This window comes from Gordonia sp. GN26 (genome assembly GCF_054823965.1).
This window is the reverse complement of record NZ_JSYC01000021.1, coordinates 1-57,671: the sequence shown is the minus strand read 5'-3', so window position 1 is coordinate 57,671 and position 57,671 is coordinate 1. Positions and strand designations below refer to the sequence as shown.

Annotated in this window: 49 protein-coding genes and 1 riboswitch; of the genes, 29 read left to right on the top strand and 20 right to left on the bottom strand. The window is 68.2% G+C overall.

Annotated features, from left to right (window positions below; translation table 11 throughout):
• Positions 1–22 precede the first annotated feature (22 nt).
• The 3 genes from OK17_RS07635 (at position 23) to OK17_RS07625 (ending at position 4,397) form a co-directional block, all read left to right on the top strand.
• Complete coding sequence (locus OK17_RS07635) at positions 23–2,239, top strand: MMPL family transporter (RefSeq protein ID WP_461417102.1); 2,217 nt, start codon at positions 23–25, stop codon at positions 2,237–2,239.
• A gap of 2 nt (positions 2,240–2,241) precedes the next feature.
• Positions 2,242–2,877: a TetR family transcriptional regulator gene (locus tag OK17_RS07630; protein WP_461417101.1), complete on the top strand. Its 636-nt coding sequence runs from the start codon at positions 2,242–2,244 to the stop codon at positions 2,875–2,877.
• Between the two features lie 236 nt (positions 2,878–3,113).
• Positions 3,114–4,397, top strand: coding sequence for a hypothetical protein (locus OK17_RS07625; RefSeq protein WP_461417100.1), 1,284 nt, complete (start codon positions 3,114–3,116; stop codon positions 4,395–4,397).
• Positions 4,398–4,421: 24 nt separating this feature from the next.
• Here OK17_RS07625 and OK17_RS07620 read toward each other — a convergent pair whose 3' ends face one another.
• Complete coding sequence (locus OK17_RS07620) at positions 4,422–5,138, bottom strand: GntR family transcriptional regulator (protein ID WP_232717748.1); 717 nt, start codon at positions 5,136–5,138, stop codon at positions 4,422–4,424.
• Positions 5,139–5,420: 282 nt separating this feature from the next.
• Here OK17_RS07620 and OK17_RS07615 point away from each other — a divergent pair, with 282 nt between their 5' ends.
• The 13 genes from OK17_RS07615 (at position 5,421) to OK17_RS07555 (ending at position 19,862) form a co-directional block, all read left to right on the top strand.
• Entirely contained in the window at positions 5,421–6,761 is a 1,341-nt protein-coding gene (locus tag OK17_RS07615) for an LLM class flavin-dependent oxidoreductase (protein WP_461417099.1), read from the top strand.
• 67 nt (positions 6,762–6,828) lie between these two features.
• Entirely contained in the window at positions 6,829–7,284 is a 456-nt protein-coding gene (locus OK17_RS07610; protein WP_461417098.1) for a GlcG/HbpS family heme-binding protein, read from the top strand.
• Positions 7,284–8,231, top strand: coding sequence for a dihydrodipicolinate synthase family protein (locus OK17_RS07605; RefSeq protein ID WP_461417097.1), 948 nt, complete (start codon positions 7,284–7,286; stop codon positions 8,229–8,231). The genes OK17_RS07610 and OK17_RS07605 overlap by 1 nt, the downstream gene beginning before the upstream one ends.
• Complete coding sequence (locus OK17_RS07600) at positions 8,228–9,610, top strand: MFS transporter (RefSeq protein ID WP_232717744.1); 1,383 nt, start codon at positions 8,228–8,230, stop codon at positions 9,608–9,610. The genes OK17_RS07605 and OK17_RS07600 overlap by 4 nt, the downstream gene beginning before the upstream one ends.
• Positions 9,607–10,824 (top strand): LLM class flavin-dependent oxidoreductase, encoded by a 1,218-nt coding sequence (locus tag OK17_RS07595; protein WP_461417096.1) that lies wholly within the window; start codon positions 9,607–9,609, stop codon positions 10,822–10,824. Before OK17_RS07600 ends, OK17_RS07595 begins: the two co-directional genes overlap by 4 nt.
• A complete protein-coding gene (locus tag OK17_RS07590) occupies positions 10,821–11,588 on the top strand; it encodes an enoyl-CoA hydratase/isomerase family protein (RefSeq protein ID WP_461417095.1) in 768 nt (255 codons plus the stop codon). Before OK17_RS07595 ends, OK17_RS07590 begins: the two co-directional genes overlap by 4 nt.
• 176 nt (positions 11,589–11,764) lie before the next feature.
• Positions 11,765–12,946: a phosphatase PAP2 family protein gene (locus OK17_RS07585; protein WP_461417106.1), complete on the top strand. Its 1,182-nt coding sequence runs from the start codon at positions 11,765–11,767 to the stop codon at positions 12,944–12,946.
• A gap of 339 nt (positions 12,947–13,285) precedes the next feature.
• The gene (locus OK17_RS07580) at positions 13,286–14,554 is read left to right on the top strand and encodes an ABC transporter substrate-binding protein (RefSeq protein WP_461417094.1); all 1,269 of its coding nucleotides are present in this window, start codon (positions 13,286–13,288) and stop codon (positions 14,552–14,554) included.
• Between the two features lie 112 nt (positions 14,555–14,666).
• Positions 14,667–16,676, top strand: coding sequence for an ABC transporter permease (locus OK17_RS07575; protein ID WP_461417093.1), 2,010 nt, complete (start codon positions 14,667–14,669; stop codon positions 16,674–16,676).
• The gene (locus tag OK17_RS07570; protein WP_232717739.1) at positions 16,669–17,538 is read left to right on the top strand and encodes an ABC transporter ATP-binding protein; all 870 of its coding nucleotides are present in this window, start codon (positions 16,669–16,671) and stop codon (positions 17,536–17,538) included. The genes OK17_RS07575 and OK17_RS07570 overlap by 8 nt, the downstream gene beginning before the upstream one ends.
• Positions 17,535–18,281: an ABC transporter ATP-binding protein gene (locus tag OK17_RS07565; protein ID WP_232717738.1), complete on the top strand. Its 747-nt coding sequence runs from the start codon at positions 17,535–17,537 to the stop codon at positions 18,279–18,281. The genes OK17_RS07570 and OK17_RS07565 overlap by 4 nt, the downstream gene beginning before the upstream one ends.
• 44 nt (positions 18,282–18,325) lie before the next feature.
• Positions 18,326–19,021, top strand: a complete 696-nt coding sequence (locus tag OK17_RS07560; RefSeq protein ID WP_461417092.1) for a TetR/AcrR family transcriptional regulator — start codon at positions 18,326–18,328, stop codon at positions 19,019–19,021.
• Positions 19,022–19,214: 193 nt separating this feature from the next.
• Positions 19,215–19,862: a pyridine nucleotide-disulfide oxidoreductase gene (locus OK17_RS07555; protein ID WP_461417091.1), complete on the top strand. Its 648-nt coding sequence runs from the start codon at positions 19,215–19,217 to the stop codon at positions 19,860–19,862.
• Here OK17_RS07555 and OK17_RS07550 read toward each other — a convergent pair.
• The 4 genes from OK17_RS07550 to OK17_RS07535 form a co-directional block, all read right to left on the bottom strand.
• Positions 19,814–21,076: an oxygenase MpaB family protein gene (locus OK17_RS07550; protein ID WP_232717735.1), complete on the bottom strand. Its 1,263-nt coding sequence runs from the start codon at positions 21,074–21,076 to the stop codon at positions 19,814–19,816. The genes OK17_RS07555 and OK17_RS07550 overlap by 49 nt on opposite strands.
• 63 nt (positions 21,077–21,139) lie before the next feature.
• Entirely contained in the window at positions 21,140–22,720 is a 1,581-nt protein-coding gene (locus tag OK17_RS07545) for an MFS transporter (RefSeq protein WP_461417090.1), read from the bottom strand.
• A 111-nt stretch (positions 22,721–22,831) separates the two neighbouring features.
• The gene (locus OK17_RS07540; protein WP_461417089.1) at positions 22,832–23,020 is read right to left on the bottom strand and encodes a hypothetical protein; all 189 of its coding nucleotides are present in this window, start codon (positions 23,018–23,020) and stop codon (positions 22,832–22,834) included.
• A gap of 154 nt (positions 23,021–23,174) precedes the next feature.
• Positions 23,175–24,359: an ATP-grasp domain-containing protein gene (locus tag OK17_RS07535; protein ID WP_461417088.1), complete on the bottom strand. Its 1,185-nt coding sequence runs from the start codon at positions 24,357–24,359 to the stop codon at positions 23,175–23,177.
• A 228-nt stretch (positions 24,360–24,587) separates the two neighbouring features.
• Between OK17_RS07535 and OK17_RS07530 the strand changes: the two genes are divergently transcribed.
• The 4 genes from OK17_RS07530 (at position 24,588) to OK17_RS07515 (ending at position 27,813) form a co-directional block, all read left to right on the top strand.
• On the top strand, positions 24,588–25,733 hold the full coding sequence (locus tag OK17_RS07530) for an EamA/RhaT family transporter (RefSeq protein ID WP_461417087.1): 1,146 nt from the start codon (positions 24,588–24,590) through the stop codon (positions 25,731–25,733).
• Positions 25,734–25,795: 62 nt separating this feature from the next.
• A complete protein-coding gene (locus tag OK17_RS07525; RefSeq protein WP_461417086.1) occupies positions 25,796–26,662 on the top strand; it encodes an SCO6745 family protein in 867 nt (288 codons plus the stop codon).
• Complete coding sequence (locus OK17_RS07520; protein WP_461417085.1) at positions 26,659–27,120, top strand: nuclear transport factor 2 family protein; 462 nt, start codon at positions 26,659–26,661, stop codon at positions 27,118–27,120. Before OK17_RS07525 ends, OK17_RS07520 begins: the two co-directional genes overlap by 4 nt.
• A gap of 9 nt (positions 27,121–27,129) precedes the next feature.
• Complete coding sequence (locus OK17_RS07515; protein ID WP_461417084.1) at positions 27,130–27,813, top strand: phosphoribosyltransferase; 684 nt, start codon at positions 27,130–27,132, stop codon at positions 27,811–27,813.
• Positions 27,814–27,849: 36 nt separating this feature from the next.
• Here the strand turns inward: OK17_RS07515 and OK17_RS07510 are convergent, their stop codons facing one another.
• The 5 genes from OK17_RS07510 to thiO form a co-directional block, all read right to left on the bottom strand.
• Positions 27,850–28,608 (bottom strand): ABC transporter permease, encoded by a 759-nt coding sequence (locus tag OK17_RS07510; protein ID WP_461417083.1) that lies wholly within the window; start codon positions 28,606–28,608, stop codon positions 27,850–27,852.
• Positions 28,608–29,600 carry an ABC transporter ATP-binding protein gene (locus OK17_RS07505; RefSeq protein WP_461417082.1) on the bottom strand — a complete coding sequence of 331 codons (993 nt, stop codon included), beginning with the start codon at positions 29,598–29,600 and terminating at the stop codon, positions 28,608–28,610. The genes OK17_RS07510 and OK17_RS07505 overlap by 1 nt, the downstream gene beginning before the upstream one ends.
• A gap of 424 nt (positions 29,601–30,024) precedes the next feature.
• Positions 30,025–30,846: a thiazole synthase gene (gene thiG / locus OK17_RS07500; protein WP_461417081.1), complete on the bottom strand. Its 822-nt coding sequence runs from the start codon at positions 30,844–30,846 to the stop codon at positions 30,025–30,027.
• Positions 30,839–31,039 carry a sulfur carrier protein ThiS gene (thiS, locus tag OK17_RS07495; RefSeq protein ID WP_461417080.1) on the bottom strand — a complete coding sequence of 67 codons (201 nt, stop codon included), beginning with the start codon at positions 31,037–31,039 and terminating at the stop codon, positions 30,839–30,841. The genes thiG and thiS overlap by 8 nt, the downstream gene beginning before the upstream one ends.
• Positions 31,036–32,100: a glycine oxidase ThiO gene (gene thiO, locus OK17_RS07490; protein WP_461417079.1), complete on the bottom strand. Its 1,065-nt coding sequence runs from the start codon at positions 32,098–32,100 to the stop codon at positions 31,036–31,038. The genes thiS and thiO overlap by 4 nt, the downstream gene beginning before the upstream one ends.
• Positions 32,094–32,203: riboswitch (TPP riboswitch) on the bottom strand. (Overlaps the previous gene by 7 nt.)
• A 47-nt stretch (positions 32,204–32,250) precedes the next feature.
• Between thiO and thiE the strand changes: the two genes are divergently transcribed.
• The gene (thiE, locus tag OK17_RS07485; RefSeq protein WP_461417078.1) at positions 32,251–32,937 is read left to right on the top strand and encodes a thiamine phosphate synthase; all 687 of its coding nucleotides are present in this window, start codon (positions 32,251–32,253) and stop codon (positions 32,935–32,937) included.
• A gap of 452 nt (positions 32,938–33,389) precedes the next feature.
• Positions 33,390–33,758, top strand: coding sequence for a hypothetical protein (locus OK17_RS07480; protein WP_461417077.1), 369 nt, complete (start codon positions 33,390–33,392; stop codon positions 33,756–33,758).
• Here the strand turns inward: OK17_RS07480 and OK17_RS07475 are convergent.
• Positions 33,755–34,237, bottom strand: coding sequence for an NUDIX hydrolase (locus tag OK17_RS07475; RefSeq protein WP_232717721.1), 483 nt, complete (start codon positions 34,235–34,237; stop codon positions 33,755–33,757). The genes OK17_RS07480 and OK17_RS07475 overlap by 4 nt on opposite strands.
• A gap of 145 nt (positions 34,238–34,382) precedes the next feature.
• Between OK17_RS07475 and def the strand changes: the two genes are divergently transcribed.
• From def to OK17_RS07455, 4 genes are all read left to right on the top strand, one after another.
• On the top strand, positions 34,383–34,949 hold the full coding sequence (gene def / locus OK17_RS07470; RefSeq protein ID WP_232717720.1) for a peptide deformylase: 567 nt from the start codon (positions 34,383–34,385) through the stop codon (positions 34,947–34,949).
• Positions 34,950–35,186: 237 nt separating this feature from the next.
• The gene (locus OK17_RS07465) at positions 35,187–36,632 is read left to right on the top strand and encodes a hypothetical protein (RefSeq protein WP_461417076.1); all 1,446 of its coding nucleotides are present in this window, start codon (positions 35,187–35,189) and stop codon (positions 36,630–36,632) included.
• A complete protein-coding gene (locus OK17_RS07460; RefSeq protein ID WP_461417075.1) occupies positions 36,629–37,645 on the top strand; it encodes a glutamate ABC transporter substrate-binding protein in 1,017 nt (338 codons plus the stop codon). Before OK17_RS07465 ends, OK17_RS07460 begins: the two co-directional genes overlap by 4 nt.
• Positions 37,645–40,341, top strand: a complete 2,697-nt coding sequence (locus tag OK17_RS07455) for a serine/threonine-protein kinase (RefSeq protein WP_461417074.1) — start codon at positions 37,645–37,647, stop codon at positions 40,339–40,341. Before OK17_RS07460 ends, OK17_RS07455 begins: the two co-directional genes overlap by 1 nt.
• A gap of 143 nt (positions 40,342–40,484) precedes the next feature.
• Here the strand turns inward: OK17_RS07455 and OK17_RS07450 are convergent, their stop codons facing one another.
• From OK17_RS07450 to OK17_RS07430, 5 genes are all read right to left on the bottom strand, one after another.
• Entirely contained in the window at positions 40,485–41,705 is a 1,221-nt protein-coding gene (locus tag OK17_RS07450; protein ID WP_461417073.1) for an acetate kinase, read from the bottom strand.
• Positions 41,702–43,882: a phosphate acetyltransferase gene (gene pta / locus OK17_RS07445; protein WP_461417072.1), complete on the bottom strand. Its 2,181-nt coding sequence runs from the start codon at positions 43,880–43,882 to the stop codon at positions 41,702–41,704. The genes OK17_RS07450 and pta overlap by 4 nt, the downstream gene beginning before the upstream one ends.
• A gap of 16 nt (positions 43,883–43,898) precedes the next feature.
• Positions 43,899–45,509 carry an FAD-binding oxidoreductase gene (locus OK17_RS07440; RefSeq protein ID WP_461417071.1) on the bottom strand — a complete coding sequence of 537 codons (1,611 nt, stop codon included), beginning with the start codon at positions 45,507–45,509 and terminating at the stop codon, positions 43,899–43,901.
• A gap of 7 nt (positions 45,510–45,516) precedes the next feature.
• Complete coding sequence (locus OK17_RS07435; RefSeq protein ID WP_005194755.1) at positions 45,517–46,074, bottom strand: TetR/AcrR family transcriptional regulator; 558 nt, start codon at positions 46,072–46,074, stop codon at positions 45,517–45,519.
• Between the two features lie 84 nt (positions 46,075–46,158).
• The gene (locus tag OK17_RS07430; RefSeq protein WP_461417070.1) at positions 46,159–47,214 is read right to left on the bottom strand and encodes a DMT family transporter; all 1,056 of its coding nucleotides are present in this window, start codon (positions 47,212–47,214) and stop codon (positions 46,159–46,161) included.
• Between the two features lie 83 nt (positions 47,215–47,297).
• Between OK17_RS07430 and OK17_RS07425 the strand changes: the two genes are divergently transcribed.
• Positions 47,298–48,197: a LysR family transcriptional regulator gene (locus OK17_RS07425; RefSeq protein WP_232715607.1), complete on the top strand. Its 900-nt coding sequence runs from the start codon at positions 47,298–47,300 to the stop codon at positions 48,195–48,197.
• A gap of 175 nt (positions 48,198–48,372) precedes the next feature.
• Here OK17_RS07425 and fgd read toward each other — a convergent pair whose 3' ends face one another.
• Positions 48,373–49,383 carry a glucose-6-phosphate dehydrogenase (coenzyme-F420) gene (fgd, locus tag OK17_RS07420; RefSeq protein ID WP_006868839.1) on the bottom strand — a complete coding sequence of 337 codons (1,011 nt, stop codon included), beginning with the start codon at positions 49,381–49,383 and terminating at the stop codon, positions 48,373–48,375.
• Positions 49,384–49,566: 183 nt separating this feature from the next.
• Between fgd and OK17_RS07415 the strand changes: the two genes are divergently transcribed.
• Entirely contained in the window at positions 49,567–51,480 is a 1,914-nt protein-coding gene (locus OK17_RS07415; RefSeq protein WP_232715606.1) for an ABC transporter ATP-binding protein, read from the top strand.
• A 251-nt stretch (positions 51,481–51,731) separates the two neighbouring features.
• Here OK17_RS07415 and OK17_RS07410 read toward each other — a convergent pair whose 3' ends face one another.
• The 3 genes from OK17_RS07410 to OK17_RS07400 are packed head-to-tail and all read right to left on the bottom strand — an operon-like array spanning position 51,732 to position 53,426.
• A complete protein-coding gene (locus tag OK17_RS07410; RefSeq protein WP_461417069.1) occupies positions 51,732–52,013 on the bottom strand; it encodes a hypothetical protein in 282 nt (93 codons plus the stop codon).
• 47 nt (positions 52,014–52,060) lie between these two features.
• Positions 52,061–52,516: a YidH family protein gene (locus OK17_RS07405; RefSeq protein WP_461417068.1), complete on the bottom strand. Its 456-nt coding sequence runs from the start codon at positions 52,514–52,516 to the stop codon at positions 52,061–52,063.
• Positions 52,452–53,426, bottom strand: coding sequence for an alpha/beta hydrolase (locus tag OK17_RS07400; RefSeq protein ID WP_461417067.1), 975 nt, complete (start codon positions 53,424–53,426; stop codon positions 52,452–52,454). The genes OK17_RS07405 and OK17_RS07400 overlap by 65 nt, the downstream gene beginning before the upstream one ends.
• A gap of 142 nt (positions 53,427–53,568) precedes the next feature.
• Here OK17_RS07400 and OK17_RS07395 point away from each other — a divergent pair, with 142 nt between their 5' ends.
• Positions 53,569–57,450, top strand: a complete 3,882-nt coding sequence (locus tag OK17_RS07395) for a Pls/PosA family non-ribosomal peptide synthetase (RefSeq protein ID WP_461417066.1) — start codon at positions 53,569–53,571, stop codon at positions 57,448–57,450.
• Positions 57,451–57,671: the final 221 nt, after the last annotated feature.

The window sequence follows — 57,671 nt, the reverse complement described above, 5'->3', positions numbered from 1 at the left end:
AAACCGAAAGGGTTCACACGCCATGGCGTCGCTTCTGTTCAGGCTGGGGAGTTTCTCCTTCCGGCACAAATGGGCCGTGATCGCGGCCTGGCTGGCCGCGATGATCGCGGTCGTCTCGCTCGTCGGCGTCCTCCAGCCGAAATTCGCCCAGGACTTCAGCCTCCCCGGAACCGACTCCGGCACCGCGACCGAGCAGGTCCAGGAGTACTTCCCGCAGGTCATGAAGGAGCAGGAGCGCGCCTCCACGAGCATCCTCGTGGCCGCGAGCGACGGCCTGCAGAACCACACCGACCAGATCAACAAGCTGGCCGAGGATCTGCGCACGCTGCCCGACGTCATCGCGCCGGAAACCGTGGTGAACCCGGTCGTGGCCGCTGCCGTCGACCCGGCGATCGCCCCGTCGGTCCTCGGTGACAACGGTCGCGTCGGCCTCATCCAGGTCCGGCAGAACATCACGGTCATGGACCTGACGACCGAGAACAAGGAAGAGCTCGTCAAGATCCTCGACGAGAACCGCGGGAACGGCCTGCAGGTCGAGGCCACCGGCGCCCTGATGCAGGTGATGGATCAGGGCGGCGCCGCCGAGCTCATCGGCTTCGCCATCGCCTTCGTGGTCATGATCGTCGCCTTCGGCGCCCTGATCGCGGCGTTCATCCCGCTGGTCACCGCCATCGTCGGCGTCGCGATCACCATCATGCTGCTGACGCTGTCGGCGGAACTGCTCTCGATCAACCAGTCGGCGACCGCCATCGTGACGATGCTCGGCATCGCGGTGTCCATCGACTATGCGCTGTTCATCGTGTCCCGGTTCCGGGCCGAACTGAACCGGGGTGGTGATGCGGCCGATGCCGCCGGCCGCGCGGTCGGCACGGCCGGATCCGCGGTCGTGTTCGCCGGCCTCACGGTCATCATCGCGGTCGTCGCCCTCGTGGTCATCGGCATCCCGATCATCACCCAGATGGGCGCCGGTGCCGCCGTCGCGGTCTTCATCGCAGTCTCTGCCGCACTGACACTCATCCCCGCCCTTCTCGGTGCGTTCGGCCGCTTCGCCTTCCTCCCGAGGATCCCGTGGATCAAGCACGCCGAGCAGTCCGAGGACGGTGACACCCTGGGTGTTCGCCTGGGCCGCACCGTCGTCAAGGCACCGATCCCGTTCATCATCATCGGCCTGCTCGCACTCGCCGCGGCGGCCATCCCGGCCACCAAGATGGAACTGGGCCTGTCGCTGTCGACCGAGGACGAGGCACCCGCACTGGCGTTGCTGAGCAAGGGATTCGGTGAGGGCATCAACGGCCCGCTGCTCGTCGTCCTGCACGACGACGACGCCCCGATCGCACCCGTCGCGAACGAGGCCGTCAAGCACATCGCCGGCCTGAAGGACGTCGTCAACCCCGAGGCCCTCACCTGGATCGGTAACGAGGGCGGACAGAACGGCGACACCGCGCTCATCACCGTGACACCGAAGAGCGCACCCTCGTCCGAGGCGACGCACACGCTGATGGAGAACATCCGCGCGTACTCGCCGACCGTCGAGAAGGAAGGCGCCGAACTGCATGTCGGCGGCCAGACCGCGATCATGTCGGACCTCTCGCAGAAGCTCGACGACGCCCTGATCCCCTACCTGATCGTCGTCGTCGGACTCGCGTTCCTGATCATGATCGGCGTCTTCCGCTCCCTGTGGGTGCCCCTGATCGGCACGGTCGGCTTCATCTTCTCCGTGCTCGCGACCTTCGGCATCACCGTCGCGATCTTCCAGGAGGGCTGGCTCGGGATCATCACGAACACCCAGCCGATCATCTCGTTCCTGCCGATCTTCCTGATCGGCGTGGTCTTCGGCCTGGCGATGGACTACCAGGTGTTCCTGGTGACCCGAATGCGCGAGGAGTACATCCACGGCATGACCGCCAAGGAGGCCATCGTCGCGGGTTACCGGCACGGCGCCCGCGTGGTGACCTCCGCGGCGATCATCATGATCAGCGTCTTCGCCGCGTTCATGTTGTCGCCGGAGACGACGGCCAAGATGATGGGCTTCGCCCTCGCCTCGGCAGTCCTGTTCGACGCCTTCGTGATCCGCATGCTGGTCGTCCCGGCCGTCATCGCACTTCTCGGCGACCGCGCCTGGACCCTGCCGCGCTGGCTCGACAAGCTCGTCATCAACTTCGACATCGAGGGCGAAGCAGTCCGCCACCGCGGACTCCCGGACCCCGACGACAAGAAGACGCCGGTACCGGCGAGCTGACCGTGTCCACGGCATCACCCACCACCGACGCCCCGGGCAACCGCCCGGGGCGTCGGCCCGGGTTGCGCGAGCAACAGAAGATGCGCACCCGCAACGCCATCCGCGAGGCAGCCCTGCACCTCATCGCCGAACAGGGCTACGCGAAGACGACCGTCGAGCAGATCGCCGAGTCCGCCGGCGTCTCCCACACGACCTTCTTCCGCTACTTCCCCACCAAGGAACAGGTGGTGGTCGGTGGAGAACACTTCGAGTCCGAGGCGCGCGCCATCGTCGAATCGAGGCCGCCCGGGCTCGGCCACTTCGACCTCATCCGGCGGCTGTTCACCGAACTCCACCGCCTCACCGTCGACGACCCGTGGGTCGGCAATCCGCTTCGGATGCAACTGATCCGGTCGGAACCCCTGCTGCAGAAGACCTTTCAGGTCGAGTCCGAGCGGATGATGACCGGGATGCGGCAACTCATCGCCGACTACCTCGGCCGCGACGCCGACGACTTCGCCCTCGGGGTGTTCCTCGACGCGGTGGCCGGGGTGACCTTCCGGCTCGCGACCGAAGGCGACGACAACCCGGTGGATCTGCAGATCGAGACGACCCTGCGCGCCATCGACCTTCTCGAGCAGGGGCTTCCGCTCGACTGACCCCCGGCCGCAGCTGCAATGCGCCCCCGCAATGCGCCCCTGAAATGCGCCCCCGGGAAGCACCCTCCAGAGCGGTTCCGACGACACTATGTCACCGGTCCACCTGTGGAGGGCGCATTTTGGGGGCGGTTCTGAGGGGCGCATTTTCGTGACGCCTTTCGATGCACTTTCCGAAAGCCGCAGTGCACGGGCATAACCCGACCTACGATGAGCTGATCCGTGCAGGAGGGATCAGCATGCGACTCACCCGACGCCTCCAGATCAGGCTCTGGCCACGCACTCTCGCGGTCGCGGCGCTGACGCTCGCCCTCGCCGCGACGTCGTTGATCGCGGCCTCACCGCCGACGGCCCGGGGTTTCGCCGAGGACATCTGTTATACGCCAGGGGCACCACCCCACAACTGCGCACCGTTGCCGTTCGCCTGCCCGCCGAACAACGGCGACGATCCGTTGTGCGGCATCCGTGGCGCCATCCGTTACGGCTACACGCTGCAGCAACCGCTCGGCGGACGCAGTCTGGTGCATACCGATTCGACGTACATCATGGCGCGCAAGGTGGGCTTCTCGCTGCAGGACGCCTATTGGATCGCCGCCTACAGCGAGGCCACCGACCTCGGTACCTTCGCGCCCCGTGACATGCGCAGCAACAAGGTCCCGAACGCAGCCGCGTTGACCACCAAGGACATCAGCGGCCTCGTGCGCACTCACTTCAACACCGGCGGGTTCCTCTTCCACGTGCTGCCGACGATGCGTGATCCTCGATCGCCGGTACCGAACGGGTTGCGACCCGACGTGAACGATCCGCGGCAGGAAGTGATGCTCACCCACATCCGGCGCTGGGCCATGGAAGGCCCCGGCAGCGATGCACCCCTGTGCACAGGCGGTTTCACCGACCGGACCGCACGCGGCGACTTTTCCACCGGAACAACGTGTTACGGCGGTCGTAACCCGGCCCAGATCACCGGCCAGTACAGCGTCGCCTATCCGGTCACGCTCCCCTTCCAGAACGTGACCGGCCGCCAGGTCATCACCGACGGGGTGACCTCGGAGCGATTCGACTCCTACGTCGGTAAGCAGTCGGCCAACGCGCGTATCGGCATCTACATCCACGCACTCGGCGACCGGATCTCGCACCATACGTGCACCGACCGGGCCACGATGACCCCACCGACGCCGCGCCACCGCGCCTTCGACATCGACCTGGTCGATCGCGCCTGCAATCAGGGACCGCACGCGGTACGCCACGAATACGAGACCGGCGTGGACTTCCACGATCTCGCTGCGGAGGACCGCACCACCGAGGCAGCCCTCTCGATGGTCTACGACGAGCTGGTGAACTTCGCCCGTGAGCGCGGGGTGCTGGACCCGGCAGCCACGAGCCCGGCAGCGAAGACCACGGTGGTTACCAACGGCCTGATTCCCGCGCTCGAGCGGCGCAATCCCGAGGCCCGAATCCGCGCGGTGACCGCGGTCGGCTGCGGTCTCGGCGTGCCGGCGTTCCCGGGTAGCCCGTCCTGCTGATCCCGGCGGCCCCGGCGAGTCGCACTAGTCAGCCGAAGCGGCCTCGGACTCGTCCTCGACGTGCAGCAAGGCCTTGACGCGAACATCTCGCGTCCGCTGTAGGTGACGTGTGATCAGATCGCGCGCCGCGGCGACATCGCGTGCTCGCATCGCGTCGATGATCTGGAGATGCTCGTCGTGACTGTGGGACAGGTTCCCGGTCTCGGCCAGCGACTGGGTCTCGTAGGTTGCGAGCTGAGAGGTCAAGCGCTCCAACACCTCACAGATGGTGTCGTTGCGTGAGGCGGCGGCGAGGACGCGATGCCAACGCCGGTGCAGCTGCCGTGCACGGTCGTGGTCGGCTTCGGCGACGGCATTCTCGTGGACGAGCGTCAGCCTCGCGAAGTCGAGCTCGGTCGCATGCCGGATCGCCGATTCCACGGCCTCGGCCTCGAGGGCGATACGCACCTGGTAGATGTCATAGATCTCTTCGGGCGTACGAACCCTGACCACCGCGCCGCGCGGGCCGCGTTCGACGAGACCTTCCGCCTCGAGCCGCAACAGGGCGTCGCGTACCGGCGCGCGAGAGACACCGTGCCGGTTGCTGAGCGCGACTTCCTGCAGTGCGCCACCCGGGGGCGGGTTGCCGGCGAGGATCTCCTGTCGGATCACCTGATACAGAGCACCACGCGCACCCGCCGCATCGGCGTTCGACTCGCCGGCGGCCGAACCCGGCGCCGGCTCGAGAACTTCTCGTGGCACATGCCCTCCTATGGCGATGGTCGTGGCAATGGTGTCATCTGCGACATCTCACCGCCGGGGCGGTCTGTCGACCTCGTCGTTCACTGCTTCTACCGGATGCACCTCGTCTTCACGAAGTTCCCGGCCGACAAAAGCTCACGCTGCGCGGAAGTCTTGTCGCAGGCGATGGTAACGCCGTATGAATACGGCTGTCGACATCCGTAGACACATGTTGACGAGCGATCTACCAGCCACTTCCCACCCCCGCCCGCCGAATCGCCCGATCTCAGAGGAGACAGCCACGTGAACACGCCGCGTGAGCATCGCACACCCGAGAGCTCCCTGATCCTCATCACCACCGCGATGGGCGTCGGGATGCACCTCGGTGCCTGGCGGTACCGGACGGGCGAGGCCTCGGACTACCTCGACCTCGACTTCTACCAACACATCGCCAGATCGGCGGAGCGCGGCGTCCTGCACGGACTGTTCCTCGCCGACACGCTCGCGCTGTCGGAGGAGAACCTCGAACGGCCCAACCTCGGCGCCCTCGACCCCATCGTGGTCCTCTCCGCACTGGCATCGGTCACCGCCCGCCTCGGACTCGTGGCTACGTCGTCGACCACGTTCAACGAGCCGTTCAATCTTGCTCGCAGGTTCTCAGCTCTCGATCATCTCAGCGGTGGCCGGGCCGGGTTCAACGTCGTCACGACCTTCGTGCCCGACGTCGCCGCGAACTTCGGCGCGAGCGACCTGCCCCAGCACGACAACAGGTACGCCCGGGCCGAGGAGGCGATGGACGTCATCACCGCCCTGTGGCACAGCTGGGGTGAGGATGCTCTGATTGGCGACAAAACCACCGGGGTGTTCGCCGATCGGGAGCAGGTTCAGCCCATCGACCATGTCGGACAACACTTCACGGTCCGAGGACCGCTCACCCTCCCCCGGACCCGGCAGTGCCGGCCGGTGGTGTTCCAGGCCGGGGCGTCCGAAACCGGACGGCGACTGGCGGCGCGCACCGCCGACGCCGTGTTCACCGTCCAGAACACCCGATCGTCGGCGTCGGAATTCCGCGCCGACATCCGTCGTCGAGCAGAGGGTTTCGGCCGTCATCCGGACTCGGTGAAGGTTCTGCCGGGTCTCGTTCCCGTCATCGGACGAACCCGGGAGGACGCGCGCGACCGCAAACTCGCCCTCGACGAGCTGAGCGCCGACGCCGAGCTCCGCAAACTCGCTCTCCGGGTCGGAGTGCCCGTCGACGCACTGGCCCTCGACAAACCACTCCCGGTCGACCTCATCCGCGCGAACCCCGCGTTCAACGCCTCACACGGATTCCGCGACGCCGTCGTCCGGCTGGCCGTCGAGGAGAACCTCACCGTCCGAGAGGTGCTGTACCGCAACGGTGGTGGGCACGCCCAGGTCGTCGGGACACCCGACGATGTCGCCGACCTGATCACCGACTGGTACCGCAACGGTGCCGTCGACGGTTTCAACCTCATGATCGACGTCCTGCCCGACGGCCTCGACGACTTCGTCGATCACGTGGTCCCCCGCCTCCAGGATCGCGGCGTCTTCCGAACCGAATACCAGGGCACCACGTTCCGAGAGGACCTCGGACTCTGCCCGACCGTGCAGCCCGTGTCCTGACACGACGCCGCTCATTCCGCACAACCCCACCCCCGACCCCCGACATCCGACACCCGAAGGAGAACCCGTGCTGCAGATTTCCCGTATCGACCTCGCCGAGGCGAGGTCGCTGATCGCCGCGGCCACCGAACGCTCACGAGAGATCGGCGTGCCGATGTGCATCGCCGTCGTCGACGAGAGCGGCTATCTGGTCGCGTTCGACCGCATGGACACCGCGAAGATCACCAGCGTCTCCATCGCGATCGACAAGGCCTTCACCGCGGCCGGCGCCCGCAACCACACGTCGTTCTACGGCAAGGTGTCCCAACCGGACGGGCCGGCGTGGGGCATCAACCAGACCAACGGCGGCCACTTCAACGTCATCGCCGGCGGCATCCCGATCATCGTCGACGGCAACGTGATCGGCGGCATCGGTATCAGCGGTGGCAACTCCGCCCAGGACGACGACGTCGCGGCCCACGCGGTCAACCGGGCCGGCGTCGGTGAGCCCGTCGAGCTGCCGGTGCCGGCCGGGGCACACTGATGGCGTCGAATCCCCTCCCGACCGGCGTCATCGGCGCCGCGCTGACCCCCTTCACCGAGGACAACCGCGTCGACCGTGCGCGCCTCGATCCGTTGCTGGACTTCATGGTCGAGCACTGCGACGCGGTGTCGCTCCTGGGTGCCGAGGTGTCCGAGTACCAGATTCTCGGCGAGGCCGACCGGGTCGCAACGCTCCGGACCGCCATCGACACCGTCGACGGACGTGTTCCGGTTCTGGCCGGCGCCTCCTCACCCGATGTCGCCGAGGTCCTGCGGCTCGCCGAGTCCGCGGCGGACGCCGGTGCCGACTTCATCCAGGTCCTCATGCCCCGGCACCCGGGTGGCAACCCGGCGCGCGCGGGCGACCTGGTGGCCTTCTTCGAACGGATCGCGGCGTCGTCGCCGCTCCCGATCGTGGCCTACCACAACCCATCTCAGGGTACCGACACCGATGCCGCGACCATGGTCGAGCTCTCGCTGATCGACGGCGTGGTCGGGTTCAAGGAGAGCTCGCGCGACCTGACCAAGATCGGGCGGCTGTGCGCGGAGATCGACTCGGCCGGCCACGCCCGCTACTTCACCACGATGCAGCCGCTGCTGACGACGCTTCTGCTCGGCGGTTCGGGCGCGATGATGCCGCCGCCCGGCACGCTGATCGGCGCACAGGTCGTCGGCGCTCTCCGCGACGGTGATCACGAGCGGGCTGCTCGGTGGCAACGCCACTTCCGACTGTTCCCCAGCCGGTGGGCCAAGTACGGACTGACCACCACCATGAAGGCCGCGATGGGCGTCCTCGGCCACGATCTGGGCGGCCCCGCAGCACCTTTCGGCCCGATGCCCGAATCGGACATCGAACTCCTCGCGCAACAACTCGACTCGTTCGACCTCCCGTCCCCACTCGCGGTGCCGGCTACCGCCGGCGCCCTCGCGAAAGGCCTGTCCTCGTGACCCACACGCTCACACCCCCGAACACCGAAACCCCGGAGCAGCGCAACGGCAGGCGCCATGCTTTCGCCGGCGCGTACCTCGGCTGGATGTTCGACGGCTACGAGACGTTCGCGACCGTGCTCGTGGCGTCGTTCGTCGTCAACGACCTCGTCGGCAAGGACGCCTCGCCGTATTACGTCGGTGCCATCCTCGCGATCACCCTGCTGTCGTGGGCGATCGGCGGTCTCGCATCCGGCGTGCTCGCCGACCGTTTCGGTCGTCGCAAGGTCATGATCGTCTCGATCCTCTGGTACGCGATCTGCGCCGGACTCACCGCACTGGCACCCAGCTACGGCGTCCTCCTGGTGCTGCGCTTCCTCACCGGTCTCGGCATGGGCGCCGAGTGGGGCGGCGGCAGTTCACTGGTCGCCGAGACCGCACCTCCCCGCCGTCGGGGCCTCCGACTCGCATTCCTGCAGAGCGGCTTCGGCATCGGCTTCCTCATCGCCACCGGCGTCTGGCAGCTCGTCAACCAGGGCAACCCCGGCGACTGGCGCTGGATGTACGCCCTCGGCGTCCTCCCCGCGCTCCTGGTCCTCTACATCCGTCGTCTCGCCTCCGACTCCCCGTTGTGGGTCAAGGTCGACCAGCAGCGTCGGGCACTGACCGAGGCCGTGTCCTCGGGCAGCGTCAGCAGCGCGAAGGCCGCCGAGTTCCTGAAGCCGTCCATCAGCCAGGTGTTCTCGCATCCCGTCTACCGTCGTCGGGTTCTGATGCTCACCCTCGGCGCCCTCGCCTCGATGATCGGCTGGTGGGCCGTCTCCACCTGGATTCCCGCCTACGCCCGCAGCATCCTCGTCGGCACCACCGATGACGTTCCGAGCGCCGTCACCCTGGTCGTTCTCGCCTACAACGCGGCCGGCGTCGTGGGATACCTCGTCAACGGATGGCTCGCCGACCTGATCGGTCGCAAGCCGGTGATCTTCACCTTCTTCGTCGCGTCCGTCGCGCTGACCCCGTGCATGTTCCTGCTCCCCGACAGCAAGGGCACGCTGATCTTCTGGGCCGCGGTGAACGGCTTCTTCACCCTCGGCCAGATGACCTGGCTGGCGCTGTACCCGAGCGAACTGTTCCCCACCAACGTGCGCGCCACCGGTATGACCCTGGTGTTCAACCTGGCCCGTTTCCCCGCGGCCATCGGGGCACTCATCAGCGCGTCGCTGATCACCGCGTTCGGCTCGATCTCCGACGCAGCCATCGTGATCGGCTGCGCTGGTTACGGTCTCGGCGTGATCGTGGCCCTGTTCCTGGGACCGGAGACCCGTGGAACCAGCCTGCCCGCACCGGTCGCCATCGCCGATACCGAAGAAGGCGATGTCAAGGAAGGAGCCCAGCGATGACGGGTTCATCGGACACCGCGGCACTGCACCGGCCGCCGTCACCACTGGAGGACCCGACGAGCCCGCTGTCGCGGATCGCTCGACAGCCGATGATGCTGGGACTGTTCCTCCCCACGCAGACCGGGGCTTTCTCCCAGTCGACATACCCCCGCGACACCCGCTGGGATTTCGATTACAACCGTGAACTCACGCTGAAAGCTGAAGCACACGGCCTCGACTTCGCCTTCGGCCTCCAACAGTGGGTGAAGAAGGGCGGATTCGGCGGAGAGACGAACTATCGGGAGAACTTCCTGGACCCGTTCATCTCGACCATCGCACTCGCCCCGCTGACGACGCGACTGGTCACGATCTCGACGGTCCACGTGCTGTACGGGTCCCTGCATCCGCTGTACCTGGCCCGTTTCGCCGCCACCGCCGATCACATCGCGCAGGGACGGTTCGGCCTCAACATCGTGACCGGTTACGACGCCCGCGAACCGCTCATGTTCGGCATGCAGCGCATCGAGCACGACGAACGATATGCCCGCGCAGACGAATTCGCCTCGATCATGGAAGACCTGTGGGCCGGCGAAGAGGACCTGACCTTCCACGGCAGGTGGTACGACCTCGAGAGCGCCTACGTGTCGCCGCGTCCGGCCCACGGACGCCCGATCATGGTGTCGGCCAGCGCGTCGGCGGCAGGTTTCGCCTACGCCGCCGACCATTCCGACATCGTCTTCACCTCGAGCCGGTCGGGGGCGCCGTATGCCGATGCGATGCAGTCGATCCCGACGATCACCAAGGAGATCGACGAGGCCTACGACCGGACCGGTAGGCAGCACAAGACGATCATCTTCCCGATGGTCATCTGCAAGGAGACCCGCGAAGAGGCCTACGCCCACCGCGATGCGATCACGGCTCGCGCCGACACCGCGTCGATCGTCAACTACGACGCGCGGCACCGCGCGGGTGACGCGCAGGGATGGCCCAAACACGTGCCGTCCGATCGCGTCCTGGGTGGACACGTCCAGATCATCGGCAGTCCCACCGATGTGGCGGACCAGCTCGAGGGGTTGCACGAGGCCGGCATCGACGGTGCGCAGCTGGGCTTCTACGACTACGGTCCGGAACTCGACTTCTTCGCCGAAGCCGTGCTCCCGATCCTCGAGGCCCGAGGCCTGCGTATCCCCGACCCGATCGTCAGCAACCCACGAGAGGCGGTGGCCGCGCGATGACCGCCGTCTCGTCCACCGAACCGGTGCTGGTCCGGGCCGAACACGACGGCCCGGTCACGACAGTCACACTCGCCAACCCGGAGCGTGCCAACGCGCTCACCTATGGTGCGATGAAGCAGTTCATCGAAGGACTGCGTGCTGCTCACAGCAATCGGTCGCTGCTGCTGGTCATTCGGGCCGAGGGTGACGACTTCACCGTCGGACGCGATCAGAAGGAGAAGGTCCCCGGTGTCACCAAAGCGCAGTCGCTGGGCCTGATCCTCGAGGCCAACGCGTTGTTGCGCGGGTTCCCCGGCGTCAGCGTCTCCGTGATCCGTGGCCGCGCCCTCGGGTTCGGCAGCGGGATCTCGGTGCAGTCCGATCTGTCCATCGCCGCCGACACGGCCACCCTCGGGTTCGACGAGGTGCGCCACGGCCTCGCCCCGCTGGTCGTCGCCGAGTACCTGCCGCCGCTCATCGGACCCCGCGCCGCCGCGGACCTCATCTACACGGGTCGGGACGTCTCGGCCTCGGAGGCCCTGGCAATCGGCCTCCTCAGCCGCGTCGTGCCGGAGGCCGACCTGGACACCGAGGCCCTTGGCCTATGTGACTCCCTGGTGGCCGGTGAACCCGGCGCACTCCGGCTGATGAAGAGTTACTCGGCCCGCCTGCGGGCCGGGAGCATCGCTGATCCGCAGGCCGCGGCCGTCGCCGAGCTCGACGCCTGGCTGTCGGCCGACCGGCCCGAGTTCCCGGACGTCCCGGAGAATCCCGCCGCCCGGTAGTCGAGCCCGATGGTCGGACCGGGCGCCCCTCGCCGCTCATCGAGAGTCGGGGAGGGGCGCCGCCGCGTCCCTCCCCGTTCGTCCGGCGAAACAACATCTACGATCGTGAGGTGACCTCGGACAGCGTCGCCCGGCCCCGCACGACCTCCGCACCCCGCCCGCGCCGGCGGACCCTCGTGCGGCTGTTCGCGCCCGTCATCGCGACCGCTGCCGCCGTCGCAGCAACCGCCGCACTGGTGGCCCCGACGCAGGCCGCCCCCGCGAAGCCCACTCCGGCGCCGTTCCCGATCGGCGACCTCGCGAGGCTCTACCCGTCGGACATCTCCTCGTTCCCCGGCGGCATCTACCTGCAGCCCATCGAGACGTTCAGTGCACTACGCCGGGACCGTCCCGAGATCATGGCGCAGAACCTCGACAAGGTCGTGGCCGTCAACCAGGCCGCGGCCGATGACCCCGCCCTGCAGCGACGCGCACTCACCGACGCCCACGACGATCCGCTCGTGACGATGTCCGACGCGTTCGGGCAGAAACTCGGCCACCACTTCCGCGACGCTCTGGCCGCCGGCCGACTGCCCAAGACCACGTCGATCTTCAGCGACTACCTGGCCCGGGGTGGCGGCATCGCCAACACAACGCTGGTCGAGAAGTACGTCTTCGACAACGACCGCCCGTTCGTCGTCGCCCCCAAGCGAATCCGGAAGTACACGCGCGCCGGCGCGAACGAATACGACGCACTCGGGATGAACCCGTCGTTCCCGTCCGGGCACGCGGGCATGTTCTTCTGGCGCGGAACCCTTCTCGCCCTGATGCTCCCCGAGTTCGCCCCGCAGTTCCTCACGCGCGCGTCCGAAGGCGGTTACCACCGCGTCGTGCTCGGCGTGCACTACCCGCTCGACGTGATCGGCGGAGCCATGGTCGGTCAGGCGGCGGCCGCCGACCGGTGGAACGACCCGGAGTTCAACCGGTTGCTCCGCGCCTCAGCCGCCGAGATCCGCCGTGAGCTCGAATGGCGTTGCGGCGCCCCGTTGTCCACCTGTATCGAGCAGGACACCCCGTATCTCACCGACGACGAGGCGAAGCGCATCTACACCGAGCGCCTCACCTACGGCTTCGACCGGGTCTCCTCTCCCACACATCGAATGGTGGTCCCGCAGCAGGCCGTCGACATGATCGCCCCCGCCTTCCCGTCACTGTCCGATGCGCAGCGTCGCCAGATCCTCGTCGCGACAGCACATCCCGCCGGCTACCCGCTCGACGATCAGCGCCCGGGCCGCGCCTCCTGGCAGCGGCTCGACCTCGTCCGGGCTTACACAGCCCGGGTGACCGTCGACGCCGACGGCCACGTCACCGTTCACTGACGACGCGTCCCTCTTTCCTTTACTGAATCGTTTGTCCCACTGCGCGTTGCGAACTCACCACGCAGACATCTCGTCGCGCCGAACCGGATCAGAGTGTGTCCAGTTTGCCCGAACAGCTTGACACCTGCGTAAGAATGTCGCTAATTTTCGGGTGGTCCACATCACACCGGAAGTGGACTCACCGCCGTGAACAGGGCGGACGGTGCCGACTCTCGGACCCAGTCCGACGACTGGGTTAACGAACTCACTCACCTTCAAGCCCCGCCGGGGCGATGTCGTCATGCCTGCTTCCGGGCTGCTTCGTCGTGCCCGGAGACCATCGGGAAAGGCAGTCGAAACATGCGTTTGTCGAACTCTCGAAGAGCCGGACGGCTCGCGGCGGTCGCCGTGGCCGCCGCGTGCATATTCTCCGTCGTGTCGTGTAGCAGCGACGACGGCGGATCGGACGGCTCCGCCGCGGACTCCAGCGGCACCAAGGCCTCCGGCGAAGCCATCAAGGTCGGATTGTTCAATCCCTCCAAGGGCCCGGCCACCCAGCCCGGTGTCACCACCGGCAAGCAAGCGGCCCTGGACTACATCAACAATCAGATCGGCGGCATCAACGGCCGTCCCATCGAGATCGTCGACTGCGGCATCGACCAGACCGCACCCGAGTCGACGGTGTCGTGTGCCAACCAGTTCGTCGAGGCCGGCGTGGTCGCCGCGATCGACGGTTTCAACGCCGAATCGGCTGCCGCCGTGCCGATCCTGACCGCCGCGAAGATCCCGCTGGTCGGCCAGATCCCGTTCAGCACCATCACCGGCGCCTCGGCGGACAACCGCGTGTACTTCGGACCGCCGCCGGCCGCGTTCCTCGTCGGCTTCATGCAGCAGCTGAAGGCCGACGGCAAGAGCTCACTGACTCTCGCGAACGCCGATCTGCCGCAGGCACATCAGGTCTTCGACGGCCTCATGAAGCCGCTCGGCGCGCAGCTCGGCATCGAGGTCAAGTCGGTGTACTACCCGCCCGCCGGGCCCAACTTCACGCAGCTGGCCAGCCAGCTCGCCGAGGGTAGCCCCGACGCGGCCGGTCTCATGACCGCCCCCAACGACAACGTCTGCACCAAGCTCGCCCAGTCGCTGCGCTCGGTGAAGTTCGAGGGCACCATCTTCCTGGCCGCCTGCACCGACTTCATCGACACCCTCGGCCAGCAGGCCGTCGGCGCGCAGACGTACTCGCCGTTCTGGCAGACGCCCGCGCTCGACTCCACGCCGGCCGAGGTCAAGGGCAACCTGGAGACCGCACAGAAGTTCATCGACGACCAGAACGGCACCGCCGGCTTCTACGCCTACGGCACCTTCTCGATCCTCGCCGACTTCGCCACCACCGTCGGCAATGCCGAGCTCACCGAGTACACCGGCCCGAGCATCCTCGGGGCGCTCAAGGCGATCAAGGACTACCAGTCCTTCATCGGCCCGAAGCTCAACTGCGGTAAGCCGACGAGCCCGAACTGCACCACCGAGATGCTGCTGTTCAACGTCGTCGCCGACAAGAAGACCGAACCCGCCACCGGCGGATTCATCACCCCGCTCCCGGCAGCGCTCGCGCTCATCCCGGGCGCCGCGTAAGCGAGCACGACACGGTAGGGATGGGCCCCTCCCCGGGGCCCATCCCACCACCCACCCGTCCGCGCGATCCGTCCGCGTGTAATGCGCACGCGCCGAACGAATGAGTTGCCACATGGGCCAATTCCTCCAGTTCGCCTTCCTCGGGCTAGCCGCGGGTGCCATCTACTCGGTACTCGCCTCGTCCCTGGTCGGCATCTACGCCGCCACCGGCATCATCAACTTCGCCCAAGGCGCCATCGGCCTCTACTCGGTCTACCTCGTCGCCGCGCTGCGCACCGACGGCAGCCTCGTCCTGCCCATCGGCACGCTGAGTCTCGGCAGTGAGGACGACCCCGCGTCGATGGAACTCGCGCTGCTCCTCGGCGTGGTCAGTGCGGTGATCTGGGCGCTGCTCGCCCACGTCCTCGTCTTCCGCCCCCTCCGACACGCGCCCGTGCTGGCACAGGTTGTCGCATCCGTCGGGCTCATGCTGTTCCTGCAGGCTCTCGTCCAGCTGCGCTTCGACACGGAAAACCTTTTCGCCCAATCGATCCTGCCCGAGAACACCGTGGAGATCGCCGGTGCCGTCGTCAACGTCTCCGACCTGATCCTCGCCGGCGTCGCCATCTCGGTGTCCCTGCTGCTGTGGGCCTACTTCCGTCTCACCACACTCGGCGTCGCGACGCGCGCAGGTTCCGAGGACGAACTGGCCGCCCGCCTGTCGGGTTACTCCCCCGACCGCCTCGCCGCCGTCGTGTGGGTCATCACCGGCGCGGCCACCGGCCTCATCGTCGTGCTGGCCTCGTTCACCATCGGCCTGACCGTCACCAGCTACACCTTCTTCGTCATCCCGGCGCTCGCCGTCGCCCTCGTCGGCCGGCTCACCTCCTTCGGGATCGCCTGCGCGGCAGGTCTTGTACTCGGCGCCTTCCAGTCGGTCATCTCGTGGCTCGCCACCAAGACCTGGTGGCCGGAGTGGGCGCAGGCCGGCCTCGGCGACGCCGTGCCCTTCGTCATCGTGGTGGTCGCGCTGTTCCTTCTCGGCGGACGTATCCCGTCGCGTGGTTCGCTCGGCGAGGTCCGCATGCCGGCGGTGCGCATACCCCGTATCCGGGTCGTCCCGACGGTGGCGATCATCGCGGCCGTCGTCATCGCCATCCTGCTCACCTCCGGTACCTGGCGGTTCGGCGTGGTCACCTCGGTGATCCTCTCGCTCATCGCGCTCTCGCTGGTCCTGTTGACCGGCTATCTCGGTCAGATATCGTTGGCGTCCATGGCATTTGCCGGTGCCGCCGGTTTCGCGCTGTCGAAGCTGACCACCAACTGGAATGTGCCGTTCCCGTTCAGCATGCTGTTCGCCGCGCTGATCGCCACCGGCCTCGGCGTGCTGGTCGGCGTCCCGGCGCTCCGCATCCGCGGCGCGCAGCTCGCGGTGGTGACCCTGGCCGCGGCGCTGGCGATCCAGAGCTTCGTGTTCAACAACCCGGCCATCACCGCGTTCGAGGGCAACATGATCGCCGACCCGACCCTCTTCGGCATCGACCTCGGTGTTCGCGACGGCACCAACCTCGTCACCCTGCGGTTCGCGCTGATGGTTCTCGTCGTCGTCGCGATCGCCACCCTCGTGGTCCTGCGGTTCATGGGCGGCTCGACCGGCCGCGCGTTCCTGGCGGTCCGTTCCAACGAGCGCGCGGCCGCATCGGTCGGGATCAACGTCGCCGCAACCAAACTCCTCGGTTTCGCTCTGTCGGCCTTCCTCGCCGGCATCGGTGGTTGCCTCATCGGTTACAGCCGCGGCCAGCTCTCGGCCGGCTCGTTCACCGTCATGATCGGCCTGACCCTGCTGGCGATGACCTACGTCGGCGGCATCACCTCGTTCGCCGGTGCCGTCATCGCGGGCATCATCGGCCCCCTCGGCGTCGGTTATGTGTTCCTCACCCAGACACTGAGTTTCGGCGAGTACTACGAACTCATCGCCGCGGGGAGCCTCCTGCTGATGGCGGTGATGAACCCCGTCGGCGTGGCCGGCGCGGCGTCGGAATTCGGTGACCGCATCCGGGCCCTCCGGCACCGCCGAGAACCGGAGCCCCAACCCGAGGCGCCCGGCGCGGCGCAGAGCGCAGAGGCAGGTGCCCATGTCTGAGTCGACCGTCCTGGAACGGACCACCCTGCTCCGAACCGATGGACTCTCCGTCCGCTACGGCGGTGTCAGCGCCAACTCCGACGTCGACATCACGGTCGGCGCCGGAGAGATCGTCGGCCTGATCGGTCCCAACGGTGCGGGCAAGACCACCTTCGTCGACGCCGTCACCGGATTCACCAAGGCCACGGGCGCCGTGTCGCTGGCCGGTGAACGCCTGGAGAAGTCCTCCCCGCACCGTCGGCGGCGGGCGGGGATGGCACGCACCTGGCAGGCCGGCGAGTTGTTCACCGACCTCACCGTCTCCCAGAACCTTGCCGTCGCCGTTCAACCCGTCGGCCTGCGCGCGATGCTGTCGGACGTGATCAACGGTTCACGGCCGCCTGCCGAGACCATCGACCACGCACTCGATCTCGTCGGTCTGCGCGACGCCGCCGATCAGCTTCCCGGCGAACTCACCCTGGGACAACAGAAACTGGTGGGCGTGGCCCGGGCCCTGGTCGGCGGGACCCGACTCGTCCTCCTCGACGAGCCCGCGGCCGGCCTCGACACCCACGAGAGCCGCGACTTCGGTGCCGAACTGCGTCGCATCGCCGCCACCGGCATAGGCATCCTCCTCATCGACCATGACATGTCGCTGGTCCTCGACGTCTGCGACCGCCTCTACGTGCTCGACTTCGGGAAGGTCATCGCCAGTGGCACACCCGCGGCCATCCAGGACGATCCGGCGGTGATCTCCGCGTACCTGGGCAGCCCGGAGGTGGACCCGGATGCGGTCGCCGAACTCGACGCGTCCGGGACATTCATCGAATCAACAGATCTGGCAACCGAAACCGAACCGACCTCGTCCGAGGAGAACCGATGAGCACGCCGTCCGACGCCTCCTCGGCCACCCCCGTCCTCGAACTCGACGACATCACCGTCGGTTACGGCGGGGTGCCGGCCGTGCGCGGCCTGAGTGCCTCGGTCCGCGCCGGGGAGATCCTGGCCCTGCTCGGACCGAACGGCGCAGGCAAGACGACCACCCTGCTCGCCACCGTCGGCGCCCTTCCGCTGATGTCGGGCTCCGTGACCGCGCTCGGGGAGCCGATCGACCATCACATCGAACGCAACGCCCGCCGCGGCGTGACCCTGGTCCCCGACACCCGCGGCCTCTTCCACAAGCTGTCGGTCTCGGACAACCTGCGATTGGCCAAGCGCAAGAACGGAACCGACCTCGACACGGTCTTCGGGTACTTCCCGAAGCTCAAGACCATGCGCTCGCGCCATTGCGGCAACCTCTCCGGCGGTGAGCAACAGATGCTCGCCCTGGCCAAGGCATTGCTCGCGCGTCCGCGGGTTCTGCTCATCGACGAGATGAGTCTCGGCCTGTCTCCGGTCGCCGTGCAGGATCTGCTCCCGCGGCTCCGCTCGTTCGCCGACGAACACCAGATGGCCGTGGTCCTCGTCGAGCAGCACATCGACCTCGCCCTCGGGATCGCGGACTCGGCGATCGTCCTCCATCACGGCCGGGTGGCCCTGTCGGCGAGTGCCACCGAACTTCGTAGCCGACGGGACAAGGTGGAGGCCGCGTACTTCGGTCGCACCATAGAGGAACAGGCCTCCTGAGACCGGACACGACGAACGCCACCACCGACGAATCCGGGGACGCCGTGGTCACCGCCGACGATCGATCTGCAGAGGGGACCGAACGGTCCTCCGGGGGACGCGCCAAGCACGAACGCCCGGCGCGCAGCACCCGGAATCGCCCGACCGACGAGCAACTTCTCGATGCGGCCTGCGAGGTGATCGCCGAGGTGGGCGCCGACCGCGCGACGATGACCGCCATCGCCGAGCGCGGTGGGACCACCCGGGTGACGCTCTACGCACACTTCGGATCCCGCGATGATCTCGTCGCCCGCGTGATCAGCCGCGAGCTCGACACCTTCACCTCGTTCATGTTCCGCGTCTACGACGAGAGCGAGGACATGCCGCACGGGGCGCGAGCCCGCTACTCGGTGCAATCCCTGTTCGACTACGCCCGGAACCACCCCGCAGGCCTGCGGGTCCTCATGGGACACAGCGCGGGCCAGGGCAACCGCCGCCTGTACGCCGCTCTCGAACCGAGGATCTCCGCACGACTGCGGAAGAACTACGCCGAGCGCGGCGCCGGGATCGCCGCCAGCGCGGATACCCTCGCGTCGCTGCTGCTCGGCATGAGCCTCGACGTCGCGCATCGTGCGCTCATCGTCGACGGCGCCGGCATCGACGAGGCCTGCGACCTCGCCGTCACCGCCACCATGGCCGTGCTCCGCGACGTCCGGCCGGAACAGCTCCAGGCACTCGACGCGTCGCTCGCACAGCGCTGACACCCCGACGAAGACTCTGCCCGGCGGCTCCGGCCGTGACGGTCCAATCCGGTCCAAGACGGTCCAAGACCCGGACAAGTCGACCCCAAGTTCCCCGCAAGCGGACCGGGCGATTCTTTCTCCTGTCACACGAACCCCCGCGGTCGACCGCCTCCGGCATCCCGGACGATGACCGCCCAGGAGAGGAAACCGTATGTCCCGCCCGCAGAACACCCAGCCCGACACCGTCCACCTCGAGAACGCGCAGATGAACCACGCGCAGATCGGTCCGATTCCCGGCCCCCGACGCCCGCTGTGGCAGATCGGCCGGCGTGCCACCGTCATCGTCGCCTGTCTGTGCTTCAGCGCCCTCGCGGCCTGCAGCTTCAGCATCGGCTCCCAGACCGTCGAGGAGGCCTCCGACATCGACGTCGGCGAGTGCCTGCAGATCGGCGAGGAGGCCGGCGAGGGCAAGGTGAAGGCCACCAAGGAGGACTGCGAGGGCACCGAGGGCCTCACCTTCTTCGCCGCCGACAAGGTGGCGTCCGACTCGGAATGCACCGCCGACTACACCTCGACCCTCACCTTTGCCGGTGGCGACCAGAAACTGTGCATGACACCGAATTTCGCGACCGACACCTGCTACCAGATCCCGATCAACGGCGGGAAGCTCGCGGACTACCGCGAGGTCGAATGTGGCGCCTCCCCGGTCGAGAACACGGTCATCGCCAAGACGGTCAGCCGCGGTGACGGGTCGATCAGCTGCCCGGATGATCAGACGAAGTGGACCTTCGCGCAGCCCGCATCGATCGGTTACTGCCTGACCGAGGACGTCACCGCGGCAGGCGCATTCGGCGGCTGAGCGGTCGAACCGTCGGCCGGGGGCTGGCCCGACGATGCGGAGTCGGCGGCCGCATCGACCAGGCCGTGGGTGACCTGGTAGTCGTCGCGCATCCGGGCCATCTCGGCCTCGCGCACGCGGTAGGCCTTCTCGACCCGACGACGAGCGCGCCGAGCGCCGCCGACTCGCTGCGCCGATCCGGCGAGCGCGAGAACCGGGCCGACCCGGCCGAGAACGTGTTTGGCCTTCCCGTCCGGGATGCCCAGGGCATCGGCGTCGTGGTCGCCGATGAACACCCGCTGCAACCCGTACATGAGGTTGGTGGCCAACCGATCTCGCAGGATTCGCGGGCCGGGCAGTACGTTGGCGAGCTCGGGGACGAGGTAGTCCTCGGTGAGCGCGACCACGAAGTCGTGATCGTCGGGCCCCGGTCCCGGTGACGTCAGGCGGTACAGCTCCTCGATGCGGACATGATCGGCCGCGCACCGCGGATTGAGCTCGGGACTCATGCCGACGACATGGCCGACGTAACGCCAGAGATGGTAGATGTCATCGAGTTCGCGGTCGGTGAACCGGACTCCGAGGGTGTGCATCGCGTCGATCGCGATATGGCCGAACTCGGCGATCGTGAAGGCCATGTACGGCTGCGGAATCGGTACACCCCAGGATTTCTCGTCCCAGTCCCCGCGCTTCCACAGCATCTGCCGTACGTGCGCATGAATCATGCGGACCCGCACGGTGTAGGCGAAACCGCCTCCGTCGCGGCGCATCCCGCCCGGGGTGATCACCTGACTCAGCCACTCCCCGACCTCCACCGACCGCAACGCCGGTTGTGACACATAGCGTCCGGTGATCGCAAGGGGTTTGGCGGCGATCGTGTTTCCCGCACCGCGCACCAGTGAGGCCGCGCCCAGGACGATGCCGAGCGGTGCGGTGTTCACGATGAGGGCATCCGCGGCCCGGGCCATCCGATCGTGGTCGACCCAGGCCGGCTCGTCGTCGAGAAAGGCGAACAGGGCCCGCATCGACTCGGTGGACTCGTCGAGCGAGGAGATCCCGGAGGTGAGCGCCTGTCGGAGCACCGAGGTCGTCGACCCGCCCGGATGCGAGTCCGCCGCCACCGCGTCGGCGAGCGGGTCGGCGAGCCACATCTGGTCGAGCCAGACCCGTCCGGCCTTCCCGTATCGCTGCACGGCCAGATCGGGATTCACCAGATCAGTCGGTATCCGCTCCATGACTCAATGAGAACACGGGCGTGCTCACTTTCCCTACCATTTCCCGCACCGGCCGGGAACACCTCAGAGGCTGTGCTGTTTCGCGTACTCGGCCATGGCCGCGCGCTCGTCGTCGTGATCCGGGTAGAAGAAGAACACGATGGCCGCGCCCACCAGCACGATCGCCGCGGCGGCGCCGTAGGCGCGGTTGTCCCCGTGCACGAAGGCGTCCCGGGCGGCGCCGATGATCTGATCGGCGTACTGCGGATAACGCTCGGCGAGGATCTCTGCGCTGGAGAAGGACTTGGTCAGCGCCGCCTCGGTCTGTTCGGTGACCTGACTCGCCTGCGGGGAGTTCGCGATCGTCTCCCGCAACTGGTTGGCGTAACCGGCCGTCAGGATCGCGCCGAGCGTCGACTGCAGGACCGCTCCGCCGAGGTCGCGTTGCAGGTCCGACATGCTCGACGCCATGCCCGCGCGTTGGACGGGCACCGACCCGGTGAGCGACTGCGACGCCGGAGTGCCGGCCAGGCCCACGCCGATGCCGACGAGGACGTAGACGAGCCCGACGTGCCAGAAGTGGGCGTGCTCGTCCCAGGTGAGCATGGCGAACACCAGCCCGAGCACGATGAAGGCGTACCCGGACAGCAGGGTGAACCGAGATCCCATGCTGTGCACCAGTTCGGCTGACCGCGGCGCGACGACGACCATCGCTCCGGCGGCCGGCAGGATCGTCGCACCCGCGGCGAGTGTCGAGTAACCGAGCACGTTCTGCATGTACTGCTGGCCGATGAACATCGCGCCCATGAGCGTGCCGAAGACGATAAGTCCGCCGAGCGCCGCGACCCAGAAGGTCCGACGGGACGCGATGCGGAGATCGAAGAGCGGAACACGCACGCGGAGTTGGCGCCACACGAATCCGGCGCCGGCGACGACCGCGATCGCGGCGAGGATGTAGACCTGCAGTCGTTGATCGCTGTTGGGCGCGAAGTTGATCGCGAGGACCAGCGCCCCGACCATCACGATCGAGACGATGCCGCCGAGGTTGTCGACGACCGCTGCCTCGTCACCGGTGTCGTCGGGCACCAGCCACCACGCCGCCGCCAGCGCGAGGACCGCCAGCGGCAGGGTCACCAGGAACACCGAATGCCAGTCGAACACCTCCAGCAGACCACCCGACATCACCGGGCCGAGAGCGGAGATCGCGCCGCCGAACGCCGACCAGGCGGCGATCGCCCGGGTGCGCTTCGGCCCCGACCACAGCGCGGTGATCACCGCGAGGGTCGTCGGGAAGGCCAACCCGGCCGCGATACCGCCGACCAGACGGGCACCGAACAGGACCTCGACGTTCGGCGCGAAACCGGCCACCAGCGACGCCGGAATCGACAGCGCCATGCCGAACACGAGCATTCGCTTGCGGCCGTGGCGATCTCCGAGCGCACCGAAGTACAACACCGACGCGGCGAGACCCAGCGAATACCCGACCGCAATGAGGTTGAGTTGCGTCGAACTGGCGTCGAGATCCTTGCCGATGTCCGGCAACGCGACGTTGGCCACCGCGAGATTGATGTTGGCCACGCCCGCAACGAGGATCAGTGCGACGAGGATGGCACGCGCGCGTGCCGGTGCCGTACCGGTGTCAACCTCGGGCGTCGTCGACGTCATCGGTGAATCGTACGTCCGGAATCACTGCCCGAGCAGGACTTCCGCACGTCAGCGGCACGGAATTGCCACGCCCCGGGGACCATCGGCCCCCGGGACGCGATCGTCGTGCCGTCAGATGCAGATGTTGAACGACAGCGAACCCAACGGGACACCGAAGCAGAGCGCCGCGGAGCCCACGACGGGTTGCGCCTCCACCGGCGCCGCTGCGGCCATCGGCGCACCGGCGAATGCGAGTGCCCCTGCCGCGGCGACAGTGGTGATCCCGACGGTCAGACGACGAGTGATCTTGGATGTGTACATAGCGAGCCCCCTCGAGCACGTTTCCCCCACACCGAACCCCGCTCACGTGACCCATCGCCGCAGGTGGTGCTAGGTTTCGAGTCTACGCCGCCAGGTCAAGAGATCGTGTCGCACATCTGGAGGACATCGAGCGGAACGCCGTCGATGACCGGATTCAGAGGCTGATCCGCAGACCGTCCCACTCGTGGTCGTGCATGAAGCCCTCGGCGAGCCCGACCCGGTACTTCACGCAGCTGCGGAGGATGCCCGCGTAGGCGAGCGGGAGCAGGACCGCCGGCTTCTGGTCTCCGGACCGGGTGATCACGTCCGACGCGCCGCGGAAGTCGCGCGCGAACTGTCGGAACGACCGACCCTTCCGGGACGGCGCGCGCCATCCGTAGAGCATCATGCCGAGCCCGATCATCTTGTCGACACCGGGTGCGGGCGTGATGATCTCGGCATCGGGGTCCGAGGTGCCGAGGAAGGCACGATCCACGCCGTCCTCCGGGGAGAACATCATGATGCCGCTCGTCGCACGTGGATTGCACTCGATGCAGAACAGATCCTTGTCCGGCCCGTCCTCGATGAAGTCGAAGCCGATCTGCCCGGTGAAGTTGACGCGCTTGACGATGTCGGCGACCCACGCCTGGATACGCGGATGGTCGACGGACCGGAAGTTCAGGCATGAGCTGCCGTCGATGGCGTAGTCGACCGGATAGGTGGCGTGCGCGTAGATCCGGCCCTCGTGGCACACCGAGTAGGTGCAGTATTTGTCGCCCGACACCCACTCCTGCGCGACCCACGGGTTCTGCTCGTCGTGTTCGAGCCAGGTGAGCGGATCCCCCGGTTGCACCTTGTGCACCTTCTGCGAACCGCGCGAGTAACACCGCTTGAGTGCGAAGGGCTTGTCGAAGTCGAGCGAACCCGCGTCCTCGGGTCCGGCGACCCGCGCGAACTTGCGGGTGGGGATTCCGAGTTCGACGAGAAGTTCTTGGAATTCGTACTTGTGGTGCAGCCGGTTCTCGATGTCGAAATCGGAGAGGAAGAGCCGGCACGTCGGCGGGAACAATTCCGCGAGCATCGCGATGATGTCGGTCTCCTCATGGACCGGGATCACCATGTCGACGTCGTTCTCCTCGACGATCCGCGCGAGCGCACGGCAGTATTCGAGCGGTTCGAACTTCGGCGGCGGAACCCGGTGGAATTCGCCCACCGCGTTGGAGAATCTGCTGATCGCGACGGGAATCGAGTCGACAGTCGTGACCCGGTGTCCACCCGCGGCCATGAGTCGTGCGAGTTCCAGGGAAAGGAACGACCGACCGAAGGTGATCAGTACATGAGCTCTTCCGGCGCTGTCCACCCGACAGAGTCTAGGGGTACCGGGGACCCGAATGCGGAGCGTCGGTTCCTACGACTGTTGAATGGAATCGGACACTGCGGGAATATTCGGTACCGATCTGACGGTTCGTCCTGTTAGTTTCCGCAGGACCGGTCTCTGTACCGGTCAGACTTGTAGTGGCACGCGGTCGGGATGGGCGACGGACCGGATCACCCCTGGAACGGGGTTCCGGACCGAGTTGGAGGAGGCATGCAACTGTTCGTGGTCGGCGTCATCGCCGCATGCCTTGCGGCGGTCGCCTATGGGATGTCGACGGTACTCCGCGCGCTCGGAGCGCGTCGTGTCGCCGCGGCCGCCGCCGAAGAGGGCAAGGGCATCACCAACGAGAACGGTGCACCCACCATCTCCTCGACGATGTCGACCTTCGTCGATCCCGCCTTCATCCTCGGCACCACGATGGTCGTCTTCGGTTTCGCCGGCGGCGCACTCGCCGCGCGTTTCCTGCCGCTCTTCCTGTCGCAGACCATCGTGTCCGCGAACCTCGTCGTCACCGCACTCCTCGGCACGATCATCCTCAACATCGCCCTGCACACCCGCGAATGGGTCGCCATCTGGCTCGTCGTGATGTCGCTGTGCCTGCTCGGTGTCTCCTCGTCGCACCACACCGGCGGCGGCGAAGAGGTCGGTTTCCACTGGGGCCTGTTCCTCGCCACCGTCGCGCTGTGCGCCTTCGCGCTCGTCGCCGTCTACAACTTGGGTTCGGCCGCCGGCGCCATCGTCGGTGGCGCCGCCGCGGGTCTGCTGTTCGGCATCATCGCCATCGCGGTCCGCATCCTCGACGGGGTCGACCCGTTCGATCCGGTCGCCCTGCTGACCGACCCGGCGGCGTGGACCATCGCCGCGGCCGGCGCGGTCGGCTTCTACATCCAGACCGTTGCGCTCCAGCTCGGCGCCGTCAACGGCGTCACCGCGGTACTGGTGGTCGGCGAGACCGCCGGACCGAGCCTGGTCGGCGTCGTGTTCCTCGAGGACACGGCCAAGCCCGGACTCGGCTGGCTCGCCATCCTCGGCTTCGTCGGCGCCGTCATCGGCGCCGTGCTGGTGGCCTGGTACGGCTCGGTCGACCCCGATCATCTCGGCGAGGCGCCGCCGATGAAGGGCGGCTGGCGTCGCGGGCGCGAGGAGCCGGAGGACTCCGAGTCCGATGAGTCGGGTTCCAAAGAACTGGGTTCCGAGGAGTTCGACCCCGAGGAGTTCGACCCGGATGCGTTCGAAGCGGAGTTCCGCAGCGACCCGGACGATCCCGGCTCTCGCGGCGACGAATCCGGACCGCGTCCCGAAGCTCCCGAGTCGGACCATCGATCCGTCGGTAGCCGGGACTCGCGCCACAACTGATCGCAGGCGTCCATCGCCGCGAAGTGGTTGACACCCGTTCCACCGGTGGAGAAGGTGGGGTGATGACGACCACAGCGACAGAGTCGCTCTCCCGCCTCGCCTACGAAACCCTCGAGCCTTTCCACATCCTTGCGTACTTCAACCCGGGACTCCGCGCCGCACAAGAGGACACCGGTCTCGACGGCCACGCCTTCTATGTGGGCGCACGCGGAGCTCCCCTCGGCCCCTGCGCCGCACCGGTCGTCTCCGCCGCGTTCTACAACTTCAACCCCGACCTGGTCGCCAGGTCGTGGAACTCCGCGGTCGACGCCGGCCTCGACCGGGTCCACGAACGCCGCCACGCGATGCTCGACGATTCCCTGCGGCAGATCCTCGGCGATTCCGCCGACGACGCCCTCCTCGACGAACTCGCCTCCGAGTACACCCGGCTCGCCACCGACCTACCGCTCGGCGGTCGTCCCCTCGCTGCGGCGTGGGCGTCAGCGCCGACGCCGGACACACCGCGCCTGCGACTGTGGCAGGCGATCGCCGTACTCCGGGAGTGGCGGGGCGACAATCACATCGCCGCTCTCGTCCTCCACGGACTCAACGGCTTCGACGCCGCGGTCTTCCATGAGGCGCAGCTGCCCGATCCGTCGGTGAAGCGCCGGGTGATGGGCAAGCGCGTCGTGCTGCTCACGCGCGGGTACGCCGAACAGGACTGGGAGGACAGCATCGACCGACTGGTGGAGGCCGGCCTGGCCGAGCGGGTCGACGACGGCCATCGACTCACGGCGCAGGGCGCCGCAGTCTACGACGACATCGAGGCGACCACCGACGCCGCCGGAGAGTCGTTGTGGGCGGGCAACTCCGAGTTGCTCGAACGAACCCGCCCGATCGTCAAGGCCGTGCTCGATGCCGGCGTCCTGCCCGGAACGAGGAACAAGTGAGCAACCACAGCGAAGACCTCCGTGAGATCGAGAACCTCAAGTACCGGTACCTGAGGGCACTCGACACCAAGGACTGGACGACGTTCGCGTCGACACTCACCGAGGACGTGACCGGAAACTACGGCGCGAGCCTGTCTTTCGGCAACCGGGACGAGCTCGTCGGATACATGGAGGCCAACGTCGGTCCCGCGGTCATCACCGAGCACCGCGTGAACCACCCCGAGATCGAGGTCTCCGGCGACACCGCCCGCGGCCGTTGGTATCTGCAGGACCGCGTTATCGTCGCCGAGTTCTCGTTCATGCTGATCGGGGCCGCCTTCTACGACGACACGTATCGCCGGACCGAGGACGGCTGGCGCATCAGCTCCACCGGCTACGACCGCACCTACGAGGCCACCATCGGGCTGGCCGACCTGCCGAGCTTCAAGCTCGAGGTCGGTCCCGCGGTACGCATCTGAGGGCCTGACATGTCCGGCCGCGACTTCACCGACGGTGTTTTCACCGACAGGGTCGCGGCGGGACGTGTGCTCGGCACGCGGGTGGCCGAGGTCCTGCGGGCTCGGGACGACACGCGTTCGGCGAGACCGGTGGTCATCGGGCTGGCCCGCGGCGGTGTGCCCGTCGCACGCGAGGTCGCCGATGCGACGAACGGAGACCTCGACGCGCTCGTCGTGCGCAAGGTCGGCGCACCGGGACATGAGGAGTTCGCGATGGGCGCCCTGACCGCCGGTCATCTGGTGATCAACGACGACATACCCCGCCGACTGGGCGTCTCGCGTGCCGAGTTCGACGCCGTCGCCGACCGGGAACGGCGCATCCTGCACGATCGCGAGGCGCTCTACCGCGGCGGACGGCCACCGGTCGAGGTCGAGGACCGGGTTGTGGTGCTCGTCGACGACGGTCTCGCCACCGGCTCGACGATGGCGGTGGCCATCGACGCGATCGACGCGGCCGGTGCGGCGCGACTGATCGTGGCCGTTCCCACCGCACCGTCGGATTCGGTTGGCCGCCTCATCGATCGCGGCGTCGACGAGGTCGTCGTGCTGACCATGCCCGACCCCTTCGAGGCAGTAGGACTCTCCTACGAGGACTTCCGTCAGGTCGACGACGATGAGGTGATCGCGTGCCTGGAGCGCGGTCGCCGACCCTGAGCACGTGGACGTGGCACGCCAATCGAGGTCCGCGAACTAGGCGTCCCGAGCGCTGGTCACGAAAGTTGCAGCGGTCAAGAGGATTACGGTGAACGCGGCGAAGTACGCCAACGAACCGTACGCATTCCAGTGAAAGGTGTCGTCCCCGCCGGACAAGAAGTTCCACCCGTTGAGGAACGGCAGGAACGGGGTGACGTTCTCACCGATGCGCGGAAGCACCGAGAGGATGCGTTCGAACGCGAACATCCAACCCAACACGATCGCCACGGCCCCGGCGGAGTGCCGCACGAGGGCGCCCACCGAAATCCCGATCAGCGCGCACAACAACGCGAAAACCGGCGTGCCCCAAAGCTGTCGCACTGTGTCCGGGCCACCGAGCTCGATGCCGTTGCCGGTGAGCGCCTGGCCCAGCACGACCCCGGCGAAACCCACGATCGCAGCCACCACGAAGGTGAGGCCGCCGAACACGACCGTCTTGGCGAGGATCACGAGCGGCCGTCGGGGCACCGCGGCGAACGTGGGCCGGATGGTGCCGAACCGGTATTCGGTGGTGACGCCGAGAACGGCCATGATCGCGAAGACCGCGACACCGAACTGGTTCACGCCGACCAGATAGTCGATGGTGCGGGTGTCGACCGATGCGGAGTCGGCGTAACCACCGGACAACAACCAACCGAGAAGTACCGCGACACCGAGGCCGAACACGACCACCATCGCGAGACACCAGTACGGGGCCCGGGTGCTGGACAGCTTGATGCGTTCGGCGTCGACCGCCGCGAGTGCCTGGCCGATCATCACCGAGTCCCTTCCGCGGCGCCGTGACCGCCCTGACCGCCGTGACCACCGGGGCCGGGTTCCACGGACCGGAAGCCGTCACCCCCGTGATAGTCGACGGCGTGTGCGGTCATCGACATGAACACCTCCTCCAGCGAGGCCGATTCGGCGGCGAGCTCGTGCAGCGTCACGCCTGCCGCGGCGGCGATGTCACCGACGCGGTCGGTCGTCGTGTCGGGCACCCGCATCACCGGCCGTCCCGCGGCATCGGGTGCGCCGGGCGCCGGCGCGAGGCCGGCCTCTTCCAGTGCGGTGTGCAGCTTCTCGAGTTCGGGCCCGCGCACCCGCACCGACTGTCGGGCCCGGCCGGTGAACTCGCCGACCGAGCAGTCGGCGATCAGGCGCCCGCGGCCGATGACGACGAGATGGTCTGCGGTGAGCGACATCTCGGTCAAAAGGTGACTGGAGACGAGGACGGTGCGTCCCTCGGCGGCCAACTGCCGCATGAAACCCCGAATCCACACGATCCCCTCGGGATCGAGGCCGTTGACCGGTTCGTCGAACAGCAGGGTGTGCGGATCACCGAGCAGCGCACCCGCGAGCCCGAGCCGCTGCGACATACCGAGCGAGAACCCTCCGGCACGCTTCCGGGCCACCGACGCCAACCCGACGATCTCGAGCACCTCGTCCACCCGGGACCTCGGAATCCGGTTGCTCGCCGCCAGCCACCGCAGATGCGAACGCGCACTGCGGTTGGGGTGGACCCAGTGTGCATCGAGTAGAGCACCGACCTGTCGCAGCGGATGGTCGAGCTCGCGGTACGGCACGCCGTTGACCGTCGCGGTCCCCGAGGTCGGGCGGTCGAGTCCGAGCATCATGCGCATCGTCGTCGACTTACCGGCGCCGTTGGGGCCCAGGAAGCCGGTGACCCGCCCCGGCCCCACCTCGAAGGTGAGGTCGTCGACCGCGCGCTGACTCCCGAAATCCTTCGTCAGATTCGTTACCCGCAACACGACTCGACCATAGCGGCCGGGCTGTGCTCCGCCGGGTGGTTGCGACACACCAGGCCTCCGAAGCCCGTCGTCTTCGATACGCTCCTTCGTCGCTACTCAACCCGGCGGCTTGCGCTCCTCACACCTGAAGTACCCGCGTCCGGTGAACCGGCCGTCGTGAGGGCCGAAAGGGTCCGCTCGCTGAAAAGCGCCCAGATCCCGACTGCCGAACCTCAACTCGACCGGCAGACGTCGATCGAAGTCTGCCGGTTGGGTTGACGTCGACCGGTGGTCAGGTGGGCGACGGTGTCTCACCAGGCCTTCGCGGCTCGTCGACTTCGATACGCTCCTTCGTCGCTACTCAGCCCGGCGGCTTACGCTCCTCGCACCTCAGGCATCGGACCTGGGTGCGTTGCGTTCTTTCGGATCGGGCAACAGGGGCAGCTCAGGCGCGATCCAGCGTCGGCGACGACGCCTGCGCCCAGAACCTTTTCGGGATACGACCCGCCCGTGCGGCGAGCCTCCCGGCGATCACCGCATGCCGCATCGCCGACGCCATCCGCTCCGGATTCTCCGCACGGGTGACGGCGGTCGCGAGAAGCACTCCGTCGCAGCCGAGTTCCATCGCGCGGGCAGCGTCGCTGGCGGTACCGATACCGGCGTCGAGGATCACCGGCAGCGGATCGTCGAAGGCCGTGGAACAGTGGTCGACGATCATCTCGATGTTGTGCGGGTTGAGGATTCCGAGTCCAGTCCCGATCGGTGAGCCGAGCGGCATCACCGCGGCGACACCGAGGTCGGCGAGTCGTGCGGCGAGGACCGGATCGTCGTTGGTGTACGCGAGCACCACGAATCCGTCGGACACCAATGCGGCTGCGGCGTCGACGAGTTCGACGGCATCCGGCATCAGGGTGAGATCGTCGGCCACCACCTCGAGTTTGACCCAATTCGTCTCGAACGCCTCGCGTGCCAACTGTGCGGTGAGCACCGCCTCGGCGGTGGTGTGGCATCCGGCAGTGTTGGGCAGCACCGCGATGTCGAGGCGGCGCAACAGGTCGAAGACACCCGTTCCGGACGCGGCATCGACGCGACGCACGGCGACGGTCGTGAGTTCGGTGCCCGACGCGACGAGTGCACGCTCGAGGGACGCGAGATTCGTCGCGCCGCCGGTTCCGGTGATGAGGCGGGAGGAGAACTCGCGTCCGGCGATCCGGAGCGGGTCGGCCTCGGAAACGACTGCGCCGTCGATGATGCCGGTCTCAACCACCTTGCACCGCCGTCACGATCTCCACGACCGCGCCCGAGGTCATCGTGTGCGACGACCAGCGTCCGCGCGGTACGACCGCGCCGTCGACGGCGACCGCGATCCCGCGGTCCGGCAACCCGAGCCGGCTCACGACATCCTTCACCGACTCGTCGACGCCGACGTCGAGGTCCTCTCCGTTCACGGTGATGGTCACGCTGATGCTCCTTCCAGAATCCCGAGCACCTTGTCCGCCGTGCCCGGTGCGAGGACGATGCCGTTGCGGCCGTGGCCGGCCGCGACCACCGTGCGGTCGTCGATCCGCTCCACAATGGGTAGGCCGTCGGCGGTGCACGGACGTAATCCAGCTCCCGCCTCGGTCAGTTCGTAGGTACGCAGCCCCGGCATGACCTCGATCGCGTCGGCGAGCAGATCCGCCACGCCGCCGGCCTGCGGGACGTGATCATGAAAGTCCCCGGCCTCGTATTGCGTTGCGCCGACCACGATCCCGTCCTCGCGCGGGACCAGGTACACTGCCCGACCGTGGAGTCGGGCACGGACCACGTGTCCGGGCGGCGGGACCGACCATCGCGTCCGGCGCAATCGGAGGATCTCGCCCTTCGCCGCGTGGAGGCGCACATCGGGAAGCAATGCCGTGGTGCCGAGTCCGGCGGCGAGGAGTATCTGATCTCGTGGACCCGTGAGTTCGCACGCGTCGGCGAGGCTTTCCACCCGCGCCTCCGTGAACCGCACCCCGGCCGCGGTTCCGGCGCTGCGCAGGGTCCCCAGCAGTCGCCGGTTGTCGATGGACCACTCCCCGACCGCCCGGTACCCGCCGATGAGTCGCGAACTCAATGACGGCTCCAGCGAACGGATCTCACGACCCGTCACCGCGCTGAGCGTGGCGTCGGTGCGCGGCTGGTTGGCCCAGACGAAGTCGGCGAGGTGGCGCAGGTACTCGGCGTCGGCCGCCGAACCGGCGACGAACAGGGAATCGGTGGCCGTCACGATCGCGGGGCCGTCGAGGCGCTTCACCAGCGTCGGCCAGCGCCGCACCGATTCGACCGACAGCGCGAGCGCGGCCTCCTCACCCGGATGACCCTCGCCGAGCGAACCGAGCATGCCGCCTGCCACCCACGAGGCCCGCTCGTCGTGACCGGCGTCGATGACCTGGACTCGCCAGCCCGCATCGGCGGCGGCGAGTGCACAGGTCAGACCGATGACGCCACCGCCGACGACGGTGAGCGCAGGGTCGAATCGTGCTGGGGTGTCGCTCAAGTCAGATCACCTTCCTTCGCCGGAATGACCCGGATCAGGTTCGACGGTCTGCGGAGGGGTCCGCACTCTCAGCCCGCCTGCCCGGGCTCCCGTGTGTTCTCGCGGTCCACCCTACGCCCGGCCGGCCCGCGCGGGGCTAGCCTGGTCGCCGTGACGACTACCCCCGACTCACGTGCCACCGAATCGCGCCGCCGGCTGGACTCCACCCGGCTCTACCTGTGCACCGACGCGCGGCGTGAGCGCGGCGACCTGCTCGAGTTCGTCGGCGCCGCTCTCGCCGGGGGCGTCGGCATCGTGCAGCTGCGCGACAAGGGGTCGGCGGGCGAGAAGAAGTTCGGCACACTCGAGGCCCGTGAGGAACTCGAGATCCTCGCCGCGCTGCGGGACGTCGTCGACGCCCACGGTGCGCTGCTCGCGGTCAACGACCGGGCGGACATCGCCGCGCTCTCGGGCGCCGACGTCCTCCACGTCGGACAGGGTGACCTCCCGCCGCAGGTGGCGCGCCGGATCGTCGGACCCGACACGATCATCGGCGCGTCGACCCACGACCCCGAGCAGGCCGCCGCTGCCGCCGCCGACCCCGACATCGACTACTTCTGCGTCGGTCCCTGCTGGACCACCCCCACCAAGCCGGGTCGCGGCGCCGCGGGCCTCGACCTGGTGTCGACGACAGCCGAGGCGTCCCCCGGCAAGCCGTGGTTCGCCATCGGCGGGATCGACGCCCCCCGGGTGCCCGAGGTGACTGCCGCGGGTGCCCGCCGGATCGTCGTCGTGCGGGCGATCACCGCCGCCGCCGATCCCGCCGCCGCGGCTGCGGACCTCCTCGGGCGGTTGTAGCGCCGACCTGCTGAAAAGCGCCCCCGTCATCCGCCCTCTGCAGCCGGGCCGCGGACATATCGTCGTCGGCGGCCCGCTGGAGGGCGCATCTCGAGGGCGGTTCCCAGGGGTGGTTTTCAGGGGCGGCTTTCAGAGCAGCCTGCCGGGGCGAAATCCGTTTGCCTGATCCCGACACCGCGGTCTAGCCTGGACGGATCATGATGTGCATCAAGCGCGTGCTCGTAACCCGCCGCAGCGGGGTCTGATTCGGACCGACCCCCCGCTGCGGGTCGGTTGCGCGCTCCAGTCGGTCATCCGTTCTTCGATCGAAATCGGTTTTCGAGATGCATCTTCTTCATCTGCCTCACCCATCCTTCTCACGACACGGGCATGCGACCGCGCCGTCGGGGGATCCCGTCACCGAGCACTTCGGCCGCCCGCTGCCTGCAGGTATGCGCGAGGAGGCCACCGGGATGAGCTGGCAACACTTCACCGACGAGTACGCATGCGGCGGTGCCATCCGCCTCGGCTCGTGGTCGGTCGCACCGGCGCCGCAGGACCTCGTCGAATGCCGCGCGACCATCGCGATCGCCGACCGCATCATGTCGTGCAGCGCTGTCGCCGCCGGACCGCTCGGCGCGATGACGTCGATCCTGTACGACCTCGGTGCGCCCGTTCAGATCCTGCGGTTGCACCAGCGCGAGGTCGGCGGGGCGATCGCGACGTTCCTGCTGTGTGAGAACAACGGCCGGCAGGCGTGGGCCTTCGGCGAGGGCAGCACCGGCGACGAGGCGAACATCGCCGCCCTGATCTCTGCAGCCAACCGGCTGCTCGGCTCCTAGCCCTGCGGGTCGAGTGCGGCGATCCGCTCGCGCAGCGTGGGCCAGGCCTGGCCGAACGCCGGATGCAGCGGGAGCTGATCGACGTGCTGTTCTTCGACCCAGCGCAGTTCCGTCGACTCGAAGTTGGCGACCGTGCGCACCGGCTCGTCGGTCTCGGCGATGACCGTCGTGTAGGTCCAGCCGCCCGGTGACTCGTGGGTGACGACGGCGGCGACGACCCGCAGGTCCGCACTGTCGATGCCGGCTTCTTCCTCGGCTTCTCGCATCGCGGTGTCGATGGCACCCTCGTGGGAGTCCCGCGCACCGCCGGGCAGAGCCCAGGTTCCGCCCTGGTGGGACCACGCGGCGCGATGCTGGAGCAGAACGCCTGTCGTGCCGTCGGCCAGCGGCGCCCGGAGCAGCAGACCCGCCGCGCCGTGGACACCCCAGTACCGTGAACCGTCGGGATCGATCACCCAGCCGTCGCCGTCTCCGCGCACCACGCCTCCTTGCAGCCCGACGAGCCGGTCGCCGGGTTTCCTCCACCGTAAGTGAGACACGCGCGACCTGCCAGGGCGATGCGCCGAATCAGTGAGACGTACACCGGCATTGCCTCGGGACACGCATCGACGGAACATGGACGGCATGCCCGTCTCTGAACTCCTCCGCCTCGGCACCGCCCGGTCGATCGTCCGCTGGGGCCGGCACGTCCTGCACCACCCGGCGCGACAGGTGACCGATTTCGGGCCGGACCTCCAAGAACTCCTCGCGGACATGTTCGCAACGAACACGGCGGCCCGCGGAGCCGGACTCGCCGCACAACAGATCGACGTCGACCTCGCGGTCTTCGTCTACGACTGCACCGACGAGACCGGGGCCCGACGCACCGGCGTCGTCGTCAACCCGTCTCTCGAAATGCCCGAAGGGCTCGACCGACGGCTCGTCACCTACGGGGAGGGATGCCTGTCGTTGCCCGGCGCGTACACCGACGTCGCTCGTCCCGACACCGCCACCTGCCGCGGGTTGGACCAATTCGGGGAACCGATCGAGATCACCGCGGGCGGCACCCTGGGCCGCTGTCTCCAGCACGAGACCGACCACACGAACGGGATCGTCTTCGGCGACCGGTTGCCCACCCGCGAGCGCAAGCGGTTGTACCGCGACCACAACGAGGTCGCCGAGCGGTACGGCATCGACTGGCCCGCCCGCTGACCCTGAGCCCTTTCGCCGCGGCGACACGTGTCGTCCACTCAGGATGGACCCGTCGGCGTGGCGACCGCGATGCCCGGAGGAACCCTCCTCGATGGCATAGGCTGAAACACGCACGACCCGGTGAGCGATGACACTGATGAGTCATTTCTTCTTTCAGGTCGCGGGAGTCGGCACGGGGACCGGCGACCGAGCGGCCGCACCGGAGACGATCCAGCGTTCGAGAAGGGGATCAGCTAGGTGACCGGCGATGCGTCCTCCGTGCGGACGGCACTCACCCGTGGCGGTCGCACGATCCGTCCCGCCCAGTCGTCGCCGCCGATCCGCCAGGTCCTCGCCGATCGTCGAGAGCTCGTCGCCACCGCACGCGAGCGTGCGCAGTCACCGTTCCAGACTCTCCGTCATTACTCGGGTACCACCCCGGGCAAGCTGATCATCATCTGCGTCATCCTCGTCCTCGGCTGCCTGACGACCGGTTGGTACGCCTCGATCGTGCTCGAGGACCGCACCCAGACACTGCAGCGTCTGATCGACCGGACCGAGCCGCTCGCCGAGGCCGCGCAGGTCCTGTACAGCTCGCTGTCGATCGCCGACGCATCCGCGAACGCCGCGTTCATCTCGGGCGGTCTGGAGACGCCGGAACTGCGGGAACGCTACTCCGACGCCCTCGCGACCGCCTCGTCGTCGTTGATCCTCGCGACCGGGACCTCGAGCGAACCCGGACCGGGGATGACCGAGAACGCGACCGAGCGGGCCCTGTCGGCGGACCTCGACACCCTGTCGACGTCGATCCCGGTCTACAGCGGTCTCATCGAGACGGCCCGCACCAACAACCGGCTGGGCAATCCGGTCGGTTCGGCTTTCCTGGGCCAGGCGTCGTCGCTCATGCAGGACAAGATCCTGCCGGCCGCCCAACGTCTCTACGAACGACGGTCGATGGCGATCGCCGACCCGCAGCATTCGCTGACCCGGCCGCCGTGGACGGTCTACATCCCGCTGTTGCTGCTGCTCACCGCCATGGTGTTGACGTCCCGGTATCTCGCGCGTAAGACGCGGCGTCGTTTCAATCTCGGGATGGTCGCCGCGATCTTCGCGCTGACTCTGGGGACGGTATGGCTGCTGGCGGCGGGACTGATGTCGGTCGCCGCCACCAGCAACGCCCGCACCGACGGCGCCGACCCGCTGCGCGAGCTGACCGCCGCGCGCATCCTGACCCAGCAGGCGAGATCGGCCGAGACCCTGTCGCTCATCCGCCGCGGCGATCAGGGCGGGCTGGAACGCACCTTCGCCGCGACGACCGCCAAGATCGCCGGCATCGTCGACGACGTCCGCGGCTCCGACGAGACCGGATCGGTGTCGGATCAGCAACTCGACGCGGTGAGTACGGCGCTGGCCGACTGGAAACGCACCGACGACGCCGTCCGCCGGTACATCCAGACCGGTGACTTCGACCGCGCCCGCCAGCTGACGGTCGGCGACGGGCTCAACAGTTCGGCGCGCGCGTACACGGCCGTCGACACCGCCCTGGTCGACGCGATCACCACCGCGCGGACGTCGTTCCGCGACGACATCAACACCGCCCAGCGCGTGCTCGGCTTCACCGGGACCGGCATTCTGCTGCTGTCGGTCGTCGCCGCGGTCGCGATCGTCGGCGGGCTCACCCCCCGAATACGGGAGTACCGATGACCCTCCCCCGACTCCGCCTTCCCGGCCCCGCCCGCTCGCGGCGGCCGCTGATCGTCGCGGTCCTCCTGCTCGTGGGCCTGGTTGCCACGGGCTGCGTCCGGTTCCCCGCCCCGGAGGCACCGCCTCCGACCGCGACCGCCGGACCGCTGGTGTTGCCCGGCGTGCAGACCGACGTACCGATCGAACCGCCGCCGAGCTCGGAGGCGTGCAACGCGACCCTCACCCTGCGGCCACCCGCCGAGATGCCCACTCCCGGTCGCATGCCGCCGAACTCGACGATGGCCGGCATCTTCGAACGCGGCCGGCTCATCGTCGGACTCGACATCGGTTCCAACCTGTTCAGCTTCCGCGACCCCATCTCCGGCGACATCCAGGGCTTCGACGTCGACATCGCCCGCGAGATCGCGGCGGCGATCTTCGGCGACCCGAACCGCGTCGAGTTCCAGGTGCTCAGTTCCGCACAGCGCATCGACGCGTTGCGCGACAAGACGGTCGACGTCGTCATCAAGACGATGAGCATCACCTGCGACCGACTCCGCGACATCTCGTTCTCGGCCCCGTATTACGTGGCGTCACAACGCATCCTGTCGTTCCGCAACTCGAACATCGTCGGACCCTCCCAGCTCGCCGACAAGCGGGTGTGCGCCGCACGCGGCACCACTTCGATCGGCCGGATGCAGTCCATCCAGCCGCGGGTGCGGATCGTCAGCACCACCACCTGGGCCGACTGCCTCGTGCTCATGCAGCAGGGCCAGGTCGACGCGGTCACCAGCGACGACGCCATCCTCGCCGGGCTCGCCGCACAGGACCCGTGGGTCCGGGTGGTCGGCCCGAGCCTCGGTGAGGAGTTCTACGGCGTGGGCATCCCGAAGGGCGAGGACGACATGATCCGCTTCGTGAACGGGGTTCTCGAACGCATCCGCGCGACCGGCCGCTGGCAGCAGATCCGCGACCGCTGGCTCACCATCCTCGACAGTGGATTCGGCGCCCCGCAGCCGTACTACCGGGACTGATGCCCATGGACTACGCCGGCGAACCATCCCAGGCAGACCCTCACGGCCCCGAGGGTCACGAGACACCCACCCCCGAGACCCCGGAGGAGGTCGGTACCCAGCGCGTCTCACTCGCCGACCTGATGGGCGAGGACGAGACCGACACCGACCGGCACACCACCGGCTCCCACACCACCGACGCCCATGCTCCCGACGCCGAGAACCCGGCCGAGAGCACGACCGACGATCATACGACCGATGTCCGTTCCCCCGAGGAGGGCACCACTGACCAGGTCGTCGAGGTCGGCACGCAGAAGGCGGATCTCGATTCCCTGATGGCCGGAGCCGACGACACCGCTGACGACGACACCACCAGGCCGCGCGCCGTGGCCGATCCCGATGTCGGGACACAGGCGGCCGCACCGGCGTTCACCGTCGGTATCGCGCCGCCGGATCGCTTCGACGGCCGGACCGACCGGGTGGTCCGCACGCGCGCGACGCCGGAACCGGATTCGGGCCCGCTCGGCCGGCGACTCGTACCACGGCGGCGCCCGCCGGTCCACGAGCGCCGTCTCGGCAGCGGTCTGGTCGAGATGCCGAAGATCACCGACATCGAACCCGAGGACGCGGTCATCGACGATCCGGTGATCGCCGAGGGCAAGCGGTTCTGCTGGCGCTGCGGCAAACCCGTCGGACGACTCGAGGGCGAAGGCGAGGGCCCGCCCACCGGCGACTGCGCCAACTGCGGTGCTCGGTACTCGTTCGTGCCGGGCCTCGCCCAGGGGACGCTGGTCGCCGACCAGTACGAGATCGCCGGCGCCATCGCCCACGGCGGACTCGGATGGATCTACCTGGCCATCGACCGCAACGTCAGTGACCGGCCCGTCGTTCTGAAAGGCCTTCTGAACTCCTCGGATTCGGAGGCCCAGCGCGTCGCGGTCGCCGAGCGGCAGTTCTTGGCGTCGGTGAACCATCCCGGCATCGTCAAGATCTACAACTTCGTCGAGCACATCAGCGACGACGGTGAGCGTTTCGGCTACATCGTCATGGAGTACATCGGCGGTCAGACGCTCAAGCAGATCACCTCGGGTGACCCGGAGAAGTCGCTGCTGTCCGTCGAACAGGGTCTCGCCTACATCCTCGAGGTGTTGCTGGCCGTCGGGTATCTCCACTCGGTGGGCCTGGTCTACAACGACGTCAAACCCGAGAACATCATGGTCGGCAGCGACGAGGTCAAGCTGATCGACCTCGGGGCGGTGTCACCGATCAACGGCTACGGACACCTCTACGGCACACCGGGTTTCCAGGCCCCGGAGATCGTGAAGACCGGACCGCAGGTCGCCACCGACATCTACAGCGTCGGACGCACCCTCGCGGTGCTGACCGTGCCGATGGAGATGCGCAACGGGCGCTACGTCGACGGCCTCCCGACCCCCGACGAGACCGCCGTCTTCCGCGACAACCCGTCGTTCTACCTTCTGCTGCAACGTGCCACGGCCCCCGATCCGGCCGACCGGTTCGCCTCGGCGGAGGAGATGAGCACCCAGGTACTCAACGTGCTGCGCGAGACGGTCGCCGTGCACACCGGTGTCCCCCGGCCCTCGCTGTCCACCGTGTTCACCCCGCAGCGCTCGACGTTCGGCACCGATCTGATGCTCGCCCCGGTCGACGGCTTCTTCGATCCCGACCAGGCCGCCTTCTACGATCCGGTCGACATCGCCACCGCACTCCCGCTGCCCCTGGTGAATCCGCTGGACCCCGCCGCGAGTCTGCTGACGTCGGCGGCCCTGTCCGACCCGCGGCAGACGCTCGACTCGATCAACACCGCACGCGCCGAGGGGTTCGCGTCGCTGTTCGGCGGCCGACCGGTGAAGAACGCCCACCCGTCGCTGGAGATCGACCTCGCCGAGGCACGTGCCCACCTGCAGCTCGACGACGTCGACACCGCCCTCGCACTGCTCCGCGATGTCCGTGAGCACCACGGTGATTCGTGGCGGGTGGAGTGGTATATGGGCATCTGCGCACTGATGAACGACGAACCCGAACTGGCCTACGAACGCTTCGACGAGGTGTTGGGTGCGATGCCGGGCGAGGTCGCTCCGAAACTCGCCGTCGCCGGTACCGCCGAACTGATCGGGCGGTGGCTCGCCGACGAGAACGGGTCGGGGAAGTCAGCCGAGAAGATCTCCCGGCTCTACGACGTTGCGCAACACCACTATCACGATCTGTGGCTCACCGATCACAGCATCGTGACCGCCGCCTTCGGACTGGCACGCCTCGCCGTGGCGGCCGGGGACTACGACGGCGCGATCCGTCCCCTCGACGAAGTGCCCGCCACCAGTAGGCATTTCAACACCGCCCGGGCAACGGCGATCATCGCCCTGGTACACGGCCGGCCCACCTCGCAGGTCACCCGCAACCAGATCGTCGAGGCCGCGCGACGACTCGAGCAGATCCCCGACACCGAACCCCGTAAGTCGCGGATGCTGCTGATCGTGCTCGGTACCGCGCTCGGCTGGATTCACGACAACCCCGAGGAAGAGGATTCGGACAAGGAACCCTCGACCCTCCTGGGGTTCCCCTTCACCGAGTACGGAATCCGCACCGGCACCGAGAGATCCCTCCGCCAGCTCGCCCGTCAGACCCGCAACAACCGCGAACACCGGTTCATGCTGGTCGATCTCGCGAACTACGTCCGGCCGAACACGCTGTTCTGACCTCGATACTCGGCCGCGGAGTCATCGCTGGTCGAATAGGCGAGGAGCTTGCGACGAGCCGTATCGAAACCAACTACTCGGCCAACGGAGTCACCCGCCGGTTGAGTAGGCGAGGAGCTTGCGACGAGCCGTATCGAAACCGACTACTCGGCCGACGAACTCTCCGCCACGAGCGCAGCCGACTGCCGGGCGATGGCGAGTTCCTCGTTCGTCGGGACCACCAGCACGTCGACGGCGCTGTCGTCTGCGGAGATCCGGCGCGCCGCCCGGTCGGCGGCGGTGTTGCGGGCGGGGTCGAGGACGATCCCGAAACGCTCCAACCCCTCGAGTGCGTCGGCCCGGACACGGGCGGAGTTCTCGCCGACGCCCGCGGTGAAGGTGATCGCGTCGAGTTTGTCGAGCGCGAAGGTGTACGCGCCGAGGTAGTGCCGCAGCCGGTGGATGTAGACGTCGTAGGCGCGGCGGGCGTCCTCGTCTCCGGCATCGACCAGTTCGGTGATGGAACGGAAGTCGTTCTCGCCGCACAGACCTCGCAGACCCGACTTCTGGTTCAGCAGCGTGTCGATCTCGTCGACGGACAGCTTGGCCACGCGGTGGAGGTGCAGCACCAGGCCGGGATCGATGTCGCCGCTACGGGTTCCCATCACCAGCCCCTCCAACGGGGTCATGCCCATACTGGTGTCGACGGGTTGTCCGCCCGAGATTGCCGACGCCGACGCGCCGTTGCCGAGATGCAGCACGATCTGGTCGAGGTCGGCGGGGTCCTTCCCGAGGAATTCGGCAACGCGGCCCGACACGTATTCGTGGCTGGTGCCGTGGAATCCGTACCGTCGGATGGCATGTTCGGTCGCCACCACGCGGTCGATGGCGTACGTCGCGGCCGCCGACGGCAAGCCGTGGAAGAAGGCAGTGTCGAACACCGCGACCGAAGGCACATCGGGGAGCAGGGTCCGGGCCGCCTCGATACCCACCAGGTTGGCCGGATTGTGCAGCGGCGCGAGGGTGGAGATCCGCTTGATCTCCGAGATCACCCAGTCGTCGACGAGGGTCGGCTCGTAGAAGGACCTGCCTCCGTGCACGACCCGGTGCCCGACCGCCGCGAGTCCGGCGTGTACGAGGTCGGTGCCGTTGTCGGCGAAGAACTGTTCGGCTCGCCGGACCGCCGTGAGATGGTCGGGCAGCGGCACCGACTCGGTGACCGTCTCCCCGTTCTGCTCGTGCGTCATCGACGACCCGGCGTCGCCGATGCGTTCGGCGATCCCGTCCGCGATCACCACTCCGGTATCAGGCTGTACAAGTTGATATTTCAGCGACGAGGAGCCGGCGTTGAAGACGAGGACCGCCCCGGCGGTGTCGGCGCTCAACGGACGTCTCCGGCGGTGGTGTCGGTATCGACCTGCTGCGCCTGGATCGCGGTGATGGCCACCGTGTTGACAATGTCGGACACCAGTGCGCCCCGGCTCAGGTCGTTGATCGGCTTGTTGAGGCCCTGCAGGACCGGCCCGATCGCGACGGCACCGGCGCTGCGCTGCACGGCCTTGTAGGTGTTGTTGCCGGTGTTGAGATCGGGGAAGATCAGCACGGTTGCCCGGCCAGCGACCTGGGAGTCGGGCATCTTGGTCGCCGCGACCGACGGTTCGACCGCCGCGTCGTACTGGATGGGCCCCTCGACGAGGAGCTCGGGTGCGCGCTCCCGGACGAGTTCGGTTGCGGTCTTGACCTTCTCGACGTCAGCGCCCGATCCGGAGGCGCCGGTGGAGTACGACAGCATCGCCACCCGCGGCTCGATGCCGAAGGCCGCCGACGTCTCGGCCGACGAGATGGCGATGTCGGCGAGTTGTTCGTCGGTGGGGTCGGGCACGATCGCGCAGTCACCATAGGCGAGAACTGTGTCGGCCAGGCACATGAAGAACACACTCGACACCGTGGAGACCCCCGGCTTGGTCTTGATGATCTCGAAGGCCGGCCGGATGGTGTGGGCGGTCGTGTGGGCCGCACCCGACACCATCCCGTCGGCGCGCCCGGTGTGCACCATCATGGTGCCGAAGTAGGAGACGTCGAGCATCTTCTCTTGTGCGCGTTCGAGATCCATGCCCTTGTGCTTGCGCAGATCGGTGTAGATCCGGGCGAACTCGTCCAGATACTCCGAGGTGGCCGGGTCGATGACGGTGGCCTCTGCGAGGTCGAGGCCGAGTTCGATCGCCCTCGCCTGCACGGCATCCGGGTCGCCGAGCAGTGTCAGATCGGCGACGCCGCGGCGGAGGAGTCTGCTCGCCGCCCGCAGGATGCGATCGTCGCCGCCCTCGGGGAGCACGATGTGTTTGCGCTGCGCACGTGCCCGGGAGATGAGGCGGTACTCGAACATCTGCGGGGTGACGACCGACGGGACGTCGACATTGAGGTTGCGCATGACGACCTCGGGATCGACGTAGGTCTCCATCAGCGACAGTGCCGCCTCGATCTTGCGCGCTGAACCCGCGTTGAGCCGGCCACGGGTGTGGGCCGCGGTTCGTGCGGTGTCGTAGGTGCCGTGTGGGCAGCTGATGATCGGCAGCGTCGGTTTGAGTCCGCTCACCAACGCCTCGATCATCGGGTGCGGTTTGAGCCCGCCGTTGAGGATGATGCCCGACAGTCGCGGGAAGCCGTGCGCCGTATTGGCATTCACGAGCGCGAGGAGGACGTCGGAGCGGTCGGCGGGGGTGATCACGACCGTGCCGTCGGTGAGGCGTTCCAGGATGTGTTCGACGGTCATGCCGCCCACCATCACCCGCAACGCCTCGTGGTCGAGCAACTCCTCGTCGCCGCTGTACATGGTGGCGCCGAGCGCCTCCTTGAGTTCGGCCATGGTGGGAGCGAACAGGATCGGCTCCTCGGGGAGGCACAGACTCGGTACTCCGATGCGGCGCAACGTCGTCCGGATCTCGTCGAGTCGGTCCGGGTCGCACCGGTTCGCCACGATCGCGATCGGGGTGGCGTGGGCGGCGCCGACCTCGGACACCAGCCCCGCGGCGAGATCGGCGATCTCGTCGGGAGACCGGTCGTTGGCCTTCAGCGCGATCACCATCGGGGCCGATAGATTGGCGGCGATGCGCGCGTTGAAGCTCAGCTCCGACGGGGTGCCGACGTCGGTGTAGTCCGAACCGACGATCACGACGCGGTCGCAGTGCGTTGCCAGCGCATGGAATCGGGCGACGATCTCGCCGATGGCGGCGTCGGGATCCTCGTGGACCTGCTCGTAGGTCACGCCCAGGCAGTCCTCGTAGGGCACGTCCACCGAGTCGTAGTCGATCAGGAGGTCGAGCAGCGGGTCCCGCCTGTCGCCGTCGGCACGGATGATCGGGCGGAAGACGCCGACCCGTCCGCCGGTCGCCGCGAGCAGCGCCAACAGGCCCAGCGCCACGACCGATTTCCCGGTCTCCCCTTCGGCCGACGCGAGGTAGATGCTGGTCGTCGACTCGTCTGCACCACCTCCCTCCCCGGCGGTTCGATCTCCAGCGGCGGGGTCGGTAACGGCAGCGTCGGTGGCCATGCGCCCCAGCATAGTGGCGCCTCGGGATTCAGATCAGGATGCCGGGATTGCAGATACCGTCGGGATCGACGGTCGCCTTCACTGCACGCAGGGCGTCGAGCGCCAGTGCGCCGATCTCGTCGTGGTAGGCGTCGCGATGGTCGCGGCCGATGGCGTGATGGTGGGTGATGCTCGCGCCGGCGGCCCGGATCGCGTCGTTCGCCGCGGTTTTCGCCGCCGCCCACTCGGCGAGCGGGTCGGTGCCGAACGGTGCGACCACGGTGAAGTACAGGGAGGCGCCAGAGGAGTAGACGTGGCTGATGTGGCACATGACCAGCGGCGGTGTGCCCGACGCGGTCAGGGTGTCGGTGATCGCCGCGGTGACCGAGGCCCGCAGCTCGTGCAGCTTCGACCAGTAGGTGACCGTCTCCAGCGTCTCCACCAGCACACCGGCGTCGAGTAGCGGGTCACGCAGGTAGGGTCCGGCGAAACGTCCTGTGCGCCAGGATTCTCCGGGTTCGGTCCCGAGTGACGTTCCACCGGCGTCGACGAGGACCTCCGACGCGGCGTCACGCCGACGGGACACCTCGCGCTCCTCCCCCTCATAACCGGTGACGACGAGGCACCCCGTCGACTCACCGCCGAGCTGTGCGGGATCGGCGAGGTTGATCGCGGTCTCGACCTCGTCGGACAGGCGGATCACGGTGGGCAGCGGGCCGTCCTGCGCGAGTCGACGGAGCGCGGTCGCACCGTCGGCGAAGGAGTCGAACCGCCAGCCGTCGAAGAGTCGGGTCGTCGGGGCGGGATGAACACGTAGGCGGACGCTGGTGATGACGCCGAAGGCGCCCTCGGAGCCGAGGATCAGCTGACGGAGGTCGGGCCCGGCCGCGGACCGGGGTGCCGTTCCGACCTCGATGGTGCCGCGCGGGGTGGCGAGCACGAGTCCTTCGACCATCTCGTCGAAGCGCCCGTAGCCCGCCGACGACTGGCCCGCCGACCGGGTCGCCGCGTAGCCGCCGATCCCGGCACCCTCGTAGGACTGCGGGAAGTGGCCGAGCGTCCAGCCCTGCTCGCGCAGAAGCGCTTCGGCGGCACTCCCCCGAAGGCCGGCCTGGAGGGTGGCGATGCGGGAGATCTCGTCGATCTCGACAAGACGATCGAGACGGCGGAGATCGAGGCTGACGACACCGGCGAACCCGGCGCGCTCGGGGGCGAGACCGCCCACGACCGAGGTCCCGCCGGTGAACGGCACGACCGTGACCTTCGCCTCGGCGCAGATCTGCAGGATTCGCACGACCTCGTCGTTATCGCCGGGATAGATCACCACGTCCGGGGCATCGGAGGCATCGCCGGCGCGCAGCCGCAACAGGTCGGGCGTCGAATAGCCCCGGGTGTGCTGGATGCGCGCGGCGTCGGAGCCGACGACGTGTTCGGCGCCGACGAGGTTCTCGAGGTCGGCGCGCACCGCCGACGGCACGGTGGGTGCGGGCGGGGTGACCGCCTCGGGCGCGACACCCCGATCCTCGGTGGCGTCGCCGGCCAACGCGGCCGCGGCGGCGGGGAGCTCGGTGACGCGGGTCGGGTCGCCCCAGCGCGGCCGGCGCATCTCGACGACCGGGATCGCGGTCTCGTCCGCGGTGGACTCCTGGTTCCCGGTCATCGTGCGATCACTCCTCGTTCTTGACTACCGCCCGTACGACGAGATCGGCGATCTGCTCGTCGGTGAGCGAACTGTCCGGGATGAGCATCAGCGAGTAGATCGTCCGCACCAGGAACTCCGCGGCCCCGCGCGGGTCCGGGACGAGCTGGTCCCGGATCGTCGGATCGAGATCGGGCAGCGTCTGGTCGACGATCTGGTGGATGAGGGTGGGACCCGACGAGTCGCTCGTCGCGACCAGCGCGCGCACGATCTCCTCGGGCTCCTTGCGCAGCACGTACTGCAGCGCCTCGTGTTCGCGGATGTAGGGCAGCACGTTCACGACCTGTGCGCGGACCTTGCCCGCGGCGTCGGGCGCCGAGGCCGACCACTCTCGCAGCTTCACCCGCAGCAGGGAGACCTCACGGTCGACGATCGCCGCAACCAGCGCATTCCGTCCACCGAACATGCGGTAGGCGGTCGCCCGGGCGACACCTGCGTGACGCGCCACGGACGTCAGACTCAACGTCTTGGCGCCGAAGCGGGAGACGAGTCCCACTCCGACATCCACCATGCGGTCACGATCCATGCGGAGAACTTATCGAATCGGGATGGGGTGTGGCCGTCCTGGTCGCCGTTGTCGAAGAAGAATCGCCACTTTGCATCGGTGGCGCTACGTGGAACTCGCGCTTCTGCCGGCGCCCCAGGGTTCCGTCTCGAGGTCCGCACCAAGCGCCTTGTCGTTCGCCGGGTGAGAGCGAGGGGCGGCGACACGTCCGCTCCGGCGGGTTCGCGGCAGCAACTGACGGGCGATCGCCACCCCGCCGATGCAGAGCACGCCGCCGATGATCCCGACGCCGGTCGGCAGTTCGTCGAGAAGCGCCCAGGACATCAGGATGACGATCGCCGGGACCACGAGGGTCGTCGCGGCCATGGCACCGGCATCGGTACGGGCGAGCGCATATGCCCAGGTGGAGAAGGCGATGGCGGTGGGCCCGACGCCGAGGTAGATCACCGCGACGATCGCGGAGGCATCGGCGTGGGCGAGTTCGGAGACTGCTGCCGGCGCGAACGGGAGCGTTGCGACGAGACCCGCGAGCGCACCGAGCCAGGTTGCGGTCAGCGCGTCGACGGAACGGAGCGCGGACTTCTGGATGAGCACGCCCGAGGCGTAGAGCACCGCAGCCGCGATCCCGAGGAGCACGCCGAGCCAGTCGGCATGTGCGTCGGCGGTGGCGGATCCGCCCGTGGCGATCAGCACGACGCCGGCGAACGCGATGGTCATGCCGATCACCAGATGCCTCGGGAACCCCTCGCCGAAGAACAGACCGGCAGCGACGGCGACGAGGATCGGCGCCAGGTTCACCAGCAGCGCCGCGGTACCGGCGTCGAGATGCTGTTCCGCCCAGTTCAGCAGGATGGTGTAACCGGCGAACCAGGCGACGCCATATGCGATGACCAGCATCAACGCGCGTCCACGCGGGAACACGGGGACCAGCGGACGGCCGTCGGCGGCGCTGCGTCGCCGCAACCGCACCACCAGCACGATGACCGTGAGCGGGACGACCGCCGCGAGTAATCGCAGGAACGCCATCGCCCCCGGCGAGAAGGAGTCACCCAGCGCCCGGATGCCCACGAACGCCGACGCCCACAGCACGACGGTGATGAGGGCGGCCAACGCCGGGAGCGAGACGCCGAGTAGAGAGGGGGACGAGGGGCGCGAGGTCATGTCAATCAGCGTCCGCCATGAAGCACTTCAGGACAAGTGAAAGTTTCTACCACTTTGTTAAGTCCGGCTGTATCGTCAATTCCATGGTCGACATCCACCGCCTCCGTGTTCTGCGCTCGGTCATCGGCGAGCGTTCCATCGGCGGAGCGGCGAATGCCCTGGGTTACACGCCATCCGCGGTGAGCCAGCACATCGCCACCCTTCAGCGCGAGACCGGACTGACCCTGGTGGAGCGTGACGGCCGTGGGATCGTCCCCACCGAGGCCGGCACCATCCTCGCCGCCGAATCCGAAGGGGTGTTCGAGGAACTCTCCCGGGTGGACGGGCTGATCTCAGAACTGCGCGATGGGCGGCTCGGGCAGATGCGCATGAACTACTTCGCCTCCGCGGGCGCCGCCTGGATCCCGCCGATCGTGGCCACGATCTCGCGCGAGTTCCCCGGCCTGCGACTCGATCTGCGGCTCATCGAGCTCGTCTCGGCGGCCACGGCCTCGCCCGATGTGGAGATCTACGTCGAGGACACCGAGCGCCCCGTTCCCGACCCCGCCGGGTTCGTCAGCCGCCCGCTGACGTCCGACCCGTATCACGCTGTGGTACCGGCCGATTCGGCGTGGGCGGCGTACGAGTCGGTGACCCTGCGGGAGCTGTCCCAGGTGCCCTGGGTCGACAACGACGTCGCGCGCGGCCCGTGCCGTCAAGCACTCCTCAGCGCGTGCACGTCCGTCGGCTTCGTCCCCGACTTCAGCATCGAGACACAGGATTACCCGACGGCGATCCGCTTCGTCGCCGCCGGGGTCGGCCTCACGGTGGTACCGCAGCTCGCCCTGACCGACCTGCCCCCGGGGGTGGTGGCGATCCCCATCGTCGACCCCACTCCGACCCGTGCGATCCGGGTGCGTGTACGCCAGAGCGCACACGACCTCCCGCCGGTGCGGCGCGTGCTCGAACTCCTCGACGCCGCGGTGCTGCAACCGATCTCGTAGGCTTCGACAAGCTCAGCCGGCGGGGACGCGCTCAGCCGTTCGCGCGTGACGTTCCCCCTGCCGCGGGCCCAATTCCCTCGCGCTTATTGGCTGGCACCCGCGGGAGGTAGTCCTGCCCGCGCGAAGGAAACACCCCAGCGCGAACACGACGACGCCCCCGCCAAGGGCAGGGGAACTAGCCGAGCTTGCGCAGGCGCGGTTCCAGGTCGCGCTGGAAGTTCTCCAGGAAGCGACGCTGATCGTGACCCGGGGCGTGGAAGACGAGGTGGTTGAGTCCGGCGTCGGTGTAGAACTTGACCTTTTCGACAGCCTCGTCGGGGTCAGAGGCCACGATCCAGCGCTTGGCGACCTGCTCGATGGGCAGTTCGTCGGCGAGGCGTTCCATCTCGGTGGAGCTGTTGACGCTGTGCTTCTGCTCGGGGGTCAGCGACAGCGGCGCCCAGAAGCGCGTGTTCTCCAGCGCCAGTTCGGGATCCGGATCGTAGGAGATCTTGATCTCGATCATCTTGTCGATGGCGTCGAAGTCGCGTTCGGCCTTCTCCGCACCTTCCTTCACCGCAGGCAACAGCTTCTCGGTGTAGAGCTCGGCCCCCTTGCCCGAAGTACAGATGAAGCCGTCGCCGGAGCGTCCGGCGTAGCGGGCGACGACCGGACCGCCGGCGGCGACATACACCGGGATCGGTTGTTCCGGAACGTCATACATGTAGGCGCCCTGCGTGTGGTAGTACTCGCCGTCGAAGTTGACCTCTTCGCCGGTCCACAGTTCGCGCATGAGCTTGATCGACTCGCGCAGGCGGGCGAAGCGCTCCTTGAACTCGGGCCACTCGCCCTGGAATCCGGTGGCGTACTCGTTGAGGGCCTCGCCGGTACCGACACCGAGCATGATCCGGCCCGGGTACATGCAGCCCATGGACGCGAAGGCCTGGGCGATGACGGCCGGGTTGTAGCGGAAGGTCGGGGTCATGACCGACGTGCCGATCTGGACGCGCTTGGTGCGCTCACCGACGGCCGCCATCCACGCGAGCGAGAAGGGAGCGTGGCCGCCGTTGTGCCGCCACGGCTGGAAGTGGTCGCTCACCGCGACGGAGTCCAGCCCGTGCTCTTCGGCTGCGACCGCGATCTCCACCAGCTCGCGCGGATCGAACTGCTCCGCCGACGCCTTGAAACCGAGCTTGAGTTCTGCCATGAGCCTCGCCCCTAACCGTCGGCCGTGCCGACCTTTCCCCGGTCGATCCGCTGATCGTGATCGCCGCTGTGACCTCAGTTACCAACCTAGAGCATCGATGAGAGTGCCGGTCGTCCCGTCCGATCCGGGCATCCCGCCGCACGATTGGACCTCAAGTGAACTTTAAGTTCTACCCTGGGCGACATGAGTATGGAGTCGGTCGCCTGGGACATGATGTACAAGTCGTCGACCTCGCCGGACGGTAAGCGGTTACGGGGAGATCGACGCGCGACGCTGCGGCGCATCGGCGGGTTCGCGAGCCCGCACCGACGGCGGATCGTACTGTTCCTGGTGCTGTCGGTCTTCACCGCGGTCCTGACCGTGGTGACCCCGCTCCTCGCCGGGCGCGTCGTGAACCTCATCACCGACAACGGCGCCGAGTCGATGATCGTCGGGCTGGCGGTGGCGATCGCACTGATCGCGGTGGCCGAGGCCGCGGCCGGCATCGGTGTCCGCTGGTTGTCGTCGAACATCGGTGAGGGTCTCATCCTCGATCTCCGGCGCGCGGTCTTCGACCATGTCCAGCGCATGCCCGTCGCCTTCTTCACCCGGACCCGGACCGGAGCGCTGGTGAGCCGGCTCAACAACGACGTGATCGGTGCGCAGCGCGCCTTCAGCGACACCCTGTCCGGTGTGGTGTCGAACTTCGTGACGCTCACCCTGACGCTCGGCGTGATGATCTACATCAGTTGGCAGATCACGATTCTCGCTCTGGTACTGCTCCCGGTGTTCGTGATCCCGGCGCGTCGGATGGGAGGCCGGATGGCCGCCCTGTCGCGGGAGGCGGCCGAGCACAACGCCCGCATGTCGACGCAGATGACCGAACGGTTCTCCGCACCCGGCGCCACCCTGGTGAAGCTGTTCGGACGGCCCGACCTGGAATCCCGCGAGTTCGCCGACCGCGCAGATCGTGTGCGCGACATCGGTGTCCGGCGAGCCATGTTGCAGGCCTACTTCTTCACCGCCCTGACCCTGGTGTCGGCGCTCGCGCTCGCACTGGTCTACGGTCTCGGCGGATGGCTTGCGGTGCACGAACATCTGTCGGCGGGCGCGGTCGTGTCCCTCGCGCTGTTGCTGACCCGGATGTACGCACCGCTCACCGCCCTGGCGAACGCCCGGGTCGAGATCATGAGCGCGCTGGTCAGTTTCGAGCGCGTCTTCGAGGTCCTCGACCTGACCCCGCTGATCGTCGACGCCCCCGATGCCCGCCCGGTCCCCGGCACCGAGAGCGGCCGGCCGGTACCGGTGTCGGTGCGCTTCGACGACGTCTCCTTCGCCTACCCGTCGGCCGACAAGGTCTCGCTCGCATCCCTGGAAGAGGTTGCCCAGCTGGACAATCGGGCCGGGCAGACGGTTCTGCACCATGTGGATCTCGATGTCCCGGCGGGCAGCATGGTGGCCCTCGTCGGCAGTTCGGGTGCCGGCAAGTCGACCATCGCCAGTCTCGCCACGAGGTTGTACGACGTGGACGAGGGCTCGGTCCAGCTCGCCGGCGTCGACATCCGGGACCTGCAGATCGCGTCCGTGCATCGCACCGTCGGACTGGTCACGCAGGACGGACACCTCTTCCACGACACCATCCGCGCCAATCTCGTTCTCGCACGGCCCGACACCTCCGACGAGGAGATCTGGGACGCGCTGCGTCGAGCACGCCTCGAGGAACTGGTGAAGTCGTTACCCGACGGACTCGACACGATCGTCGGCGAACGCGGCTACCGTCTCTCCGGCGGTGAGCGGCAACGGATGACCATCGCGCGTCTGCTGCTCGCACAGCCGTCGGTGGTGATCCTCGACGAAGCGACCGCACATCTGGATTCGACCTCGGAGGCCGCGGTTCAGGAAGCATTGGGTGAGGCCCTCGAGGGCCGCACCTCGATCGTCATCGCGCACCGCCTGTCGACGATCCGCGCCGCCGACCAGATCGTGGTGCTCGAAGCGGGTCGCGTCGTCGAACGCGGTGATCATCCGACGCTCCTCGCGCGCAACGGTCGCTACGCCGAGCTCTACCGCACCCAGTTCGCCGACGACGGGGACGAGGACGACCCACTCACGGCGTAGTCGCGCGGCGACCCGACCACCGCTGCCCGATCGAGTGCAGCGACCCAACCACCGCTCCCCGACTGAGAGCAGCGACCCGACCACCGCTGCCCGATCGAGAGCAGCGACCCGACCACCGCTGCCTGAGGTGTGAGGAGCGCAAGCGACGAGCCACGAAGGCCTGGCGAGATGACGTCGCCGGCCCTTCGTGGCTCGCTTCGCTCGCACCTAGGGAGCAGTGGTGGCGCCCCCGCGCACCTCAGGGAGCTGGGCTACTGCTCGTCTTCGAGATCGTCGAAGGTGTCGATCAGCGGGCGGCGGGGCTTCTTCGGATCGTTGACGCGCTCGCTCAGGCGGCGGCGGATCTGCATGGCGATCAGCACGATGTTGACCACGATGACGGCGATACCGACGGCCACCCAGAACCAGCGGCCGTCCTGCCACCAGCCGACGGTAAGCCAGCCGATGCAGACGATGAGGATGGCCGCACCGATGCTGGTCATCGTCGTCGACAGTGTCTGCGCGCCGCGGGAGAAGTCGGGGCCGGTACTCACGGGAACTCCTGGATAGAACGGTTGCTGGCGATCAGTTCTGGACTCGATCACGCCTGGATCACGACGACGACCGCGATCAGGATGGCCACCACCACTATCGCAGTGACGACGAACAGGACCTGGGCCGGGCCCGGCATCTGCCCACCGCGTTGGAGCACGCGCAGTGTGCGACGCCAGCGCCACGCACCGATCACCGCGAGGGAGCAGCCCAGGGCGACGAGGACGAGCCCCAGCACCAGTTCGAGGACCGGGTTGTCGATGTCCGGGGCCAGGTAGACGATCGCCATCCCGGCGGCCATGAACCCGAGGGCGGTGCGCACCCATGCGAGCAGCGTGCGCTCGGCGGCGAGGGTGAAGCGCGCGTCGACCGCGCCGGGCGGGGCGGCAGATGGTGCGGCGGGCGGCGGCGCACCCTTGCCGGGTCCGGCGCCTGCTCCGTCAGCCGGCCCGTTGGTCCTCTCGGTCGTCAGCGCTCTTGCCCTCTCGTATCGCCTGCTTCGCAAATGCCGCGGTCACCTGGATCGCGTGAATGGTCTCCGGATGGTGCGAGGTCAGCACCGGGAACGCGTGTACCTGCCAAGCGTAGCTGTGGGCGAGGGCCTCGATGCCGGCCTCGTCGAGGGTCTCGATAAGGCCGATGACGTCCGGTTCGAGCATCTCCCCCTCGGCGGTGACCATGACCGTCGGCGGGAACTCGACCGGGTCGAGGTCGGCGATGCGGCGTACCCCGGTCAGCGGTACGGGACCGCGATCGAACTGGGGCGCCAGCTTGGCCATCTTCGACTTCGGCAGGTAGGCGTCGGAGCGGCTGGACCGGTCCGGGTTGGTACCCAGGTCGACGTCGAGCAGCGGGGAGAAGCCGATGAGTGCGGCCGGAGCGGGGAGTCCGCGTTCGACGGCGGCCTCGACGACCTTCGCGGCCAGGAATCCGCCCGCGGAGTCGCCGGCGACGATGACCCGCCGGTAGTGGCGTTCGTTGATGAGCTCGGCATAGGCGTCGACGGCGTCGGCCACCGACGCGCCCACGCCAGCCTGCGGGAGCTGCCGGTACTCGAGCGAGAAGACCGGGACCTCGCAGGCCTTGGCCAGTCGCGCGGCGATGGAACGGTGTGTACCCAGACCGCACACCACGAAGGCCCCACCGTGGAGGTACAGCATCGCCGTGTCGCTGTCGCGGCGCGAGGGGCCGGCCGGGATGGCCAGTTCGGTGGATCGCCCGGCGAGTGTCAGCTGCTCGCGCACCACACCGCGGGGCTTGGGTCCCACGGCGACGACGCGATCGATGAGGAACAGTCCGGCCATGCCCGCCTTGTTGATCGGCCACAGCGTGAGCAGTGGCTTCAGGAACACGCGCGAGCCGAACCAGATGGGATACGACAGGAGGCTCGGCCGCCGGTGGTGAACGATGGGCATGGGATTCCTCCTGGTCTCAGCCGAAGCTACACCCCGGCACCCCCCGTATAACCGGTAAACGCCGAGCAAAACATTCACCAAGCCGCCCCCTGCCGGCCACCGGGGTCCGCTATATTCTCGAACTCGTGACAAGACGGTGGCCGTGACGCAGGAGCAGATACCCCCGCAGTTCCTGCTGTCCGCGCAGGCAGACGATCCGCGCACCCTCTGCGAGGTCCTCACCGCGACCGCCCGGGCGCACCCCGACGCTCCCGCGATAGACGACGGCGACGTCACCCTCACCTACGGCCAGCTGCTGGCCCTGATCCGACGCACCGTCGCGCGTTTCGCCGAGGTCGGCGTCGGCCACGGCAGCCGCGTCGGCATCCGGATGCCCTCCGGCTCGCGTGATCTCTATGTCGCGATCCTCGCCACCCTCTACGCCGGCGCCGCCTATGTCCCGGTCGACGCCGACGACCCCGAGGAGCGTGCCGAACTCGTCTTCGGCGAGGCCGGGGTGGATGCCATCGTCGACGCCGACGGCCCTCGCCCGACGAAACCCGCCACCGGGACCGCCACGGCACCGGCACGGCCGACCCCCGACGACGACGCGTGGATCATCTTCACCTCGGGCTCCACGGGGACACCGAAGGGCGTGGCGGTCACCCACCGTAACGCGGCGGCATTCGTCGACGCCGAGGCGCACATGTTCCTGCCCGACGAACCGATCGGGCCCGGTGACCGTGTCCTGGCCGGCCTCTCGGTGGCCTTCGACGCCTCGTGCGAGGAGATGTGGCTCGCCTGGCGCAACGGCGCCTGCCTCGTCCCGGCACCCCGTTCGCTGGTGCGCAGCGGCATGGACCTGGGCCCGTGGCTGGTGGCCCGCGACATCACCGTCGTCTCGACCGTGCCGACCTTGGCCTCTCTGTGGCCGCCGGAGGCCCTGGAAGCGGTGCGCCTGTTGATCTTCGGCGGCGAGGCCTGCCCACCCGAACTCGCCGACCGCCTGGCGGTGCCCGGTCGCGAGGTCTGGAACACCTACGGCCCCACCGAGGCGACGGTCGTCGCATGTGCCGCCCTTCTCGGCGGACCCGGTCCAGTGCGCATCGGATTGCCCTTGCGCGGTTGGGATCTCGCGGTCGTCGACGCGGACGGCAACCCCGTCGCCGAGGGCGAGGTCGGCGAGCTGGTCATCGGCGGGGTCGGGCTGGCCCGCTATCTCGACCCGGTCAAGGACGCCGAGAAGTATGCGCCGATGCCCACGCTGGGATGGGAACGCGCCTACCGCAGTGGCGATCTCGTGCGCCTCGATCCCGCAGGGCTGGCCTTCATGGGTCGCGCCGACGACCAGGTGAAGGTCGGCGGTCGGCGCATCGAACTCGGTGAGATCGACAACGCCCTGCAGAATCTGCCCGGCGTGAGCGGAGCTGCTGCCGCGGTGCGCAGGTCCGCGGCGGGCAACAGCCTGCTCGTCGGTTATCTCGTCTCCGCCGACCCCGACTTCGACGTCTCGGCAGCGCACGCCGAACTCACCCGCCACCTGCCCGCCGCGATGGTCCCGACCCTCGCTCTCGTCGACGAACTGCCCACGCGCACTTCGGGAAAGGTTGATCGTGATGCGCTGCTCTGGCCCCTGCCGGGCAGCAGCAGACCAGTGGATGACGACGTCGAACTCAGCGAGACCGAGCTGTGGCTGGCCCAGTTGTGGACCGATGTGCTCGGCATCCGGATCACCCATCCCGACGTGGACTTCTTCGCCGAAGGCGGTGGTTCACTCGCGGCCGCGCAACTGGTGACCGCGATCCGCGGACGCCACCCCGACATCTCCGTCGCCGATCTCTACGACCATCCCCGACTGGGGTCGATGGCGGAGATGCTCGACGCGCGCCGCCCGGCGACCAGCATCGTCGAACGCGATGTGGCACCCACGCCACGAGCGACGGGTCTCGCCCAACTCGCGCTGACCGTTCCGCTGACGACCCTGACCGGTCTGCAGTGGGTGACCTGGCTCGGAGTGCTGAACAACCTGGGTGTCGTCGTGGCCGAACGGTTGGATCGTTCGGTCCCGTGGCTGGTCGAGGTGAACTGGTGGGTCCTGCTCGTCGCCTTCTTGATCTTCATCACCCCGCCCGGCCGGATGTGCATGGCCGCGTTGGGTTCCCGGCTGCTCCTCTCGGGCGTCGCGCCGGGTGAGTACCCGCGCGGCGGCAGCGTGCACGTGCGTCTGTGGGTGGCCGAACGACTCCTCGACGCGAGCGGCGCGGCAAACCTGTCCGGTGCGCCGTGGATGATCTACCTCGCCCGGGCGCTCGGGGCCCGGATCGGCCGCGACGTCGACCTGCACACGATTCCTCCGGTCACCGGACTGCTGACGGTCGGCGAGGGCGCGTCGGTGGAACCGGAGGTCGACCTCGCCGGCTGGTGGATCGACGGCGACGTCGTGCACATCGGGGAGATCGCGATCAAGCGCGGGGCGTCCATCGGTGCGCGGTCGACACTCATGCCGGGCGCGGTCGTCGGACGCGACGCCGTCGTCGCACCAGGTTCGGCGGTGTTCGGCCGGGTGAAGGCGCGCCAGCACTGGGCCGGCTCACCCGCGATCAAAGTCGGCAAGGCCGCGCACCCGTGGCCCGACCACCGGCCGCCGCGCGCGCGGGCCTGGGTACCGGTCTACGGGCTGTCGTCGCTGGTGCTGGCCGCGATCCCCCTGGTCTCGCTGGCCGCGGGCCTCGCCGTCCTCGGCCTGTGGGCGCTGTCGGCAGATCGGTTGCGCGACGTCGCGATCCGCGCCGTGATCCTCCTGCCGGCGGCGACCCTCACCAGCTTGGTCGTCTTCGCCGCGATCACCGCCGTGCTGGTGCGACTGGCATCGCTGGGCCTGAGCACCGGCTACCACCCGGTGCGGTCGCGGGTCGGCTGGCAGGTCTGGTTGACCGAACGCCTCCTCGACGCCGCGCGCACCTACCTCTTCCCGCTCTACGCGAGCCTGCTGACGCCGATCTGGTTCCGCGTACTGGGCGCCAAGGTCGGAAAGGGCACCGAGATCTCGACCGCACTGGTGCTGCCGCGGTTCACCACCATCGGCGACGGCGCCTTCCTGGCCGACGACACGATGGTCGCGTCATACGAGCTCGGCGGCGGCTGGTTGCACATCGACGAGGCGAAGATCGGCAAGCGCTCGTTCCTCGGCAACTCGGGGATGACCGGCCCGGGCCGGAAAGTGCCCAAGAACGGCCTGGTGGCCGTGCTGTCGGCGACCCCGAATCGGGCCAAGTCGGGGTCGAGCTGGCTGGGCAGTCCCCCGGTCCGCCTGCGCCGCACCGCCACCGAGACCGACACCTCGCGCACCTTCGATCCGCCGACGAAGCTCAAAATCGCGCGTTCGGTCATCGAGACCCTGCGCCTCATCCCGGTGATGGTGTCGTTCGGACTCGGCGTCGGCATGCTGATCGCGCTGCAGTCTGTGGCCGTCCACGTGCATTACGGCGTCGCCGCGCTGGTCAGCGGACTGCTGCTGCTCGGGGTCGGCGCCGTCGCCTGCGGCATCGCAGCCGCCGCGAAATGGCTTGTCGTCGGCCGCATCACCGTCAGCGAGCACCCGCTGTGGAGCTCTTTCGTCTGGCGCAACGAACTGTCCGACGCCTTCGTCGAGACCGTGGCCGCGCCGTGGTTCGCCAACGCCGCCACCGGGACACCGATCCTCAATCTGTGGCTGCGCCTGCTCGGCGCCCGGATCGGACGAGGCGTCTGGTGTGAGACCTACTGGCTACCCGAGGCCGATCTGGTCAGCCTCGGCGACGGCGCGACCGTCCAGCGCGGTTGCGTCGTCCAGACCCATCTCTTCCACGACCGTGTGATGGCCATCGACCGCGTCACCCTCGACGCCGGCGCGACGCTCGGCCCGCACTGCGTCGCCCTCCCGGCGTCGGGGCTGGGCGAATCGGCAACCGTCGGACCAGCTTCGCTGGTCATGCGCGGAGACGTCGTGCCCGCGCACACCCGCTGGCAGGGCAATCCCATCGCCCCCTGGCCGGCGGCGAAGTAGTCAATCGGGGAACGAGCGCACGACCCGCGCTCACTGAGCCGCGCCCGCGGCCCCTACTGACGTGCGCGCCCGCGGCCCCTGCTCTTCGAAATGCGAGCGCGGCCCCTGCTCCCTGAGGTGCGCGCACGCCGCTCTGCTCCCTGAGGTGCGCGCACGCGGCCCCCGCTCCCTGAGGTGCGCGCACGCGGCCCCTGCTCCCTGAGGTGCGAGCGAAGCGAGCC

Bases quoted from the DNA above. Each gene is read 5' to 3' on its own strand.
- OK17_RS07635 (WP_461417102.1), top strand. From the start codon at position 23: ATGGCGTCGCTTCTGTTCAGGCTGGGGAGTTTCTCCTTCCGGCACAAA.
- OK17_RS07625 (WP_461417100.1), top strand. From the start codon at position 3,114: ATGCGACTCACCCGACGCCTCCAGATCAGGCTCTGGCCACGCACTCTC.
- OK17_RS07605 (WP_461417097.1), top strand. From the start codon at position 7,284: ATGGCGTCGAATCCCCTCCCGACCGGCGTCATCGGCGCCGCGCTGACC.
- OK17_RS07595 (WP_461417096.1), top strand. From the start codon at position 9,607: ATGACGGGTTCATCGGACACCGCGGCACTGCACCGGCCGCCGTCACCA.
- OK17_RS07590 (WP_461417095.1), top strand. From the start codon at position 10,821: ATGACCGCCGTCTCGTCCACCGAACCGGTGCTGGTCCGGGCCGAACAC.
- OK17_RS07580 (WP_461417094.1), top strand. From the start codon at position 13,286: ATGCGTTTGTCGAACTCTCGAAGAGCCGGACGGCTCGCGGCGGTCGCC.
- OK17_RS07575 (WP_461417093.1), top strand. From the start codon at position 14,667: ATGGGCCAATTCCTCCAGTTCGCCTTCCTCGGGCTAGCCGCGGGTGCC.
- OK17_RS07570 (WP_232717739.1), top strand. From the start codon at position 16,669: ATGTCTGAGTCGACCGTCCTGGAACGGACCACCCTGCTCCGAACCGAT.
- OK17_RS07565 (WP_232717738.1), top strand. From the start codon at position 17,535: ATGAGCACGCCGTCCGACGCCTCCTCGGCCACCCCCGTCCTCGAACTC.
- OK17_RS07555 (WP_461417091.1), top strand. From the start codon at position 19,215: ATGTCCCGCCCGCAGAACACCCAGCCCGACACCGTCCACCTCGAGAAC.
- OK17_RS07550 (WP_232717735.1), bottom strand. From the start codon at position 21,076: ATGGAGCGGATACCGACTGATCTGGTGAATCCCGATCTGGCCGTGCAG.
- OK17_RS07545 (WP_461417090.1), bottom strand. From the start codon at position 22,720: ATGACGTCGACGACGCCCGAGGTTGACACCGGTACGGCACCGGCACGC.
- OK17_RS07540 (WP_461417089.1), bottom strand. From the start codon at position 23,020: ATGTACACATCCAAGATCACTCGTCGTCTGACCGTCGGGATCACCACT.
- OK17_RS07530 (WP_461417087.1), top strand. From the start codon at position 24,588: ATGCAACTGTTCGTGGTCGGCGTCATCGCCGCATGCCTTGCGGCGGTC.
- OK17_RS07525 (WP_461417086.1), top strand. From the start codon at position 25,796: ATGACGACCACAGCGACAGAGTCGCTCTCCCGCCTCGCCTACGAAACC.
- OK17_RS07515 (WP_461417084.1), top strand. From the start codon at position 27,130: ATGTCCGGCCGCGACTTCACCGACGGTGTTTTCACCGACAGGGTCGCG.
- OK17_RS07510 (WP_461417083.1), bottom strand. From the start codon at position 28,608: ATGATCGGCCAGGCACTCGCGGCGGTCGACGCCGAACGCATCAAGCTG.
- OK17_RS07480 (WP_461417077.1), top strand. From the start codon at position 33,390: ATGAGCTGGCAACACTTCACCGACGAGTACGCATGCGGCGGTGCCATC.
- def (WP_232717720.1), top strand. From the start codon at position 34,383: ATGCCCGTCTCTGAACTCCTCCGCCTCGGCACCGCCCGGTCGATCGTC.
- OK17_RS07460 (WP_461417075.1), top strand. From the start codon at position 36,629: ATGACCCTCCCCCGACTCCGCCTTCCCGGCCCCGCCCGCTCGCGGCGG.
- OK17_RS07455 (WP_461417074.1), top strand. From the start codon at position 37,645: ATGCCCATGGACTACGCCGGCGAACCATCCCAGGCAGACCCTCACGGC.
- pta (WP_461417072.1), bottom strand. From the start codon at position 43,882: ATGCTGGGGCGCATGGCCACCGACGCTGCCGTTACCGACCCCGCCGCT.
- OK17_RS07440 (WP_461417071.1), bottom strand. From the start codon at position 45,509: ATGACCGGGAACCAGGAGTCCACCGCGGACGAGACCGCGATCCCGGTC.
- OK17_RS07435 (WP_005194755.1), bottom strand. From the start codon at position 46,074: ATGGATCGTGACCGCATGGTGGATGTCGGAGTGGGACTCGTCTCCCGC.
- OK17_RS07430 (WP_461417070.1), bottom strand. From the start codon at position 47,214: ATGACCTCGCGCCCCTCGTCCCCCTCTCTACTCGGCGTCTCGCTCCCG.
- OK17_RS07425 (WP_232715607.1), top strand. From the start codon at position 47,298: ATGGTCGACATCCACCGCCTCCGTGTTCTGCGCTCGGTCATCGGCGAG.
- fgd (WP_006868839.1), bottom strand. From the start codon at position 49,383: ATGGCAGAACTCAAGCTCGGTTTCAAGGCGTCGGCGGAGCAGTTCGAT.
- OK17_RS07415 (WP_232715606.1), top strand. From the start codon at position 49,567: ATGAGTATGGAGTCGGTCGCCTGGGACATGATGTACAAGTCGTCGACC.
- OK17_RS07400 (WP_461417067.1), bottom strand. From the start codon at position 53,426: ATGCCCATCGTTCACCACCGGCGGCCGAGCCTCCTGTCGTATCCCATC.